Annotated in this window: 58 protein-coding genes and 1 tRNA gene (2 of these 59 only partly in view); 29 read left to right on the forward strand and 30 right to left on the reverse strand. The window is 68.1% G+C overall.

Going from position 1 to position 56,245, the window contains the following annotated elements:
- Positions 1-393, forward strand: partial view of a tRNA (N6-threonylcarbamoyladenosine(37)-N6)-methyltransferase TrmO gene (tsaA, locus tag FHU38_RS01690; RefSeq protein ID WP_167165835.1) — the 3' portion only. 15 nt of this gene lie to the left of the window's left edge; only the last 393 of its 408 coding nucleotides appear in the window; its start codon lies beyond the left edge, outside the window; it ends in the stop codon at positions 391-393.
- A gap of 94 nt (positions 394-487) precedes the next feature.
- On the opposite strand, the gene FHU38_RS01695 is transcribed toward tsaA, so the two are convergent.
- The 3 genes from FHU38_RS01695 to leuA are packed head-to-tail and all read right to left on the reverse strand — an operon-like array spanning position 488 to position 3,858.
- Positions 488-1,459 carry a helix-turn-helix transcriptional regulator gene (locus tag FHU38_RS01695; RefSeq protein WP_167165837.1) on the reverse strand — a complete coding sequence of 324 codons (972 nt, stop codon included), beginning with the start codon at positions 1,457-1,459 and terminating at the stop codon, positions 488-490.
- Positions 1,460-1,467: 8 nt separating this feature from the next.
- On the reverse strand, positions 1,468-2,022 hold the full coding sequence (locus FHU38_RS01700; protein WP_167175330.1) for a DedA family protein: 555 nt from the start codon (positions 2,020-2,022) through the stop codon (positions 1,468-1,470).
- Between the two features lie 54 nt (positions 2,023-2,076).
- Entirely contained in the window at positions 2,077-3,858 is a 1,782-nt protein-coding gene (gene leuA, locus FHU38_RS01705; RefSeq protein ID WP_167165839.1) for a 2-isopropylmalate synthase, read from the reverse strand.
- Between the two features lie 329 nt (positions 3,859-4,187).
- Between leuA and FHU38_RS01710 the strand changes: the two genes are divergently transcribed.
- On the forward strand, positions 4,188-4,571 hold the full coding sequence (locus FHU38_RS01710; protein WP_167175333.1) for a hypothetical protein: 384 nt from the start codon (positions 4,188-4,190) through the stop codon (positions 4,569-4,571).
- A 28-nt stretch (positions 4,572-4,599) separates the two neighbouring features.
- On the opposite strand, the gene FHU38_RS01715 is transcribed toward FHU38_RS01710, so the two are convergent.
- Complete coding sequence (locus FHU38_RS01715) at positions 4,600-5,196, reverse strand: nitroreductase family protein (protein WP_167165841.1); 597 nt, start codon at positions 5,194-5,196, stop codon at positions 4,600-4,602.
- 170 nt (positions 5,197-5,366) lie between these two features.
- Here FHU38_RS01715 and FHU38_RS01720 point away from each other — a divergent pair, with 170 nt between their 5' ends.
- Genes FHU38_RS01720 through FHU38_RS01730 form a run of 3 tightly spaced genes read left to right on the forward strand, consistent with a single transcriptional unit; the run spans position 5,367 to position 8,142 of the window.
- Positions 5,367-6,629, forward strand: a complete 1,263-nt coding sequence (locus FHU38_RS01720) for an aspartate kinase (protein ID WP_167165843.1) — start codon at positions 5,367-5,369, stop codon at positions 6,627-6,629.
- Positions 6,629-7,702, forward strand: a complete 1,074-nt coding sequence (locus tag FHU38_RS01725; RefSeq protein ID WP_167165845.1) for an aspartate-semialdehyde dehydrogenase — start codon at positions 6,629-6,631, stop codon at positions 7,700-7,702. Before FHU38_RS01720 ends, FHU38_RS01725 begins: the two co-directional genes overlap by 1 nt.
- A gap of 59 nt (positions 7,703-7,761) precedes the next feature.
- Positions 7,762-8,142 carry a hypothetical protein gene (locus FHU38_RS01730; RefSeq protein WP_167165847.1) on the forward strand — a complete coding sequence of 127 codons (381 nt, stop codon included), beginning with the start codon at positions 7,762-7,764 and terminating at the stop codon, positions 8,140-8,142.
- Positions 8,143-8,151: 9 nt separating this feature from the next.
- On the opposite strand, the gene FHU38_RS01735 is transcribed toward FHU38_RS01730, so the two are convergent.
- Positions 8,152-9,357, reverse strand: a complete 1,206-nt coding sequence (locus tag FHU38_RS01735; protein WP_167165849.1) for an MFS transporter — start codon at positions 9,355-9,357, stop codon at positions 8,152-8,154.
- A 76-nt stretch (positions 9,358-9,433) separates the two neighbouring features.
- Here FHU38_RS01735 and FHU38_RS01740 point away from each other — a divergent pair, with 76 nt between their 5' ends.
- Complete coding sequence (locus tag FHU38_RS01740; RefSeq protein WP_167165851.1) at positions 9,434-9,652, forward strand: hypothetical protein; 219 nt, start codon at positions 9,434-9,436, stop codon at positions 9,650-9,652.
- A gap of 67 nt (positions 9,653-9,719) precedes the next feature.
- Here FHU38_RS01740 and FHU38_RS01745 read toward each other — a convergent pair whose 3' ends face one another.
- Positions 9,720-10,775 carry an alpha/beta hydrolase gene (locus FHU38_RS01745; protein WP_167165853.1) on the reverse strand — a complete coding sequence of 352 codons (1,056 nt, stop codon included), beginning with the start codon at positions 10,773-10,775 and terminating at the stop codon, positions 9,720-9,722.
- 122 nt (positions 10,776-10,897) lie between these two features.
- Here FHU38_RS01745 and FHU38_RS01750 point away from each other — a divergent pair, with 122 nt between their 5' ends.
- Positions 10,898-11,473, forward strand: a complete 576-nt coding sequence (locus FHU38_RS01750) for an NADPH-dependent FMN reductase (protein WP_167165855.1) — start codon at positions 10,898-10,900, stop codon at positions 11,471-11,473.
- Between the two features lie 99 nt (positions 11,474-11,572).
- Positions 11,573-12,049, forward strand: a complete 477-nt coding sequence (dps, locus tag FHU38_RS01755; RefSeq protein ID WP_167165857.1) for a DNA starvation/stationary phase protection protein Dps — start codon at positions 11,573-11,575, stop codon at positions 12,047-12,049.
- A gap of 54 nt (positions 12,050-12,103) precedes the next feature.
- On the opposite strand, the gene FHU38_RS01760 is transcribed toward dps, so the two are convergent.
- Positions 12,104-13,933 carry a S9 family peptidase gene (locus FHU38_RS01760; protein ID WP_167165859.1) on the reverse strand — a complete coding sequence of 610 codons (1,830 nt, stop codon included), beginning with the start codon at positions 13,931-13,933 and terminating at the stop codon, positions 12,104-12,106.
- 35 nt (positions 13,934-13,968) lie between these two features.
- On the opposite strand from FHU38_RS01760, the gene FHU38_RS01765 reads away from it, so the two are divergent.
- Both FHU38_RS01765 and FHU38_RS01770 read left to right on the forward strand, forming a co-directional pair.
- The gene (locus FHU38_RS01765) at positions 13,969-14,694 is read left to right on the forward strand and encodes a class I SAM-dependent methyltransferase (protein ID WP_167165861.1); all 726 of its coding nucleotides are present in this window, start codon (positions 13,969-13,971) and stop codon (positions 14,692-14,694) included.
- 50 nt (positions 14,695-14,744) lie between these two features.
- Entirely contained in the window at positions 14,745-15,452 is a 708-nt protein-coding gene (locus tag FHU38_RS01770; RefSeq protein ID WP_167165863.1) for a Clp protease N-terminal domain-containing protein, read from the forward strand.
- Positions 15,453-15,749: 297 nt separating this feature from the next.
- Here FHU38_RS01770 and FHU38_RS01775 read toward each other — a convergent pair whose 3' ends face one another.
- The 4 genes from FHU38_RS01775 to FHU38_RS01790 form a co-directional block, all read right to left on the reverse strand.
- Entirely contained in the window at positions 15,750-16,136 is a 387-nt protein-coding gene (locus tag FHU38_RS01775; RefSeq protein WP_243852180.1) for an SgcJ/EcaC family oxidoreductase, read from the reverse strand.
- A gap of 214 nt (positions 16,137-16,350) precedes the next feature.
- Positions 16,351-16,424: transfer RNA gene (locus FHU38_RS01780), tRNA-Pro, on the reverse strand.
- Positions 16,425-16,458: 34 nt separating this feature from the next.
- On the reverse strand, positions 16,459-17,400 hold the full coding sequence (locus FHU38_RS01785) for a metallophosphoesterase (protein ID WP_167165867.1): 942 nt from the start codon (positions 17,398-17,400) through the stop codon (positions 16,459-16,461).
- A gap of 156 nt (positions 17,401-17,556) precedes the next feature.
- The gene (locus FHU38_RS01790; RefSeq protein WP_167165869.1) at positions 17,557-19,713 is read right to left on the reverse strand and encodes a transglycosylase domain-containing protein; all 2,157 of its coding nucleotides are present in this window, start codon (positions 19,711-19,713) and stop codon (positions 17,557-17,559) included.
- Between the two features lie 254 nt (positions 19,714-19,967).
- Here FHU38_RS01790 and FHU38_RS01795 point away from each other — a divergent pair, with 254 nt between their 5' ends.
- Entirely contained in the window at positions 19,968-20,264 is a 297-nt protein-coding gene (locus FHU38_RS01795) for a WhiB family transcriptional regulator (protein ID WP_167165871.1), read from the forward strand.
- A gap of 6 nt (positions 20,265-20,270) precedes the next feature.
- Here the strand turns inward: FHU38_RS01795 and FHU38_RS01800 are convergent, their stop codons facing one another.
- From FHU38_RS01800 to FHU38_RS01810, 3 genes are all read right to left on the reverse strand, one after another.
- Entirely contained in the window at positions 20,271-21,428 is a 1,158-nt protein-coding gene (locus FHU38_RS01800; protein WP_167165873.1) for an ArsA family ATPase, read from the reverse strand.
- A 4-nt stretch (positions 21,429-21,432) separates the two neighbouring features.
- Entirely contained in the window at positions 21,433-22,434 is a 1,002-nt protein-coding gene (locus FHU38_RS01805) for an ArsA-related P-loop ATPase (RefSeq protein ID WP_167165875.1), read from the reverse strand.
- 67 nt (positions 22,435-22,501) lie between these two features.
- Positions 22,502-22,750 (reverse strand): hypothetical protein, encoded by a 249-nt coding sequence (locus FHU38_RS01810; protein ID WP_167165877.1) that lies wholly within the window; start codon positions 22,748-22,750, stop codon positions 22,502-22,504.
- Between the two features lie 32 nt (positions 22,751-22,782).
- Between FHU38_RS01810 and FHU38_RS01815 the strand changes: the two genes are divergently transcribed.
- Genes FHU38_RS01815 through FHU38_RS01840 form a run of 6 tightly spaced genes read left to right on the forward strand, consistent with a single transcriptional unit; the run spans position 22,783 to position 26,830 of the window.
- Entirely contained in the window at positions 22,783-22,944 is a 162-nt protein-coding gene (locus FHU38_RS01815; protein ID WP_003068074.1) for a DUF4177 domain-containing protein, read from the forward strand.
- Between the two features lie 2 nt (positions 22,945-22,946).
- A complete protein-coding gene (locus FHU38_RS01820) occupies positions 22,947-23,405 on the forward strand; it encodes a RidA family protein (protein ID WP_167165879.1) in 459 nt (152 codons plus the stop codon).
- On the forward strand, positions 23,405-24,037 hold the full coding sequence (locus FHU38_RS01825) for a hypothetical protein (RefSeq protein ID WP_167165881.1): 633 nt from the start codon (positions 23,405-23,407) through the stop codon (positions 24,035-24,037). The genes FHU38_RS01820 and FHU38_RS01825 overlap by 1 nt, the downstream gene beginning before the upstream one ends.
- A gap of 39 nt (positions 24,038-24,076) precedes the next feature.
- Positions 24,077-25,198 carry a hypothetical protein gene (locus FHU38_RS01830; protein ID WP_167165883.1) on the forward strand — a complete coding sequence of 374 codons (1,122 nt, stop codon included), beginning with the start codon at positions 24,077-24,079 and terminating at the stop codon, positions 25,196-25,198.
- A 52-nt stretch (positions 25,199-25,250) separates the two neighbouring features.
- On the forward strand, positions 25,251-26,057 hold the full coding sequence (locus FHU38_RS01835) for an NUDIX hydrolase (RefSeq protein WP_167175336.1): 807 nt from the start codon (positions 25,251-25,253) through the stop codon (positions 26,055-26,057).
- Positions 26,054-26,830: an MBL fold metallo-hydrolase gene (locus FHU38_RS01840; protein WP_167165885.1), complete on the forward strand. Its 777-nt coding sequence runs from the start codon at positions 26,054-26,056 to the stop codon at positions 26,828-26,830. The genes FHU38_RS01835 and FHU38_RS01840 overlap by 4 nt, the downstream gene beginning before the upstream one ends.
- A gap of 5 nt (positions 26,831-26,835) precedes the next feature.
- Here FHU38_RS01840 and FHU38_RS01845 read toward each other — a convergent pair whose 3' ends face one another.
- From FHU38_RS01845 to FHU38_RS01855, 3 genes are all read right to left on the reverse strand, one after another.
- Positions 26,836-28,080, reverse strand: coding sequence for an MFS transporter (locus tag FHU38_RS01845; protein WP_167165887.1), 1,245 nt, complete (start codon positions 28,078-28,080; stop codon positions 26,836-26,838).
- Positions 28,081-28,488: 408 nt separating this feature from the next.
- A complete protein-coding gene (locus FHU38_RS01850) occupies positions 28,489-29,163 on the reverse strand; it encodes a Crp/Fnr family transcriptional regulator (protein WP_005441764.1) in 675 nt (224 codons plus the stop codon).
- Positions 29,164-29,382: 219 nt separating this feature from the next.
- Positions 29,383-29,634, reverse strand: a complete 252-nt coding sequence (locus FHU38_RS01855; RefSeq protein WP_009156587.1) for a hypothetical protein — start codon at positions 29,632-29,634, stop codon at positions 29,383-29,385.
- A 113-nt stretch (positions 29,635-29,747) separates the two neighbouring features.
- Here FHU38_RS01855 and nth point away from each other — a divergent pair, with 113 nt between their 5' ends.
- Genes nth through FHU38_RS01875 form a run of 4 tightly spaced genes read left to right on the forward strand, consistent with a single transcriptional unit; the run spans position 29,748 to position 33,018 of the window.
- Positions 29,748-30,518 carry an endonuclease III gene (nth, locus tag FHU38_RS01860; protein WP_313886637.1) on the forward strand — a complete coding sequence of 257 codons (771 nt, stop codon included), beginning with the start codon at positions 29,748-29,750 and terminating at the stop codon, positions 30,516-30,518.
- Positions 30,515-31,120, forward strand: a complete 606-nt coding sequence (locus tag FHU38_RS01865; protein ID WP_167165889.1) for a TlpA family protein disulfide reductase — start codon at positions 30,515-30,517, stop codon at positions 31,118-31,120. Before nth ends, FHU38_RS01865 begins: the two co-directional genes overlap by 4 nt.
- Positions 31,117-31,824, forward strand: a complete 708-nt coding sequence (locus FHU38_RS01870) for an NUDIX hydrolase (protein WP_167165891.1) — start codon at positions 31,117-31,119, stop codon at positions 31,822-31,824. Before FHU38_RS01865 ends, FHU38_RS01870 begins: the two co-directional genes overlap by 4 nt.
- Before the next feature lie 9 nt (positions 31,825-31,833).
- Entirely contained in the window at positions 31,834-33,018 is a 1,185-nt protein-coding gene (locus FHU38_RS01875; RefSeq protein ID WP_167165893.1) for a MarP family serine protease, read from the forward strand.
- Between the two features lie 10 nt (positions 33,019-33,028).
- Here the strand turns inward: FHU38_RS01875 and FHU38_RS01880 are convergent, their stop codons facing one another.
- The 4 genes from FHU38_RS01880 to FHU38_RS01895 form a co-directional block, all read right to left on the reverse strand.
- Positions 33,029-33,976 (reverse strand): alpha/beta fold hydrolase, encoded by a 948-nt coding sequence (locus FHU38_RS01880; RefSeq protein WP_167165895.1) that lies wholly within the window; start codon positions 33,974-33,976, stop codon positions 33,029-33,031.
- Between the two features lie 6 nt (positions 33,977-33,982).
- Positions 33,983-34,516, reverse strand: coding sequence for a phage holin family protein (locus tag FHU38_RS01885; RefSeq protein WP_167165897.1), 534 nt, complete (start codon positions 34,514-34,516; stop codon positions 33,983-33,985).
- Between the two features lie 12 nt (positions 34,517-34,528).
- Positions 34,529-35,743, reverse strand: coding sequence for a Na+/H+ antiporter NhaA (gene nhaA, locus FHU38_RS01890; protein WP_167165899.1), 1,215 nt, complete (start codon positions 35,741-35,743; stop codon positions 34,529-34,531).
- Between the two features lie 128 nt (positions 35,744-35,871).
- Positions 35,872-36,600 (reverse strand): VIT1/CCC1 transporter family protein, encoded by a 729-nt coding sequence (locus FHU38_RS01895; protein ID WP_167165901.1) that lies wholly within the window; start codon positions 36,598-36,600, stop codon positions 35,872-35,874.
- A 133-nt stretch (positions 36,601-36,733) separates the two neighbouring features.
- Between FHU38_RS01895 and FHU38_RS01900 the strand changes: the two genes are divergently transcribed.
- Positions 36,734-37,210, forward strand: a complete 477-nt coding sequence (locus FHU38_RS01900; RefSeq protein ID WP_167165903.1) for an OsmC family protein — start codon at positions 36,734-36,736, stop codon at positions 37,208-37,210.
- A 57-nt stretch (positions 37,211-37,267) separates the two neighbouring features.
- Here FHU38_RS01900 and FHU38_RS01905 read toward each other — a convergent pair whose 3' ends face one another.
- Positions 37,268-37,717 (reverse strand): DUF6319 family protein, encoded by a 450-nt coding sequence (locus FHU38_RS01905; protein WP_167165905.1) that lies wholly within the window; start codon positions 37,715-37,717, stop codon positions 37,268-37,270.
- A gap of 666 nt (positions 37,718-38,383) precedes the next feature.
- Here FHU38_RS01905 and FHU38_RS01910 point away from each other — a divergent pair.
- Together FHU38_RS01910 and FHU38_RS01915 are read left to right on the forward strand one after the other, a co-directional pair.
- Complete coding sequence (locus FHU38_RS01910; protein ID WP_167175342.1) at positions 38,384-39,142, forward strand: L,D-transpeptidase family protein; 759 nt, start codon at positions 38,384-38,386, stop codon at positions 39,140-39,142.
- Positions 39,143-39,216: 74 nt separating this feature from the next.
- Entirely contained in the window at positions 39,217-39,990 is a 774-nt protein-coding gene (locus FHU38_RS01915) for a choice-of-anchor P family protein (protein WP_167165907.1), read from the forward strand.
- 78 nt (positions 39,991-40,068) lie between these two features.
- Here FHU38_RS01915 and acs read toward each other — a convergent pair whose 3' ends face one another.
- On the reverse strand, positions 40,069-42,048 hold the full coding sequence (acs, locus tag FHU38_RS01920) for an acetate--CoA ligase (RefSeq protein ID WP_167165909.1): 1,980 nt from the start codon (positions 42,046-42,048) through the stop codon (positions 40,069-40,071).
- Between the two features lie 275 nt (positions 42,049-42,323).
- On the opposite strand from acs, the gene FHU38_RS01925 reads away from it, so the two are divergent.
- A complete protein-coding gene (locus FHU38_RS01925) occupies positions 42,324-43,064 on the forward strand; it encodes an oxidoreductase (protein ID WP_167165911.1) in 741 nt (246 codons plus the stop codon).
- A 19-nt stretch (positions 43,065-43,083) separates the two neighbouring features.
- On the opposite strand, the gene murQ is transcribed toward FHU38_RS01925, so the two are convergent.
- The 6 genes from murQ to FHU38_RS01955 form a co-directional block, all read right to left on the reverse strand.
- On the reverse strand, positions 43,084-44,010 hold the full coding sequence (murQ, locus tag FHU38_RS01930; protein WP_167165913.1) for an N-acetylmuramic acid 6-phosphate etherase: 927 nt from the start codon (positions 44,008-44,010) through the stop codon (positions 43,084-43,086).
- Between the two features lie 51 nt (positions 44,011-44,061).
- A complete protein-coding gene (locus tag FHU38_RS01935; RefSeq protein ID WP_390623220.1) occupies positions 44,062-45,117 on the reverse strand; it encodes a MurR/RpiR family transcriptional regulator in 1,056 nt (351 codons plus the stop codon).
- Between the two features lie 147 nt (positions 45,118-45,264).
- Positions 45,265-47,007, reverse strand: coding sequence for a serine hydrolase domain-containing protein (locus FHU38_RS01940; protein WP_167165915.1), 1,743 nt, complete (start codon positions 47,005-47,007; stop codon positions 45,265-45,267).
- Positions 47,008-47,018: 11 nt separating this feature from the next.
- On the reverse strand, positions 47,019-48,281 hold the full coding sequence (locus FHU38_RS01945; RefSeq protein ID WP_167165917.1) for an exo-beta-N-acetylmuramidase NamZ family protein: 1,263 nt from the start codon (positions 48,279-48,281) through the stop codon (positions 47,019-47,021).
- Positions 48,278-50,119, reverse strand: a complete 1,842-nt coding sequence (locus tag FHU38_RS01950; RefSeq protein ID WP_167165919.1) for a glycoside hydrolase family 3 protein — start codon at positions 50,117-50,119, stop codon at positions 48,278-48,280. Before FHU38_RS01950 ends, FHU38_RS01945 begins: the two co-directional genes overlap by 4 nt.
- Positions 50,120-50,649: 530 nt before the next feature.
- Entirely contained in the window at positions 50,650-51,474 is an 825-nt protein-coding gene (locus FHU38_RS01955) for an HAD-IB family hydrolase (protein WP_167165921.1), read from the reverse strand.
- A 314-nt stretch (positions 51,475-51,788) separates the two neighbouring features.
- Between FHU38_RS01955 and ssd the strand changes: the two genes are divergently transcribed.
- Positions 51,789-52,937 carry a septum site-determining protein Ssd gene (ssd, locus tag FHU38_RS01960; RefSeq protein ID WP_167165923.1) on the forward strand — a complete coding sequence of 383 codons (1,149 nt, stop codon included), beginning with the start codon at positions 51,789-51,791 and terminating at the stop codon, positions 52,935-52,937.
- Here the strand turns inward: ssd and FHU38_RS01965 are convergent.
- A complete protein-coding gene (locus FHU38_RS01965) occupies positions 52,889-53,641 on the reverse strand; it encodes a 3-oxoacyl-ACP reductase family protein (RefSeq protein WP_208415522.1) in 753 nt (250 codons plus the stop codon). The genes ssd and FHU38_RS01965 overlap by 49 nt on opposite strands.
- Before the next feature lie 224 nt (positions 53,642-53,865).
- Between FHU38_RS01965 and FHU38_RS01970 the strand changes: the two genes are divergently transcribed.
- The 3 genes in view from FHU38_RS01970 to FHU38_RS01980 are tightly spaced (each overlapping or abutting the next) and all read left to right on the forward strand, a layout consistent with a single transcriptional unit that may run on beyond the window.
- Complete coding sequence (locus tag FHU38_RS01970; RefSeq protein WP_167175348.1) at positions 53,866-55,053, forward strand: TadA family conjugal transfer-associated ATPase; 1,188 nt, start codon at positions 53,866-53,868, stop codon at positions 55,051-55,053.
- Positions 55,047-55,871: a type II secretion system F family protein gene (locus FHU38_RS01975; protein WP_167165926.1), complete on the forward strand. Its 825-nt coding sequence runs from the start codon at positions 55,047-55,049 to the stop codon at positions 55,869-55,871. The genes FHU38_RS01970 and FHU38_RS01975 overlap by 7 nt, the downstream gene beginning before the upstream one ends.
- Positions 55,868-56,245 carry the 5' portion of a type II secretion system F family protein gene (locus FHU38_RS01980; protein ID WP_243852181.1) on the forward strand. Its footprint extends 366 nt past the window's final position, so the window shows 378 of its 744 coding nt (coding positions 1-378); its start codon is at positions 55,868-55,870; its stop codon lies off the right edge, out of view. Before FHU38_RS01975 ends, FHU38_RS01980 begins: the two co-directional genes overlap by 4 nt.

Raw genomic sequence — 56,245 nt, forward strand, 5'->3', positions numbered from 1 at the left:
CAGGCCGTGCCGGTGGCACACGTGGAGTCGAGCCTGCTCCAGCCCGCGCACGCGCCCAAGCAAGGATTCGAGGGCGCACCGAGCGCGTGGCTGGTGTTCGAGGACGGTGTGGCCGAGGGCGCTCGCGACCTCGAGATCGGGGCCGAGTTGTTCGTGCTGACCTGGCTGCACCAGGCGCGGCGTGACGTTCTCGTGGTCCACCCACGGGGTGATCCGCGCAACCCGGAGACCGGGGTGTTCAGCACGCGCTCACCGGACCGTCCGAACCCGATCGGTCTGCACCGGGTGTCAGTCGCCGCCATCGACGGGCTCCGGGTTCTGGTTCGCGGCATGGAGGCGGTGGACGGTACTCCCGTGCTGGACGTGAAGCCGGTGCTCGCGGGCGGCTGGTGAACCGTGCTGCGGAACCGGGCGGGAACGGGGAACTCGCGGGCGGGAGCGGGGGACTCGCGGGCGGGAGCGGGGGACTCGCGGGAACGCTCCCGCGTTAGCTGTTGCGGGCCGCCATCCGGTTGGCGTACTCGGCGAACGCCGCCCGCACGGCAGGAGGTCGATGGATCTCGACTTCGGGACCGAGTACCAGCAGTTGACCCGCTGCGACCCTGGCGTCCTCCTCCAGCGGCAGTTCGACGTCGGTCCAGCCGTCCGCGCCGGGTGGTCCGGCCTGTTCGAGCGCTGTCACGGCGATATCCGCGTCGAGCACGGCGGGCAGTATCCGCACCCCGGCCGGACTCAACCGCACGCTCACCCTGGCGCGCTGCAGCGACCGCTCGAACGCGGCCGAGGAGCGCTTCCACCAACTCGCGAGGTCGAAGTCCGTTGGCCGCTGGAATCGTTCCTCGAGCGGCTGTGTCGCGGTGATCCGCGCGACGCGGTAGGTCCGTACCGCCTCACCGTCCGCACGCGCCACCAAATACCACACACCGGCCTTGAGCACGAGCCCGAGCGGGTCGAGCACGCGTTCGACCGTCCGCTCTCCCGTGCGGTAGGTGACCAGGGCCCTGGTCTGCTCCCACACGGCGCGAGCGACAGCGGCCAGGTGCTCAGCGTCGTCCTCCCGCCGGAACCAGCCGGGTGCGTCGAGGTGAAACCGCTGCGCGAGGTGCTGGGCCTGCTCGCGCAGCGGAGCGGGAAGAGTCGCGGATACCTTCGCGTGTGCCGCCGACACGGCCGTGCCGAGGCCGAGTGCGGCCAACGCCCGCGGTACCCCCATGGCGAAGATGGCGACGGCCTCGCGGGAGGTGAGTCCGTCGAGTCTGCTGCGCCAACCTTCGACGAGGCGCACCCCGCCGTGCCTGCCCGGCTCGGTCCACAGCGGAACGCCCGCCGCCTGCAACGCGGCGATGTCCCGGTGCATGGTGCGCTCGGAGACGCCCAGTTCCTCGGCGAGTTGCGCGATTGTCGCGCTACGCCTGCGCTGCAACGTGAACAGCAGGGCGACCAGTCGTTCGGAGCGCATACCGAAGACTATGCCGACCCCGGGCTCCGTGGCTGGACAACGGTGCTCACCGTGACGGTGAGCAGTAGCGCGACGAGGCTGGAGGCCGCGAAGCTCAGCAGCGGTTCGGTGAAGAGCCGACCGCCGAGGTAGCCCAGTGTCGCGGTGTAGGTCGACCAGAGCGTGACCCCTATCGCGGAGGCGGGCAGGAACACCGAGCGCGGCCAGCGCAACGAACCGGCCAGCAGGGAACCCACCGTGCCTCCCGCGGGCAGCCAGCGGGCCACGACGAGTACCGCCATCGGCCTGCGCCCGGCATGCTGCTCGATCCAGCGCACGCCCACGCGCACCCTCGCGCGCCCGCTCAGCCTGGCCAGCACCGTCGTGCCAGCGCGCCTACCCACCTCGTACAGCGCGTAGTCGCACAGTAGGCATCCTGCGACCGCGACGACTACCGCCGGTGCCAGCGAGATGTCCCGCTCGGCGGCGGCGACGCCCATACCGATGAGTGCTACCTCGGTCGGTACGAACGGCACCGCCGCGACACCGAACAGCAGCAGCAGCGAGACCGTCGAGGCGTCCACACCCACACTCAACGTCGGGGAAGCTGAGAACCCCTCAGAGTGTGAGGCGACGCACTAGCGGTTCGCGCGGTTCACCGCCGAAACGACGGCTCGCAGCGACGCGGTGACGATCGACGGGTCGACCCCCACACCCCAGTACACCTTGTCGCCGATGGCGCACTCGATGTAGGAGGCCGCCTTCGCGTCGTCGCCCGGCGTGAGGGTGTGTTCGCTGTAGTCCAGCAGGCGCAGGTCGAAGCCAAGGGCGGCCAGCGCGTCGAAGAACGCGGCGATCGGGCCGTTGCCACGGCCGACGATCTCGTGTTCCTCGCCCTCCAGCCGCACCACGGCCGTGAGCTCGTAGTCGCCGTTGGCCTTGACGTGCTGGCGCAGGAGCTCCAGCGGGTTGCGCGGTTCCAGGTACTCGGCCGCGAACGCGTTCCACATCGTGTCGGGGTCGACCTCGCCGCCCTGGGTGTCGGTGTGCCGCTGAATGGTCTGCGAGAACTCGATCTGCAACCTGCGGGGAAGGTCGAGCTGGTGCTCGGTCTTCATGATGTAGGCGATACCGCCCTTGCCCGACTGCGAGTTCACCCTGATCACGGCCTCGTAGGTGCGGCCGACGTCCCTGGGGTCGATCGGCAGGTACGGCACCTCCCACGGGAACTCGTCAACCGGCACGCCTGCCTTGCCCGCGGCCGCGCGCAGCGCGTCGAAGCCCTTGTTGATGGCGTCCTGGTGGCTGCCGGAGAAGGCGGTGAACACCAGATCACCAGCCCAGGGGCTGCGCTCGTGCACCGGGAGCTGGTTGCAGTACTCGACCGTGCGCTTGATCTCGTCGAGGTCGGAAAAGTCGATCTGCGGGTCGATTCCCTGGCTGAACAGGTTCATACCGAGCGCCACCAGATCGACGTTGCCGGTGCGCTCACCGTTGCCGAACAGGCAGCCCTCGATGCGATCGGCTCCTGCCTGGTAGCCCAGTTCGGCCGCGGCGATGCCGGTGCCGCGGTCGTTGTGTGGGTGCAGCGACAGGATCACGCCGTCGCGGCGCTCCAGGTTGCGGTTCATCCACTCGATCGAGTCGGCGTAGACGTTCGGCGTCGCCATCTCGACCGTGGCGGGCAGGTTGAGGATCACCGGCCGCTGCTCGGTCGGCTGCCAGATCTCGGTCACCGCGTTGCACACCTCGGCGGCGTAGGACAGTTCCGTTCCGGTGTAGGACTCCGGCGAGTACTGGAACCGGAAGTCGGTGTCGGAGTACTTGTCCGCGTACTCGAGTACCAGGTCGGCAGCCTGCGTGGCGATCTTCTTGATGCCTTCGCGTTCCTCGCGGAACACCACGCGCCGCTGCAGGATCGAGGTGGAGTTGTAGATGTGCACGATGGCCTGGGGCGCCCCCTCCAGCGAGGCGAAGGTGCGCTCGATGAGCTCGGGGCGGCACTGGGTCAGCACCTGGATGCGCACATCCTCGGGGATCGCGTTGTCCTCGATGATCTCGCGAACGAAGTCGAAGTCGGTCTGGCTCGCCGCGGGGAAGCCGACCTCGATCTCCTTGTAGCCCATCCGTACGAGCAGTTCGAAGAACTTGCGCTTGCGCGCGGGCGACATCGGGTCGATCAGGGCCTGGTTGCCGTCACGCAGATCGACGGCGCACCACAGCGGTGCGCGTTCGATGCGCTTGGTCGGCCAGGTGCGGTCGGGCAGGTCGATGTCCTCGACGAGCCGGTACCACGGTTGGTAGCGGTGGTACGGCATCGAGCTGCCCCGCTGCGGGTTCCAGCGCGGCTGGTCGGCGGGTGCGGGACGAGTTGGCTTACGGATACCGCCGGTGGGTGTTCCGGGCTCGGACGTGCTCATGCTCTCGGTTGCTCCTGCTCACTGATCGGTCGCGATTGCTGGCTCGGTCATCGACCGGCGTGGCGCTTTGTGAACACCGCAAGACCCCGCGACGGGGAGCCGGTCTGATCAGGCCCCGTCGCGGCAGCGAAGCAGGAGAGCGCGTGCCACGGTCGCCAGCTTAGCCACGCCTCGCCGCCGTTGGAAAGCCGGTATGAGGGAAAGCATGACCCGTGCGCGGCCACTCACTTGCTACTCGTGCGTAGCGTCGAGGGCTCGCGACGTGCGAAACTGCCGACATGGGCCAGCATTCGGAGCGAGACGAGCGCGGCGAGGACGTCACGCGGGCGATGCCTCCCACACCTCACACCTACCAGCCCCCGACGGCGGACGAGCCCGTGACGGCCGAGGGCAGGTCGAAGACCGACTGGCGTGCGGTCGCCGATCGCGTGGTCGCGACCCTGGCGGGCATCGTGCGGTGGGTGGGCCTCGCCTTCGCGGTGGTGCTCGTACTGCACGTGGTCTTCGTGATCGGCGAGGCTAACCAGGCCAACAGCATCGTTTCGTTCGTCGCGAACGCCACCGACACGCTCGCGATGGGGTTCAAGGATCTGTTCACCCCCGAGGACCCCAAGCTCTCGGTGCTGGTCAACTACGGCATCGCGGCGCTGTTCTGGCTGGTGGTGACCGCGATCGTGGCGCGAATCATCCGCAGGGTGGGCGGTACCGACTGAAGCGGGGCGAGGCGGCCCCCTCAGGCGCTCAGTCGAAGGCCGGGGTTCCCCACTCGGCGGTGAACGCGAACTCCGAAAGCGGCAGCCGGTTGCGCGGGCCGGTCTCCCTGCTGATGTCGCGCTCGTCGGCGAGCACTTCCGGGTCGGCCGCCACTCCGACCGCGATGGCCACCAGTGGCCGGACATCGTCGGGAAGCGAGAACGCGCGGGTGGCCGCGCCCTTGTCGAAGCCCGCCATCTGGTGTGTGACGAGACCTTCGGCCACCGCCTGCAACACCAGGTTTTGCGACGCCAGTCCAACGCCGTACTCGGCGTAGGGCACGTCACCCTTCTCGTTGTGGGTGACGGCGCAGGCGATCAGCAACGCGCCCGCCCGGTGAGCCCAGGAACGGTTGCGCTCGGTGAGCGTGCCCAGGATGCGGTCGAAGGCTTCGTCACCGCGCCTGCCAACCACGTATCTGGCCGGCTGGGTGTTTCCGAACGAAGGCGCCCATCGCGCGGCTTCGAGCAGCGCGCGCAGTTGGTCGTCGGTCACCCGCGCGGATTCGTCCAGTGCCCGTGGGCTCCACCTGCGCGCGATGATGTCGTGGACGGGAACGCTGGTGTCGGCTTCCTTGTCGCTCATCGGGCCCGAGTATGCCAGCAGCAGCCAGCCGAAGGAGTGGTCGGCGCCACAAAGCGAGGTGTCGCCGAAACAGCCCCCCGGTACCCTGTTTCGCGAAGGTACGCGAGCGGGAAACCCGACCGAGGCCGGGCCCGGACGGTGTGCCCGCACAGGCGAGGAGGTTCGGGCTAGTGGCGCTCGTGGTCCAGAAGTACGGCGGTTCGTCGCTGGAGAGCGCTGACCGGATCAAACGCGTGGCCGAGCGCATCGTGGCCACGAAGAAGGCGGGCAACCACGTGGTTGTCGTCTGCTCGGCGATGGGCGACACCACCGACGAGTTGCTGGATCTGGCGGAGCAGGTGAACCCAGTGCCGCCGGAGCGCGAGATGGACATGCTGCTCACGGCGGGTGAGCGCATCTCCAACGCGCTCGTGGCCATGGCGATCTCGGCGCAGGGTGCCGAGGCGTGGTCGTTCACCGGCTCGCAGGCGGGGGTGGTGACCACCGCGGTGCACGGCAACGCCCGGATCATCGACGTGACGCCCAGCCGTGTCACCGATGCGCTCGAGCAGGGTTACGTCGCGCTCGTCGCCGGCTTCCAGGGCGTGTCGCAAGACACCAAGGACATCACGACGCTCGGCAGGGGCGGTTCGGACACTACCGCGGTGGCGCTGGCCGCGGCGCTCAACGCGGACGTGTGCGAAATCTACTCCGATGTGGACGGTGTGTACACGGCTGACCCGCGCATCGTCGGCAACGCGCGCAAGCTCGACACCGTGCCGTACGAGGAGATGCTGGAGCTGGCGGCCAGCGGGTCGAAGATCCTGCACCTGCGCTCCGTGGAGTACGCCCGCCGCTACGGCGTGCCCATCAGCGTTCGCTCTTCCTACAGTGACAAGCCGGGCACAACCGTGACCGGTTCGATTGAGGAGATCCCCGTGGAACAAGCGTTGATCACCGGTGTGGCCCACGACCGTTCGGAGGCCAAGATCACCATCACCGGGGTGCCCGACCACGCGGGGGCGGCGGCTCGCATCTTCCGCACCGTGGCTGACGCGGAGATCGACATCGACATGGTGTTGCAGAACATCTCCAACACCGCGGGACGGACGGACATCACCTTCACGCTGTCGAAGGCCAACGGACCCAAGGCGGTCAGCGAGCTTGAGAAGATCAAGACCGAACTGGACTTCTCCGCGGTGCTCTACGACGACCACGTGGGCAAGGTTTCGCTTGTGGGCGCCGGGATGCGTTCCCACCCGGGCGTCACGGCGTCGTTCTGCGAGGCGCTGGCCAAGGCAGGCGTGAACATCGAGATCATCAACACCTCCGAGATCCGGATCTCGGTGTTGATCAGGGATGCACAGTTGGACGACGCGGTGCGCGCGATCCATGAGGCATTCGAACTCGGCGGCGACGAAGAGGCCGTCGTATACGCGGGGAGTGGACGCTGATGAGTACGAAGTCACCGACCCTGGCCCTCGTGGGCGCCACTGGCGCGGTCGGCACGGTCATGATCGACATCATCAACGGTCGCGAAAGCGTGCCCTGGGGCGAGATCCGGTTGATCGCCTCCGCGCGTTCCGCGGGCAAGAAGCTCATGGTGCGGGGCGAGGAGCACACGGTCGTCGAACTCACCCCGGAGGCGTTCGACGGTGTGGACGTGGCGATGTTCGACGTGCCGGACGAGGTCTCGGCGCGGTGGGCCCCCGTGGCCGCCGAGAGAGGCGCGGTGGCTGTCGACAACTCCGGTGCGTTCCGCATGGACGACGAGGTGCCGCTAGTCGTACCGGAGGTCAACGCCGACAAGGTGAGCAGGCGGCCGAAGGGCATCATCGCCAACCCCAACTGCACGACGCTGTCAATGATGGCGGCGTTGGGCGCGCTGCACCGGGAGTTCGGTCTCACCGAGCTCGTCGTCGCCTCCTACCAGGCCGCCTCCGGTGCCGGTCAGGACGGGATCGACCGGCTGTACGCCGAGCTGGAGGCGGTGTCCGGCAAGGGGCTGGGCAACAAGGCTGGTGACGTGCGGCACGCGTTGGAGGCCGCTGGGCTGCCACTGGCCGATTCTCCGTTCGCGGGCACACCGCTGGCGATGAACGTGGTGCCGTCCGCCGGTTCCTACAAGGGCGACGGCTGGTTCTCCGAGGAGCTCAAGGTTCGCAACGAGTCTCGCAAGATCCTCGGCATCTCCGACCTGAAGGTCTCGGCGACCTGCGTGCGGGTTCCCGTTGTCACCACGCACTCGCTCGCCGTGCACGCGACGTTCTCCAGCGAGGTCACCGTGGAGGCCGCGCACAAGGTGTTCGAGGCACAGCCCTCCATCGTCTTGGTCGACGACCCCGAGAACGGGCGGTTCCCCTCTCCAGCGGAGGTCGTTGGGGCCGACCCCACCTATGTCGGAAGGGTGCGGCAGGCGCTGGACTTCCCGAACACGCTCGACTTCTTCGTCTGCGGTGACAACCTGCGCAAGGGTGCGGCGTTGAACACCTACGAGGTCGCGGAGCGGGTCGCGGCCGAACTGTGAGGCGAGTCGAGGCCAACGGGGTGGGAGGAGCACCCGGCCGGCGGGTACCTTCTGGCCCCATGTGGAAACGAAGCGCGGTTGCCGCGCTAGGACTGGTGGCGATCGTCTCGGTGACCGGATGCTCGGAGGTGAACGAGGCCGTCAACCAGGTCGACAACGCCTCCAGCAAGGCGCAGGTCTGCTCGGAGGCAGTTGGACTGGTCAACCTCAATCCCAACATCGATCCGGAGCAGGTACGGGCCGGTGCGGAGGAGAAGGCCAACCGACTGCGGGAACTCGGTAATCAGGTGGCGGACCAGTCGGTGCAGGACTCGCTGTCGCAGTTGGCGGACGGCTACCTGGAACTCGAGCAGCAGAAGGTCGTCACGCCCGAGTCCTTCAACGACTGGCTGCGCAGCAACCTCCAGACCTTGGACCAGTTGCGGCAAGCCTGCCTGTGACGCCTGCCGTCAGCCTTGGCCGACGCTCGCGGCTTCGGTCGCGCGCGCCGGCCGTTCGCGGCGACTCAGCAACACGCCCGCTACGGCGAACACCACACCGCCCAACCCGGCCGCGACGAACCCCCAGCCTGGCCCCGTGTTGTCGATGACGAAGCCGACGACGGGGCTGCCAAGCGCGAGCCCCGTCTTGGTGGCCATGTCCTGCAGGCCCATCGCCTCGCCGCGCACTCCGGCACGCACGAGCCTGCTCACTTCCTCCGTTGTGGCGGCAAGCGTCGGCGCGCACGCGAAGTTCATCGGCACCAGCGCGAGCGCGAGCAGCCACCACGGTTGTGTCACGAGGCCCACGGGTAGCACGAGTACGGCGAGGAGCACCATGAGCGTGAGCTGTGGTAGTGATCGCGGCACCGCGCCGTGAACCAGGCCACCCGCGAGCGAGGCGACACACATGACCGTGATGAGCGCCCCCGTCCAACCGACCTCGCCGGATGCTCGCAGCGTGGCGAGCGCGGCCAGTTCGGTACCGACGAGGACGAACAGCGCGCCCACGGCCACCAGCAGTGTCGCCACGAGTGATCCGGACAACCAGGACCGCACCGGTGGCCTCGGCTGTCGCGGTAGGACGGTTTCGGCCTTCGACCTGATCGGTGGGTCCAGCACGTACAGCAGGAGCGAGAGCAGGCCGAACGCCACACCGAGGCTGGTGAGCGCGACGGTCGACGAAAGCTGCGTAGTCAGCGCGATCCACGCTGCCGGGCCGACCATGAACGACGTCTCCAGCAGCACCATGTCCAATGAGTAGGCGGTGCGGCGCTGCCCTTCGGGCACAAGGGCGGTGAGCACCTGCCTGCTGATGGAACTCGCGGGCACCACGAGCGCGCCCGCGACGAGCGCGGCGGCGAGCAGTGCTTCGTACGGCAGGTAGGGGGTGCTCAGCCAGTAGCCGCAAGAGACGGTGCCGCACACGGCCACGACCGGTCGCAGTCCGTACCGGTCGATCAGTCGGCCGACCATCGGGGCGCCGAGCGCGGCGCCCGCCGTTGTGGCCGTGCCGACCAGGCCCGCCGCGCCGTAGCCACGGCCCAGTTCGCTGACGACGTGCAGTGTCAGCGTGATTCCGGTAGCGGTCATCGGCAGCCGGATGAGGAACAGCACGAGCATCGAGCTGGGGACGCCCTTGATACGTAGCAGACGGGCGTAGCGCTGTAACGGCACGACCTTGACCCAATCGCAACCTGGTACGGCCGTGCAACTTCCTTTCAGCGCTCGAGGTCCTTGGTGCGACTGGTTCGTGCTGAACCGAGGCCCGCGGAGCTACTTCGCCGAGATCGAGCAGGCCTCCTGCGAATCGTCGGATCGCGTGTTCGCCGATGCCGATGCCGACGCCGACGCGCAGCGCGAGTGCCTGGCTGGCAGCATCACTGGCCACACCAAGAAGGGCGTCCGCGAGCCGATGCTGGAGCGGGTCTTCGAGCACCGGCCCAACCTGGACAAGGCGTTCGGCAAGTAGGCCCTCCAACTCGGCCGGCCCCCGGCGGCTCGCCGGGGGCCGGTTTCGGCCGTGCCGTGACAGGGTGCTAATTAGTTCCGCTGAGTCCCATGCGAAGCGCACCCGCCGCTTCGGCGGTCGCCTCGGTGAACCGGGTTCCCACGCCGAGGAAGTTGACGTAGCCGTGAATCAGGTCGGACTGCCTGCTGAGAGCCACGGGTGCTCCGGCTTCCTCCAGCCTGGCCGCGTATTCCTCGCCCTCGTCGCGTAGCGGATCGAAACCCGCGGTCGCGATGTAGGCGGGCGGGAGCCCGCTCAGATCGTCGGCGAGCAGCGGCGAGAGCTTGGGGTCGTTTCGATCGACACCCGGCGGGGCGTAGTGGTCGAGGAACCACGTCATGTGCTCGTCGGTGAGGAAGAAGCGGTCGGCGAACAACTCGCGCGAGCGGCGCCGCTTCGAGGCGTCAAGGCCGGGATAGAACAGCAACTGGAACGCCGGTGCCGGCCCACCCCTGCGGGTCGTGACCTGCGCGGTGACGGCGGCGAGATTGCCACCCGCGCTGTCGCCGCCGACGGCGATGCGGTCGGCGTCGACACCCAGATCGGCGGCCTTGGCGTGTGCGAAGTCGAACGCCGCGAGGGCATCCTCCTGCGCGGCGGGGAACGGATGCTCCGGCGCCAGCCGGTACTCCACCGAAAGCACCCGCACGTCAGCGTGCTTGGCAAGGAAGCGGGCGGTGTTGTCGTGGCTGGCCCGGTTGCCGATGACCCAGCCTCCGCCGTGGAAGAACACCAGCAGCCCGGAGCCGGTGCGCAGCCCTTCGGGCGTATAGAGGGTCGCGGGCAGACCGCCGTGCTCGGTCGGGATGGTGACGTCGCTGGTGGCTACCGGCTGGATCGGCTTGCCGCCCACAAGGTGCCGGGAGGCGTCGAGCGCCGCACGTGACTTCCGCACCGAGTTGTCGGTGACCAGGGTGGCGCCGGAGAGCTGTTGCAGGCGCAGCAGCAGTTGGGCGTCCAACGCCAGTTCCTGGCCGTCGAGGTGCACCGGTCTGCCCGCTATCAGTCGGCGCAAGGGGCGGGGTAGTGCGTAGAGCAACTGGGCCGCGCCTGCCTGGATCCGGATCTGCGGCGGTATCGCCATGTGCCCTCCTCATCGCCGGTGACCCCTAGAGGCTACTCATCAGTAGGAGGCGATGCCAGGTCCGAGGGCCGTTGCCACAACTCGTGGCCCTCCACCTAACTCAAGCGTCTAGCCTCGGGTATGTGACTTCCACACGTGCGATCAAGGTGCTCGGTGTCGGCGGCTCGCTGCGAGCCGACTCGCAGTCGGAGCGAGCGTTGCGGATCGCCCTCGAAGGCGCGGCGGAGGCCGGGGCACGGACGGCCGCGGTCACCGGAGACGGGCTCGCCCTCCCGTTCTACGAGTCGGCCGTCGAGGATCGTGCGCCGCGGGCGATCGAGTTCGTGCAGGCCGTCAGGGAGGCCGACGGCTTGATCGTCGTCTCGCCCGGCTATCACGGCGCGCTGTCCGGGCTGGTCAAGAACGCGCTGGACTATGTCGAGGACCTGCGCCACGACGAGCGGCCATACCTGCACGGACGCGGTGTCGGCCTGATCGCGGTCGCGCACGGTTGGCAGGCCGCGGTTACCACGCTGAACCAGCTGCGCACGATAGCGCACGCGCTGCGCGGCTGGCCGACCCCACTCGGCGGGGCGGTCAATACCGCCGAGGTGAAGTTCGACGAGGCTGGTGGCGCTTCCGAGGACAAGATCGTGGCGAACCTGCGACTGATCGGCCGCCAGGTCGCCGAGTTCGGGTTCGGCCGCGCGAGCGGCTAGCGTTTCGCCTACTCCGCGACCGGGTAGCCCAAAAGCGTTGCGTGGGCGTTTTCGCCCGCGAAAGATGCTCCGCTCCCGAGCGCAGAGAGGACTACATCGATGGCCAAGTCGCCTATCACCAGCCCGCTCAAGGACAGCGACAAGGAGCTGACGGCGAACGTCCTGCAGTCGACTCTCGTCGACCTCATCGACCTGACGCTCGTGGCCAAGCAGGCACACTGGAACGTCGTCGGCAGGAACTTCCGCAGCGTGCACCTGCAACTCGACGAGCTCGTCACCGCAGCGCGCACTTTCACCGATGACGTTGCCGAGCGAACCAACGCGATCGGCGTCTCACCCAACGGCAAGGCCAAGACTGTGGTGGAGCGCTCCGACCTGCCCGAATATCCGGAAGGTTGGCAGAGCACCGAGAAGACCATCGAGGCGGTCGTCGAAATGCTCGCGCGGGTCATCAAGCGAGTTCGCGCAAGCATCGACGAGACGGACAAGAGCGACCTCGTCACACAGGACATGCTGATCGAGATCGCCACGGAGCTGGAGAAGCAGCACTGGATGTGGCAGGCGCAGCTGGCCTGACAGCCGATCTTCACCGCCCCCGGGTCCGGCTGCGACCCGGGGGCGGTTGCTCGTTCAGCACATGCCGAGCGCCCGCATCGCGAAATGCACCTCGATAGCGACCTGCTTGATGGTCTCGGCGATGACGAGCGAGCCGTGCCCTGCGTCGTAGCGGTAGAACTCGTACGGGATCCGCCGGGCCGCGAGCCGGTCCAGGTAGTTCTCGATCTGCCGGATCGGGCAGCGCGGATCGTTGTCGCCCGCCAGCACCAGCACCGGCGCCCGCACCGCGTCGACGTAGGTGATCGGTGAGCACTCCTCGTACAGCGACGCGAGTTCCTGCGGCGACCCGCCGAAGAGCGCGCGGTCGAAGGCGCGCAGTTGCTCCATCTCGTCCTCGTAAGCCGCGACGTAGTCGGCAACCGGAACACCCGCGACTCCCGCGGCCCACCGGTCCGGCTGGGTGCCAAGGGCGAGCAGGGTGAGATAGCCACCCCACGACGCGCCGCTGACCACACAGCGGGCCGGGTCGGCCAGCCCGCTGCTCACCGCCCAGCCGTGCACGGCGGCGACATCCTCCAGCTCCGTCAGCCCCGGCCTGCCCTCGATCGCGTCCCGCCACTGGCTGCCGTAGCCGGTCGAGCCGCGGTAGTTGACCTCCACCACCGCGAACCCCGCGTCGAGCCAGACAGCTCGGTAGGCGGAGAAGCGGTCCTCGTCGGCAGCGTGCGGCCCGCCGTGCAGCAGGAACACCGTGGGCAGTCGACTCTCGTCGCCTCGCGGCCTCGACACCAGCGCGTGCACCCGGCCGCCGGGCCCTTCGACGAAGGCGTCGCCGACAGGCAGTGAGCCGGGAGGCCGCTCACCCGGTGGTTCGAGCAGCACCTTGTCGGTGCCTTCCGGCAGCCGGACCCGGACCACCGGCGGCTGTGCGGCGTTGGACCAGGCGTACTCCACGGAGCCGTCCGGCCGCACGCCCGCGCCACCGATCCTGCCAGGCGGAGTGTCCAGCGAAGCCAGTTCAGCGGTGGCGAGGTCGTAGCGGTAAAGCGAGCTGCGGCCCTGGTGGAAGTGCACGATCAACAGCGCATCGGCGTCGGGATACCAGTCGCCCGCGATCTCGCCGGGGAGGTCGATGTCGAGTTCGGTCTCGGTGTCGGACTCAACGTCCCAGATCAGCAACTCCTCCTTGCCCCTGCGCTCGTGTTGGACGAGCAGCCTGGGGTCGCCGCGGCGGGGCGAGAATGCCAGCGCGGCAAGCCCCTTGCCTTTCCCGTCCCACTTCTCGGCGACGCCTGAGAAGTCGGTGGTGGAGACCACGCGTAGCGCCGGGTGCCGCGAGTCGCCGTGCTCGGAGTGCGAGATAGCCAGCAGCCGCTCGTCGCGGGAAAGCGCTGCGACGTCGGCGTCGTGTTCGCTGCTGTAGAAGCGCTGGGTGCGGCCGTCGCGGTGAGCGTAGAGCGCGCTGCCCTCGTCCCCGGACACCCCGACGGCGAGCACGGAATGGCCGATCTCCAGCCCGGCGGGATAGCCGTCGGGCACGTCGGCGACGGCCTTGGCCGGCTCCGTGCCGCCCGCGAACGGCTCCCGCACCCACGAGCCGAACTCGTCACCGTCAGTGTCGTCGAACCACCAGATCCACTGCCCGTCCAATGACGTCGTGGCGTGCATCGTGCCGTTGGGCCGGTCGGTCACCTGGCGGTGGGTGTCGGTGGCGCGGTCCCACGCGTACACCTCCCACACGCCGCTGGCGTTCGAAACGTAGATGCTGGCCTGCGGTGCGTCGAGTGCCCAGTCCGGGACCGACACCCGCGCGGCGGCGAAGCGCGCACGCCATCGAGCCTCCGCCGCTGGTTCCGCGAGGAGCTGGTCGGGCACCTTGGCTGCCGGATGTTGTGTGCTCACATCCGCGATCCTGCCAGGTCCGTACTGTATGGGGCGTGCTGGAGGGTTACGCGGGTTTCGTCCTGCCCTTGTTGGAGCCGGGAACGCGGGTGCTGGATGTGGGCAGCTTCTCCGGGGGGCGGGTGGCGAGCACGCTGAGTCTTGGTACCGCCGCCCACCCGATCCGGGTACTCGGCCTCGCCGCCCACGCGGCCGACGTGACCGAGGCGCGAAGGCAGGCCGAACGGGCTTCGGTGTCCACAGTAGAGTTCGTCGTCTCGCGTCCGGAAAGCCTGCCACTGTGCTCCGGTGTCGCCGACGTGGTGTTCTCGCACGGGCTGTTGGAGACGGCCGTGGCTCCGATGGCCGTGCTGGCCGAGTTCTTCAGGGTGCTCCGTCCCGGCGGCACGCTTGCGTTGTCCACGGTGGACTGGAGCAAGGCCAGGTTGCGGCCCAGGACGGCCAACGTGGACGCGGCTTTGCGTGGCTGGAACCTGCTGCAGCGGCGTCTCGGTGTCGACCCTTTCGCCGGCAGGCGAGTGGCGGACTGGGTTCAGCGCGCGGGCTTTCGAGATGTGCGTTCGCGCGCTCGCCACCACGCCGACATCGGTTACCTGGCGCTGGCGCGGGAGGTGGAGGCCGGTCTCGCGGCGGCGATACACCGCCCGGACGGGGGGCCGGACCAGCAGTTGGCCAGCGCCGCGCGGTCGGCCTGGATGTGGGTCCGGGACGGCTCGGGTGACTTCAGCCAGTGTTGGGTGGAGACGCTGGCGACCCGCTGATCGTCAACCATTGGTTGACGTATGAGTGGGCGTCAACCTATGGTTGACATATGGCGCAGATGAACACTCCAGTCCGCCTCGACGAACTGATCGAGGCGATCAAGAAGGCGCACTCCGACGTCCTCGAGCAACTGTCCGACGCGGTCATCGCGGCCGACCACCTCGGCGAGGTGGCCGACCATCTCATCGGTCACTTCGTGGACCAGGCGCGACGCTCGGGGGCATCCTGGACCGAGATCGGCAGGAGCATGGGCGTCAGCAAGCAGGCGGCGCAGAAGCGGTTCGTTTCCAAGTCAGAACCGCTCGACCCGAACGAAGGGTTCGCCAGATTCACCCCACGCGCGCGCAACGCCGTGGTCGCCGCGCAGAACGAAGCCCACTCCGCTGGCAATGCCGAGATCACCAGGGAACACCTCGTGCTGGGGCTGCTGAGCGAGTCGGAAGGGCTCGCGGCCAAGGCGATCGCGGGCAAGGTATCGCCGGAAAGTGTGCGAAGGGCGGCCATCGATGCGCTGCCGGAACCCGCGAGCGAGGTGCCCTCGCTGAGGCCCTTCGCCGCCGAGGCGAAGAAGGCGCTGGAGCTGACCTTCCGCGAGGCGCTGCGGCTGGGGCACAACTACATCGGCACCGAGCACATCCTGCTGGCCCTGCTGGAGTTGGAGAACGGCGACGGTCTGCTCACCGGGCTCGGTCTCGACAAGGAAAGCGTGGAGGCCGAGATTCTCGCCATGCTCGCCCCGTTCACCGGCGGCTCCTGAGGTCACCGGTGACCTGCCTGGAATCGGAGTCGAAACCCCTGCTCGCCTACGCGGGTAGGGGCTTTCCGGTTTCGCCGTACCCGCGTAGGCAAACGCCCGGGCCTACAACAGCACGTGGATGTCTCGCGACATGCCGGACTGATGTCACACGACATCACGGACACTGGGCCGCCGATGCCGAAGACACGTCTGGTCATCACCGCCGTCGGCAGCGGCAAGCAGACCTTCGGTGAGGTCGCCACCCGCAACGGCGTCTGGTGGCGATTCCGGGCGGGATGGGCACGCCATCCGGACATTTCACGTCACTGGCGTGTTCTGCCCGATCCTGATTCTCCATTCATCGCCGACGAGTTCAGCGACGACCATGAAGATCGCCTCCATTGGATCTTTGCGAGGCTGATCAGTGGTGGCGGTGTCCGCGCCGAGGGTCCGCTGGCGAGCATGGATTACCGCCAGTCCTGCGGTGAGGTGTGTGATGCGCTCGACCGTGTAGCTGACGCTGATGTCTTCCAGCGGCCCACCGGAGCCGAACACGAACCGCTGGACGCGGTACAGCGATTCCCTGTCGTCGATGAGGTTCCCCCCGAAGTTGACGAAGACGGGGTCTTCAACGAAAAGCGCGTTCATGGACTTGGCGTCGTTGGTGTTGAAGGCATGTTCATAGCGCTTGATCAGGTTGCCCATCGCCTGGTCGGTCCCGGTAGGCAAGATGTCCCCTTTCGGTGGGAGCGGAACCCATCCTGCGACTTCCACCTAACTCGAGGTCAAGGCCTACTCGAACGTTCCAACCGGAGACGTTGGGAGCGGGTGGCGACCTTGAACCCAAATGAAATGAAAAACGCCCGAACCCACACTCCGTGGGTTCGGGCGTCCAGGACGTCCTTAAGACATCACACTGTCGGGGTGGCGGGATTTGAACCCACGACCTCCTCGACCCGAACGAGGCACGCTACCAAGCTGCGCCACACCCCGATGTACTGCTGACCTTTCCGGGTCGGCCCATAGTCTAGCGGACGCCGCTCGGCGCGTTGCGTCGGGCCGCCCTGCGTGCGCCCTTCGGTTCAGTGCCGCGCGGCACCAGCGTCAGCAGGCTCGCCTCAGGTGGGCAGGCGAACCGAACGGGCGCGTACGGCGACGTGCCAAGACCGGCCGACACGTGCAGCCACATGTCCGATCCCCAGCGGGACACGCCGCGCGCGCGGGAGCGGTCGAGGTCACAGTTGGTGACGAGCGCACCGACTCCCGGCACCCGCAGTTGCCCGCCATGGGTGTGACCTGCCAGTACGAGGTCGTAGCCGTCGGCCGCGAACGGGTCCAGCACCCTTGGCTCCGGCGAATGCGTCACGCCAAGACGCAGTACCGCGTCGCGGCCCGCCCGTCCCTCGATGTCGGTGTAGCGGTCCCGTTGCAGGTGGGGGTCGTCAACTCCCGCCGCGAAGATCCGCTGCCCTGCCACCGGCAGTGTGCGACGTACGTGAGTCAGGTCCAGCCAGCCGTGCTCGATGAACGCGGCACGCAGGTCACGCCACGGCAGGTGCCGTCCGTGGATGCGTTTTTTGCGGCCGTTGGGCATGAGATAGCGTGCCGGGCTCTTCGGCTTGGGCTCGTAGTAGTCGTTGCTGCCGAACACGAACACACCCGGCCGATCCAGCAGCGGTCCAAGCGCACGCAGCACGGCCGGAACGGCCCGCCGGTGGGCGAGGTTGTCACCGGTGTTCACGACGAGGTCCGGCTCCAGCCGGTCGAGGTCGGCGACCCAGCGCTGCTTCGACTCCTGGCCCGGCAACATGTGCAGGTCGGAGATGTGCAGCACCCGGATCGGTTTGGCACCTTCGGCGAGAACCGGCACTTCCGCGGTGCGCAGGGTCCACCGCCGCCGCTCGATACCGGCGGCATAGCCGAGGGTCGCGACGCCCAGCGCGGCGGTCCCTGTCACGAGCCGTTTCATCCGTCGTCCCTAGTACTCGCTCCGCTACCCAGCGTACGCGCGTGTGCCGGTCCGTGGTGTCCCCGGCATGGGCAGCTTGAACAGGCTAGCGAGCTGCCCATGCCGGTCTCACGCCGGTGCACGGCCCGCGCACCGGCGACCCGTGTGCACGGCCGGCTAGCGCACTCGCTCGTATCTCGGGTGTGCTGGTGGCAGCGGCAGCGGGGGCTGACCCTCAAGGATCTTGGTCATCGCGCCGAACCACGTTCGCGCGGGTGTCTTGCCACCGAACATGTTGCCGTAGGTGCCCTCGGTCGCGTAGACGTTGCCGGGTCCGCCGTCGACGAGGCCGCCATTGGGGTGGTCCGGCCGGAACACCATCGCGGCGCCCGCGAGCTGCGGGGTCGCCCCGATGAACGCCGCCGAGCCGTTGTTCTGTGTCGTTCCGGTCTTACCGATCATCGGGCGGGTCCAGTTCGCGGCGGCGGCCGCGGCGGCCGCGGTGCCACCGGGCTGGTCGTCCTTGCTCATCCCCACGGCCATCGAATTGGCCAGCCCCTCGGGAACCACCTGTTCGCAGGGTTTCTCCTCGATCGGCACCTTGGCACCATCGCGGTCGGTGATCCGTGCGATCGGGGTTGGCGGGCACCACACACCACCACTCATTATCGTGGCGGCGACGTTCGCCAGTTCGAGGCCGTTGGTGGGGCTCACACCAAGCGTGAACGACCCCTTGCCTGGAGACCTCTCACTCGGCCCGAAGTACTCCCGCTGGCTCTGGCTGATCTGCTGGTTGTCGGCACTGCGATCCACAGGGCCGCCGGTCGCGGCGTTCGACGTCATGGTCGACCGCATGCCCAGCTTGTAGGCCATGTCGACCACGGCCTTCATGCCCGCCTGCTCCTCAAGGATCACGAAGGCGGTGTTGGGAGAGGTGGCCAGAGCCTGCTGCAACGTCATGCTGCCCGGGTAGCTGCCAGCGTTGGACACGCAGTACGCACGGGTGCCCTGGCCGACGTAGGGACAGCTCTCGCCGCCTCCCATGAACACCCTGGAGGTGTACGAGCCGGGCACCTGCACCGGGTCGTAGATGCCGTACTTGCGCTGCTCAAGGATCGCGGCGGCGGTGAACATCTTGTAGCTGGAACCCGCGCCGGTGACATTGGCCGTCGACGACGGCAACGCGTACACGGTCTGACCTTGGCTCGCGTCCGTGCCGTAGTCCTTGTTCGCGGCCAGCGCCACCACTTCGTGCCGCTTCTTGCCCGGCCGTACCAGCGACAGCGTGTTGGCCACGTTGTCCTGCGTCTTGCTGACCTGTTCCTCGGCCGAGCGCTTGGCCTCGTGGTTGGCCCGCTGGTCCATCGTCGTGCGGATGGTGTAGCCGCCGGTGTAGAGCTCTTCCTTGTCCATACCGTGGCTGAGCAGGTAGTCCTCGACGTACTGGCAGAAGAAGCCGTTCTCCGGCCCCGCGCCGATGCAGTTGGCCGCGGGTTTGGAGGGCCCGTCCGGGACAACACCCAGCGGTTCGGCCTTCAGCCGTTCCGCGTCCTCGCGGGAGAGTTTCAGGTTCTCCACCATCTTGTCCAGCACCCAGTTGCGGCGCTCGGTCGCCCTCTCCGGGTTGTTCCACGGGTCGTAGACCGCCGGGTTGTTGACCATGCCCGCGAGTAGGGCGCTCTGCGTGACGGTGAGCTTGTCCGCTGTGGTGTTGAAGTAGGCCTGCGCCGCCGCGCCGACACCGAAGATCCGGCGGGAGAACTCCACCACATTGAGGTAGCCCGCGAGGATCTGCTCCTTGCTCAGCTTCGTCTCGAGCTGGATGGCGATGCGCGCTTCCTTCAACTTGCGAGCGACCGACACCTCCTGAGCTCGCTGCTGCCCCAACTCGTCGTTGCGATAGATGACGTTGATCAGATAGTTCTTGACGTACTGCTGGGTCAGCGTGGAGGCGCCCTGCGTGTCGCCGCCGGAGGTGTTGCTGACGGCCGCCCGGATGGTGCCCTTCCAGTCGACGCCGTGGTGCTCGTAGAAGCGCCGGTCCTCCACCGAGATCAGCGCCCACTTCATCGCGTCGGAGATCTCGTCCGGCGCGGTCGGGATGCGGTACTGCTCGTACAGCGTGGCGATCGGGTTGCCCGCGCTGTCGGTCACCGTGGTCACCAGGGGTGGCGGCACGTCGGCGAGGTCGGAGGACATCGACTCCACGGTGTCGCTCGCCTGGTTCGAGATCACTCCCGCTGCCCCGACGATCGGAAACAGCAAGCCCGCCACCAGCACACCCGCGAGCAGGCAGAGTCCGAGCATCTTGAACAAGCCGTCCCTGGTACGCACGCGTTCAGGGTACGCATGGTCGCGTAGGGTTGCCGTGACCCGTTGACCCTGGCGTGCTGTCGTCTGGTAACAAAGGGTCGCAAGGGGGTTGGCGGAGGGAACCGAGTAGCTCTACAGTCCGTCAACATCTCACGAAACGGTGCCAGGGGAGGCACCGTCTCACGGACGTGAGCACGCAAGAGACCAGCTCGCGGGGGTGAGGTCGAGCGCTTCGCTGCCTGCTTGCGGTCGCAAACTGGGTAGGAGCTGGGGGCATGAAGCGAAACGAGTCGGACTGGCGTATCCATGCGTACTGCCGCGACACCGACCCGGACGGCCTATTCGTACGAGGTGCCGAGCAGAACAGGGCCAAGCTGGTCTGCATGGGCTGTCCGGTCCGCACCGAGTGTCTCGCGGAGGCGCTGGACAACCGGATCGACTTCGGAGTCTGGGGTGGCATGACCGAGCGGGAGCGCCGAGCGCTGCTTCGCAGGCGGCCTGACGTGTCGAGTTGGCGCGGCCTTTTGGAATCGGCCAAGCGGGAGTACGAACCCGCGCAGCGGGTGTCGTAGCCGGTCTCACGGGCCCGTGAGACGGTCGCCGACATCACGAAGGCCCGCGATGTCGTGCACGTCACTTGGCAAGGCGGGCACCTGGACGACAGCGACACTGGGGTGGGCGCGGGTGAAGCGGGCTAGCAGCCGCTTCTCCCGCTCCGCCACCGCCACCCGGTCGGCGTGCAGTCGCAGTACGGCCGAGGCGAGGGGGGCCTTGTTGCCGTTACGTTCGATCGCCTCAGCGGCCGCGAGGGCATCGATCGCCGACAGGTCGGCCAGCACCGGATGCGTGCGGTTGGCGACCAGTCCCGCCAGCGGCATCGCCTCGTCCGAGAGCCGTTCGACGAAGTAGCTGGCCTCTCGCAGCGCATCCGGTTCCGGTGCGGCGATCACCACGAAGGCGGTGCCCTTGGAACGCAGCAGTTCCGCGGTCTTGCTCGCGCGCTCCCGGAAACCGCCGAAGGTGGAGTCGAACGCCTGCATGAAAGCGGAGGCGTCGGCGAGCAGCTGTCCACCCAGGATGGTCGAGACGGCCTTGGCGAACATCGAGAATCCCGCGCTGACCACCTTGCGCAGGCCCCAGCCACCGGCTTTGGCCGGGGTTGTCAGCAACCGGATCATCCGCCCGTCCAGCGCGGCGGACAGTCGCGACGGTGCGTCGAGGAAGTCGAGAGCCGAACGGCTCGGCGGGGTGTCCACCACGATGAGGTCCCAGTCCCCCGTCGCGGCGAGCTGGCCGAGCTTCTCCATCGCCATGTACTCCTGCGTCCCAGAGAAGGACGTGGAAATCGTCTGGTAGAAGCGGTTGGCCAGCAGCTGCTCCGCGCGTTCCGGGCCTGCGTGCCTTCGTACCATGTCGTCGAAGGTGCGGCGCATGTCCAGCATCATCGCCCAGAGTTCGCCCTTGGGTTCGAACCCGGCGACCGAGACCTTCCTCGGCTGGTTGCCGAGTTCGCGAAGCCCAAGCGCCTGTGCGAGCCTGCGCGCCGGGTCGATGGTGAGCACCACGGTCTGCCTGCCCCGCTCGGCCGCCCGCAGGGCGAGTGCCGCCGCCGTGGTCGTCTTTCCGACCCCACCCGACCCGCAGCACAGCACCACGCGGGTTTCCTGGTCGTCGAGCAGTTCGTCGACGTCGAAGGTCGGTGTGGTCGGGTTTGTCGGCTGTGTCGGTTGCGTCACGGTGTCAGCGCACCCCCTGCTCGACAAGCGTCTCGGCGAGTTCGTACAGCGCGGCGACGTCGACTCCGGCCGTGAGGTCGGGCACCTCCAGCGTCGGTAGGTCGGCCTCGGAGAGCTGTTCGCGGGCGCGCTGCTCGGCGTCGAGGCGGATCGCGTGCTCGACGGTCTCCTCCACCAGTGCGTCGAGGGTGACCTGGGGTAGTTCGAGGCCCGCGGAGGCGAGCCCGGTACGCACCCTCGCGGCGTCCACCCTGCCGTCGGCGGCCGCCGTGACGGAACGCGCGGGCAGCCGGGGCGGCCTGACCCGGTTGACCAGCACCGCTCCTGGGCGCAGGTCGGCGCCGTCGAGTTCGGCGACCGCGTCCAGCGTCTCCCGCACGGGCATCTCCTCAAGCAGCGTGACCAGGTGCACAGCTGTCTCCCCCGAGTGCAGCAGGCGCACCACACCCTCGGCCTGTGCGCGGATCGGGCCTGTCTTTGCGAGGTCGGTGAGAGCCTTGGTGACGTCGAGGAACTTCACGACCCTGCCGGTGGGTGGGGCGTCCACGACGACCGCGTCGTAGGTGTGCCTGCCGTCGGAGTCCGTGCGACCGACACATTCCTTGATCTTGCCGGTGAGTAGTACGTCCCGCAGCCCAGGAGCAAGTGTCGTCGCGAACTCGATGGCGCCCATCCTGCGCAGTGTCCTGCCCGCGAAGCCGAGGTTGTAGAACATCTCGAAGTACTCAAGCAGCGCGGCCTCCACGTCGACGTGCAGTGCTCGCACCTCGCCTCCCCCGGGAGCGGCCGCGATGCGCTGCTCGGCGTAGGGCAGTGGCTCTGTGTCGAAGACCTGGGCGAAGCCCTGCCGTCCCTCGACCTCGATGAGCAACACTCGCCTGCCGTGGCTGGCCAGTGCCAGCCCGAGCGATGCGGCCAGGGTGGTCTTGCCCGTCCCGCCCTTTCCGGTGACGAAGTGGAGCCGGGTCCGTGCGAGTTCGTCGGTCCAGCCAGCCAGGTTGGTCACCTTCGCAGCCTAAGCCGAGACAGCCACGGCGGTGTCGGGCGGCACCCGGGTGCGGTCGTCGCGGCACTCAGCCGACGAGCAGTGCGACGGCGACGCCAACCGCGACGGTCGCGGCCACGCCCCAGGTCACGGCGGCGGGCAGCACCGTGAGCGTGAGCACGCAGCCAACGGCGAGTGCGGTGGCGCAGACCAATCCCGCCACGGCGGCGGTGGCGGCCGAGCCGGACCGTTCCCTCGCCTTGGCGATGACGAGCAACACGCCCAGAATCCCCGGCACGCCCAGCAGGATCGTGGCGAGGATGCGCCATGCCTCCACGCCGGAACACAGTAGTGGCTAGGGTGTCCGGCATGAGTGCCACGAAGTGGGAGTACGCCACGGTTCCGCTGCTGATCCACGCGACCAAGCAGATCCTCGACCAGTGGGGAGAGGACGGCTGGGAGTTGGTCACCGTGCTGCCCAACCCCAGCGGTGAGCAGCACGTCGCCTACCTCAAGCGCCCGAAGGGCTGAGCATGGGCTGGAGCGGGAGGCTGGCCGAACTCGGTATCGAACTGCCCGAGGTCGCGGCGCCCGTCGCCGCCTACGTCCCCGCGGTGCGCACCGGCTCCCACGTCTACACGTCGGGACAGCTGCCGTTCGTGGCGGGTTCGCTCGCCGCGACGGGGAAGGTGGGCGGTGAGGTCAGCCCCGAGGAGGCCAAGCAGCACGCTCGCACGGCGGCGCTGAACGCGCTGGCGGCGGTGCATGCCCTCGTCGGTATCGACTCGGTCCTGCGGGTTGTCAAGGTCACGGGTTTCGTGGCGTCGAGCGAGGGATTCACCGGGCAGCCCGCCGTTCTCAACGGTGCCTCGGAGTTGCTGGGGGAGGTCTTCGGCGACGCGGGCTCGCACGCCCGGTCGGCGGTCGGGGTCGCGGAACTGCCGCTGGGGGCACCTGTCGAGGTCGAGTTGATCGTCGAGGTGGAGGCATAGTGGATCCAGACATCGAGTATTCGTGCCACGAGCTGCTGCTGCGGCTCGCGGGCCGGATGCCGGACCGGATGCTGTGGCGGTTCCGGGACTGGCTGGGTGAGGGCGCGATGGGAACTCTGTCGCGTACCCTCCCCAAGGCTTTGCTAAAGCACAGGATCGACCTTGATCAGTCGGAGTATCGCCTGCTGGTCGCCGGTCTGATTCCACATGGTGCTGACTGGCATCAGGTGAGTTCCACGCTTGGGGTGGACGCCTCCGCCGAGAACCGGTACACATTCACTCCGGGTGCACCCGATTGGGTGAACACCGTTGATTCGGTGTCCGTGGTGGTTCACGCGACGTTGCGTGGGCGCCCGGACGTAGGTGAGGTCCGGGAGAGTTGGCGGCACGACCGAGGGCCCGTGGAGGAGGAGGCGAAGCGGGTCCTGCTGGTCACCGCCGTATCCGGGCTGCCACGTCTTACTGGGGAGCTACAGCGGGTCCTCCGGGTGCTGGGCGAGGAGGCGCCGAGTGTGGAGGTACTTCCGGCGCAGGGCGAACTGCCCGCCTATCACCAGGCGGCGCTCGCGGATTCCCGGTTCGTCTGCGTGGGCGCCGTGGACGCCGGTCACCACAGACTCGTACCCGCGTAGTGCTCGCTCGTCCGGCAGCGGGCTGGAGGGAGATCGGCGATGGTGGACGTCCACGACGGCCTACCGAAGGACGGTTTCGCGGTCCCGTTGCGGCTGCACAACGTCCTACTGGCGCTGGCAGGTCGGCTCGACGACAGCGCACTGTCGGAGGCCCGTGAGCTCGTCGCCCGCTCACACCTTGACGACGCGGCGGAACTGGCCACCGGAGCGCTGATCGCGGGCCGGATCATGGTGCGGCCCGCCGAGCAGCGCGAACTTGCGTTGGTGCTGGAGATGAGCAGATCCGACGCCAGCCTGGCCGACCAGCTCACCGTCGGCGACGCGGTGCCCGGCTACACCCACCGCTTCAGCAGGGACAACGAGCCCGAGCGCGGGATCGCCGAGGCGCTGGACCGGACGTTGCAGGTACTTCCCGACCTGCGTTCGGTGCACGCGGTGTGGCGCAACACCCCAGCGGGCAGCGTTCCGGGGCCGCTACCGCAGCGCGTGGTGCTCATCGAGATCGGGCCCGAGGCCCACCCACCCGCCGTGGCGTTCCGCGTCGACGACGCGCTACGCAGGGCTGGAATCCGTGCTGTGGTGGAGGTCACCGGTCCCGGCGCGGAACGTACCGAGTACCACGAGGCCGGGCTCGCGGCCGCCACGCCGGTCTGGCTGGCGGGAGGAGGCGGCCAGACATCCGGTTCGCTGCCTTCGCGGAGGTCGAGGGCGGGCGGTGGCCGCAGGTCCGACAGCAGGCGCGAAGGCGCTCACGCCGTTGCCGAGCCGGTGGAACCGGCGCCCCCCGCACCGGTCGCCGAGCCGCAGGCGTCGATCGGTGAGCTGCCCGAGATCGTGGCGGTGCCGGACCCGAGCGTGGACGAGCAGGAGAACCGCGCCGCCGCCACCACCGAGCTCACCAGGGAAGAGGTGGCTCAGTTGCGGGCCGCCATCGCCGAGGACCCTGAGCGAGGCAGGCTGATCGCGGGTGTCGACCGCGGTGGCGACGAGGTGGTGGAGCTGCCTGAACTCGATCTCGACGACCCGCAGCTGTCCGAGCGCGACCGGCAGTTGCTGCGCGAACTGCACGCCGAACTCGCCGAGCGGGAGCGCGCCGAGGCCACGAAGGCCAGGATGAACGGTGCCGAGCAACACTGGGCGGACGGTTTTACCGCCGGCTGACGGTATCTTGCGGTATGTGAGCCTGTTGCGAGACGACGAGGGTCGCGTACCGATGACCTTCCGGGTGCCGAAGGAGTCGGTGTTGTCGCTGCCGAAGGAGCCACCGCAGCGGCCCTCCGTGCCAAAGGACGCGGCGACGGTGATGCTGCTGCGTGACCCCGCGGATTCGCCCGGTGCCGGCGTGGAGGTTTTCCTCCAGCGGCGCGTTGCCGGGATGGCTTTCGCGGGCGGCATGACCGTGTTCCCCGGCGGAGGTGTCGACGCCCGCGACGCCGACGCCTCGGTGAGCTGGGTGGGACCGCCGCCATCGCGGTGGGCGGAGTGGTTCTCCTGCTCGGAGTCCGTGGCGAGAGCGCTGGTGTGCGCGGCGGTGCGGGAGACGTTCGAGGAGTCGGGTGTGCTGCTGGCGGGCGACGAGTCCGGCGCCGTCACCGATACCGCCCGGTACGCCGACGCCCGGCAGGCGCTGGTTTCGAGGGACCTGTCGCTGGCGGCCTTCCTGGCCGACGCCGGGCTCACGCTGCGGGCGGACCTGCTGCGCCCGTGGGCTAACTGGGTGACCCCGGAACAGGAGCCCCGGCGCTACGACACACGCTTCTTCGTGGCGGCGCTTCCGGCTGGCCAGCGTGCCGACGGCGCGACCACTGAGGCGGAGGACTCGGGCTGGCACCGGCCGAGCGACGCGATCGCCGCTGCCGAGGCCGGTCGCAGCGGGCTGATGCCGCCGACCTGGTTCACGCTCGACGAACTAGCAGGCTTCGACTCGGTGTCGGACGTACTGGCGGTGGAGCGCGACGTCCGACGGATCACCCCCCGGCTCGTGCTCGACGGCGACGTGGTGCGGGTGGAGCTGCCATGACCCATCCCGCGTACGGCACGCTGCGGCGGGTTTCGAAGGCCGCGTCGGTGCTGCTGGAGAACAATCCCTCGACCATGACGCTGGAGGGCACCAACACGTGGGTGCTCGGCGCCCCCGGCGCGTCCAGCCGGATCATCGTCGACCCCGGCTATGAGGATGTCGATCACCTCGGCAGGCTGCTCGGTGGTGCGCCGGTCGAGTTGATCCTGCTGACGCATCACCATCCCGACCATTCCGAAGGCGCGCCCTGGCTTGCCGGCCGGGTCGACGCGCCGGTGCTGGCCTTCGATGCCGAGCTGTGCCAGGGCGGCGACCCGATCGGAGCCGACCAGGTGATCAAGGCCGCGGGGTTGGAGTTGCAGGTGCTGCACACTCCCGGCCACACGGCCGACTCGGTCACACTGCGGTTCGACCACGACGGCCTCACCCACGCGCTCACCGGCGACACCGTGCTCGGCAAGGGCACGACCGTGCTTACCGACCTCGGCGACTACCTGGACTCGTTGGCGAGGCTGCGAGGGCTGCCTCGGGGCTCCATCGGGTTGCCCGGTCATGGGCCGGAGCTGGCCGATCTTGCCGTGACGGCACGCCAGTACTACGACCACCGGCAGCAGCGGCTCGACCAGGTGCGCGCGGCCCTGCGGCAGCTCGGCGAGGACGCGACGCCGAGGCAGGTGGTGGAGGTGGTCTACGCCGACGTCGACAGGGCGCTGTGGGGACCCGCCGAGTTCAGCGTACGGGCGCAGTTGGAGTACCTGCGCTCGGTCGGGTAGCCGGCTCAGCAGGCGACCGGCTCGGTTCCCGGTCGAAGTGGCTCGGTGGTGCGGATGGTGGACCGCAGCAGCCAGACCGCGCCCGCCACCACGGTGGCGCAGGCCGCCGCAGTGAGGAAGGCGAGCGGTGGTCCGCTGCGCTCTACCAGGTAGCCGCTCACCGACTGGCCGAACGCGAGTCCGAGCGTGATGGCTGTGACCACCCAACCGAACGCCTCTGCCGCCGTGCCGCGCGGCGCCACGAGTTCGATGGCCACCGAGTGCGCTGTGGACTGCGGGGTAATGAGCGCACCCGCGACGAGCAGGGCCAGCCCGAGCCCCCACAGCGACGACGGCACAGCCAGCAGCGCGACGCCCGCACCGAACACCGCGAGCAGCACGGGCAGTCTCAGGTGCAGGCTCCGCGGCCATGGCCGCATGCTGTAGGCCAGTCCGAAGCCGACCGAGCTGACCGACCACAGCGACAGCAGCAGGCCGCCCGTCACGACGCTGCCCGCCGCCGAGGCCGCGGCCGGTACGGCGACCTCGACGAACCCGATCACCATGCCGAAGCCGCCCGCGGCGAGTGCCAGCGTGCGCAGCCCGGGGCTGGCGAGTGCCCCGAGTAGTCGCGAGGGACGCTCGTCGGCGGGGCCCCACGCCCGCACGGCGGGGCTCAACGCGAACAGCACCGAGCCCACCACCATGCACGCGGCCCCGAACACCAGGCCGGTTCCCGCCCACGGTGCCGCGGTCAGCGCTCCGGCCAGCCCTGGGCCGAGGATGAAGAACACCTCCATGCTGATCGCCTCGTAGGACAGCGCGGCGTCGCGGGCGGGGCCGGGTGGCAGCAGCCGCGCCCAGAGCGCCCGGGAGGCCGAGCCGGTCATCGGCTCGCTGACGCCGATGCCTGCGGCCATGACCGCGAGTACGGGCGTCGCCGCGCGCGACTCGATCGCGACTACGAGAGCGGCAAGCAGCAGCGTGAACAGCGCGGCGACGGCGAGCAGCGGTCGGGTGGGCCCGCACCTGTCGATCAGCCTGCCCTGGACGACCGAGCCCACCGAGACCCCTGCCAACGTGCTGGCCGATACGAGGCCTGCCGTGGTGAACGAGCCGGTTTGCCGCTGCACGTAGAGCAGCGCCGAGATTCCGATCATCGCTATCGGCAGCCGAGCGAACAGCGAGGCGACTACGGGTTCGCGTGAGCCGGGCGCACTGAGCGCGGCGCGGTAGTCGGTCAGGCGGGCACCGCCGAAAGACTGGGACACGCGTACCAGTATGGCGAGTCTGGTACTGAAGTACCAATTATGAAATCAGAAAACTTGAACAAATCGACCCGGAAGAGGTGTGAACGCCAGCCGGTCTGGGTAACCAAGTCTCAGTTGGATAACGGTACGCGTTATCGGGCATCAAACCCGGCCCCCACGCGTCCTTGAGGGTGAACGGCCTTGAGTTGATGGGTAGGGGTCGTGCGATGGTTGTCATAACACAACGGGTCGAGCCGAGCACAGGCTCGAACCAATAGAGACTCCCTCCGGATTCGGGTCGGGGCCTACACCGGAGGGCGGGGAGCGCGGGCTGTCGGGGGATGGTCCGCGCAAAGGCAAGGGGCCGGTGCGCCACGTCGGGGGTGGCGCCCGGCCCCTTGTCTTGTCAGATCGCGGTTGTGTCGCTGGTCAGCGAGCCCTTCGGGCCAGTCGCTCCGGGTCCAGGATCAGCACGCTCTTGCCTTCCAGTCGCAGCCAGCCGCGGTGAGCGAAGTCGGCGAGCGCCTTGTTCACGGTCTCCCGTGACGCGCCGACATACTGAGCGATCTCCTCCTGGGTCAGGTCGTGCGTGACCCGCAGCAGGCCCGCCTCCTGACTGCCGAACCGCTGGGCGAGTTGCAGCAGCGCCCTGGCCACCCGGCCGGGCACGTCGGTGAAGATCAGCTCGGCCACCATGTTGTTCGTGCGGCGCAACCTACGGGCGACCACACGCAGTAGCTGCTCGGCGATCTCCGGGCGCGTGGAGATCCACTGCCGCAGTGCGGGCCGGTCCATCGTTACGGCGCTGACCTCGGTCACCGTCGTGGCGGTCGACGTGCGAGGGCCGGGGTCGAAGATCGACAACTCGCCGAACATGTCGGAAGGGCCCATGATCTGGAACAGGTTCTCGCGTCCGTCGGCGGACTTGCGCCCGATCTTCACCTTGCCCGACTTTATGATGTACAGCTTGTCGCCCGGCTCGCCCTCGTTGAAGATCACGTGGCCGCGGGGGAATTCCACTGTCTCCAAGGTCTGCGCGAGCGCCTCGGCCGCCGCCGGTTCCACACCCTGGAAAATGCCCGCGCGGGCCAGGGTCTCGTCCACCTCGTGCCTCCTTTGAGAAGCGACCCCGATCCTCGAGTGCAGAGGAGCGTGTCGCCGATCACTAAAATGCAGTGTAGGGCGTGCCCCCGAGTTCGCTTCCCGGCTCACCGCCGAAACGGTCGACCACGGCCCGCTCGGTCAGGTGGTCCCTGCGCTGAGCTTCCACGCATGTACGGCCTGTTAGAGCGGCCCCGGAAGGATCTCGTCCGACCGAACAGCCTAACCCCGAACCCGCCGTGACTTGAGTTTGGTGGCCCTACCCGAGACGCGGCGAAGTCGAAAGAGCTCCAGCGCACGGCCGATACCGTGGCCGTAGAGCGCGCGCACCTCGTCCGGCCTCGCCTGTTCCAGAAACTCCTCGACGTCTTCCCCGCGTACCGACACGTGCCGCAGGCGATTCTCGACGCGCTCCATGCCCAGTGCGAAGAGCATGACCACGACCGGCACCGCGATCACGAACCAGACGGTCATATCACTCCCGATCCCTTGCCCATGGCGGTTCGTCTCACCGTGCCGAGGTCGGTGGTGGCCCACTGAACGAAGCACGTGACACCATGGTTCGGCGGCGCACGTAGGCTAGCGGGGTGTCATCCGCCGCCGGTCAAGCACCCCGCAAGAGGCGCGCCTTCGCCGAAGAGAGCCAGTTGTCGTTGGTCAGACGCGCGCGGCGTATGAAGCGTTGCCTTGACGAGGCTTATCCAAACGCCCATTGCGAGCTGGATTTCGGTACACCACTGGATCTGCTCGTCGCCGTCATCCTGTCGGCGCAGTGCACGGACGAGCGGGTCAACGCCGTCACGCCGACGCTGTTCGCCCGTTACCCCGCTGCCGCCGACTACGCGGGCGCCGACAGGGCGGAACTGGAGGAACTGATCAGGCCGACCGGCTTCTACCGGAACAAGGCCAGCTCGCTGATGGGACTCGGTGCCGCCCTCGTCGAGCGGCACGACGGCGAGGTTCCCGGCACGCTCGAGGAGCTGGTGAAGCTTCCCGGCGTGGGCCGCAAGACCGCCAACGTGGTGCTCGGTGAGGCCTTTGGCGTGCCGGGAATCACTGTGGACACTCACTTCGGCAGGCTCGTGCGCCGCTGGAACTGGACGCGGGAGGAAGATCCCGTCAAGGTCGAGCACGAGGTGGGTCAGTTGATCCCGCGCAAGGAGTGGACGATGCTGTCGCACCGGGTGATCTTCCACGGCAGGCGCGTCTGCCACGCTCGCAAACCCGCGTGCGGCGCGTGTCCGCTCGCCCGTGACTGCCCTTCCTTCGGGGCGGGACCGACCGAGTTCGAGGCCGCGGCCAAACTGGTCAAGGGCCCCGAACGTGAGCATCTGCTGACCATGGTGAAGAGCTCTTGACGACCGCGACCAAGTGGGCACTCGCCGCGGGCGCGCTCGTGCTCGCAATGCTCGTGGCGTTACTGCCGCGCGTCGGTGGCTCGCAGGACGCCGACAACCAAGCTGCCAGGCAGGAACTGGCACCAGCCCGCGCTGCCGCGGCGCTTCGGGCGTGCCCCGGTCCTGGGCAGGGAAAGCTGGAACGGCTGGCCGGGGTCGAGGCCACCTGCCTCGGTGACGGGTCCAGGATCGATCTCGGCAGCGCCCTCGCGGGTGAGCCGACCCTGGTCAACGTGTGGGCTACCTGGTGTGAGCCGTGCCGCGAGGAACTGCCGCTGTTGCAGACGTACGCGGCAGGCCCCGACGCGGTGCGGGTGCTCACCGTGCAGGTGGAGAGTTCGGCCAGGGACGGGTTGGAGCTGCTGGCCGAACTAGACGTGCACCTACCCGCCGTGCACGACGGTGACGGGCCTACCGGGCCCGTCCGTGAGGCACTGAAGGTGCCGAGGGCCCTGCCTGCCTCCTACCTGGTGGATGCGGACGGGACGGTGCGGTTCATCGCGCAGCCACGGTTGTTCACCTCGGTCGAGCAGATCCGGCAGGCAGTGGAGCGTGCCAGGTGACGGGTCCGCTTGTGCATCCCGACGAGACACCCCACTGGCTGCGTGGCCTTGTCGAGGTCAGTGCGGAGCTTGACGCGGCCACCTTCACGCGGTTCGCGCCGCCGAGGGACCGGCCCACTCGGGACGCCTCGGTCCTGGTGCTGTTCGGCGACGACCACCACGGCCCGGACGTGTTGCTGCTGCGCAGGGCCGACACGCTGGACTCGCACGCGGGTCAGGTCGCTTTCCCCGGAGGTGGCGTCGAGGCCGCCGACGGTGGGCCGGTCGACACCGCACTGCGGGAGGCGGAGGAGGAGACCGGAGTGGACCCCGCCGGGGTACGCCCTGTCGCGGTGCTGCCCCAGTTGTACGTGCCGGTGTCCGGGTTCGCCGTCACGCCTGTCCTCGCGCACTGGCAGCGACCCTCACCCGTGCGAGCGGTCGACCCGAGAGAGACCGCCACCGTCGCGAGGGTTCCCGTCGCCGAACTCGCCGAGCCCTCCAACCGGTTCCAGGTCTACAAGCGAGGCAGCGGCTGGAAGGGACCAGCCTTCGAGGTCGACGGGCTGTTCGTTTGGGGCTTCACCGCCGGTCTGCTTTCCGTCCTGCTCAATCTCGGAGGTTGGGAGCGGGACTGGGACACCACGGACGTGCGAGATCTTGACGTAGCGTTGGCCGAACACGAGGCTCGCGTGCGGCGGGCGGTGTTCGGTCGCGGCGAGTAGGGAGAGACGTTGAACTGGGTCGACGTGCTGGTCATTCTGCTGGCCCTGCTCGCGGCGATCTCCGGGGCTCGGCAGGGCGTCGTGATCGCGCTGCCCGCGTTCCTCGGGGTGATCGCGGGCGCGATCCTGGGCATACAGGTGGCGCCGCTGGTGATCGACCTGTTCGAACACCCGGCCGCCAGGGTGGCCTTCGCGGTAGGCACGGTGGTGTTCCTCGTCGCGTTGGGCGAGACGTTCGGGGTGTGGCTGGGCAACAAGCTCAAGCGCAGGATCTCCTCACCCGGAATCTCGGGGCTCGACAGCACCCTCGGCGCCGTCGTGCAGGGCGTCGTGGTGTTCGTCGTGGCGTGGCTGATCGCCCTGCCGCTGACCAGTGTCGCCGCACTGCCAGGGCTGGCGAGGGCGATCAACAACTCGGTCGTGCTCGGCGGCGTGAACTCGATGATGCCCGACGCCGTGCAGGGTCTGCCCTCCGACCTGCGCAGGTTGCTCGACGAGTCCGGTTTTCCCTCCATCGTCGGGCCGTTCCAGAACGCGCCCGTCCGCGAGATCCAGCCCCCCGATCCCGCACTGCAGAACAGCCAGGTGGTGCGTGAGCTACGGGACAGTGTGCTCAAGATCCGGGGTGTCGCGCCTTCCTGCTCGCGCTCCCTCGAGGGCAGCGGGTTCGCGGTCTCGCCCGACCGCGTGGTGACCAACGCGCACGTCGTCGCGGGCACCGACGAGGTATCTGTCGAGACCGACGAAGGCAGTCGCAGTGCCACGGTGGTCTACTACGACCCCGGTACCGATGTCGCCGTACTGGCGGTTCCCGGCCTGGACGCGGAACCGTTGCGGCTGGCGGCGGAGGACGCGGGAGCAGGTGACGACGCCATCGCACTCGGCTACCCGCTGGACGGACCGTACACGGCGTCTCCAACGCGCATCCGAGAGCGGATCACCCTGCGCGGACCGGACATCTACGACGCCAACACGGTGCAGCGGGACGTCTTCACGGTGCGCGGCCAGGTGCGCAGCGGAAACTCCGGCGGCCCGCTCGTCGACCCGCAAGGAGAGGTGGTCGGGGTGGTGTTCGGCGCCTCGGTGGAGGACCCCGACACCGGCTTCGTGCTCACCGCGGACGAGGTTCGCGCGGAGGTCGAGCAGGCGCCTGGCTTCACCACCGAGGAACCGACGGGGCCGTGTACCGCGTGAAGCAGCGGGTTCACTTCCCGCGTAGGAACTCCACCAGCACCTTCGTCGTGGTCGCTGGATCCTCCAACTGCGGGTAGTGCCCGATGTCGGGCCGGAGCTCGAACCGCGAGTACGGGCCCAGCCACGGCGCCGAATCCCGTGCCGTCTCGACCAGCACGACCGGGTCGGCCGCGCCGTGCAGTTGCAGGACCGGCATCCGCAGCCGGGTGTCGACCGCGTCGGCGAATCGCCTGCCGTCGCCTCGAAACTGTGACCGGAATGCCCAGCGGTAGTACTCAAGCGCGCTGTGCGCTACACCGGGCACGAGCATCGCTCTGCGGAAGGTCGCCGCAGTATGCGGGAAGTCCGGGCCGGAGTGCCATGCCTTGCCCGACCAGTCGTGCAGCAGCCGCTCCACGGCAGCCGCGCTGTCGGCCACCAGCCAACGTTCCGGCGCGATCGGCAGCTGGAACCGCAGCAGGTGTGCCATCGCACGTGCCTGTCCCTGCTTGCGCAGGGCACCGCGGGCGACAGCCGAGCGAAGCGCAAGCGGGTGAGCGGAGCCGAACACGCTGACCGAGCTCACCACGCGCGGATGCAGCGTCGCCGCCGACCACGCGAGCATGCCGCCCCAGGCATGGCCAACCAGGTGTGCCTTTCGCTCCCCCAACGCGCGGACCAGTCCCGCCACGTCACCTGCCAGCGTCCACGCGTCGTAGCCACGCGGAGGTTTGTCGGAGTCACCGTAGCCGCGCAGGTCGGCGGCGACCGCGCGGAAACCGGCATCGGCCAGCGTGCGCAGTTGGTGGTGCCAGGTCCACCAGAACTCGGCGAAACCGTGTAGCAGCAACACCATCGGACCGGAGCCGGCCTCGGCCACGTGCAGCCGGATACCGTTGGCCGAGACGTCGCGGTGCGTCCATGGGCCGTCGAGCCGCACTGTCGACGGGTCGGGAGCCGGTACGAGTGGTGGTGCCAATTCAGGTCAGCGTCGCGCGGACGGATCGAGACCCGGTACGGCAGTCGCGCCGTTCCCGCCCTGCTCGGAAGGCTTGCGGACCCGCAGCGTCGCGGCTGTCTCCCTGAGACTGTCGATGGAGCGTTGCGGCGCCCTGATCCGCTTGACCTTGCGGTAGCCGAGCAGTCCGAAGAGGGCCGTGGTCACCAACATCAGCCCGAAGACGATGAGGAACGCCGCCCATCGCGGCAGCCACTCGGTCAGCAGTTCGCCGAGGAAGAAAAAGAAGAAGAACGAACTGTACAGGCCGACTACGCCCGCGACGACGAAGAAGATGCTGCCCTTGAGCGCCTTCTTGGCCTCGGCGGCCGTCTCCGCCTTGATCAGCTCGACCTCGGCTCTGACCAGAGTCGACATGTGCTGTGTGGCGTCCATGACCAGCGCGCCGATGGACTGCGCGTCCGCGCCTTCTCCGTCGTCTGCTGACAACGGGATGTAGGGCACGCCTGTGGCCCGGTCGCTGTCGTTGACGTGGTGTTTGGGGCTGCTCACGCGCCTCATCGTGCCATGTGATCAATCCGATGGCTCGCCGGGCGCGCCCCTGGCATGCACTTTGCTCCTGCGCAGCAGCAGCACGGCCGCCGACAGCGAGGCGACGGCCGACGCCAGCAACACGGCGGCCTTGGCGAGATCGACCAGTTCGCCGTCGAGGGCCAGCTCGGCGATCAGCAGGCTCACGGTGAAACCGACCGCGCCGAGCATGGAGAGTGCGCCGAGGTCGAGCCACCCCAGGGTCGAGGGCAGCCGGGCGAGCCGGGTGCGCACGGCGAGCGCGCTCGCGCCGAGAATGCCGACCACCTTGCCCAGCAGCAACCCGACCAGCACGGCGAGCGAAATAGGGTTGGAGAACACCGCGCCGAGCGAGTCTGCGCTGATGGCGATGCCCGCGGCGAACAGCGCGAACACCGGTACGGCCACGCCCGCCGACCAGGGCTGCAGCCGGTGTTCCAGCCGCAGCGCGGGAGCCTCGTGCTCGCCTGGATCAGGGCGGACGCGCGTCAGCAGGCCGAGCGCGACGCCCGCGATCGTGGCGTGAATGCCGGAGGAGTGCACCGCTACCCAGACGACCGCTGCCAGCGGCACGTAGATCCACCATGCCCGGACCCGTTTGTGTTGCAGGTAGGCGTACAGCGCCAGCCCCACCACCGCGATCCCGGCGGCGAGCAGGTTGAAGCTCGCCGTGAACAGCACCGCGATGACGATGATGGCTCCGAGGTCGTCGACGACGGCGAGCGACAGCAGGAAGACTCGGGCGGCTCCCGGCAGGTTGGACCCCGTGAGCGCGAGTACCCCGAGCGCGAACGCGATGTCCGTGGCCACCGGGATGGCCCACGCCTGCTCGATTCCCGGCTCGCCCCAGCCGACGGTGAGTGCGATGCCCGCGGGCACGAGCATCCCGCCGAGCGCGGCAACGATCGGTAGCGCTGCCGCCTTGATGTCGGACAGCTCGCCGACCACCAACTCGCGCTTGAGTTCCAGCCCGACGACGAAGAAGAACAGTGCCAGCAGCCCGTCCTTGGCCCAGTCCCCGACGGAAAGGTGCAGGTGCAGCGCCTCGGGCCCGATCTCGAAGTCCCGCACCGCGCGATAGACGTCGCCGAGCGCGGAGTTGGCCCACAGCAGCGCGATGGCCGTCGCGACGAGCAGGATGATCCCGCCGGTGGTCTCGGTGCGCAGGAAGCGGGCGAACTCCGAGACGGCTTGGTTCGGGCGGCGGGGGGTACTCACGGGCGGCTCCAGGGGTCGGCTCGACGGACGCCGACCAGACTTCCCGGCACACCTGGCAGGACCCTATCAACGGGACTCGGGTGGGTCCGTGTTGTTCGTGATCGCCGCCACTGCTCGTGAGGGCTCCGTCAGCCCACGGCTATGCCGGAAACCAGGCCGACGAAGTAGGTCACGACCATGGTCAGTGTTCCGACGCCCACGTTGCGTGCGATCGCCTTGCCGATGGGTGCATTGCCGAGCCGGGCGCTGATCCATCCGGTGAGCGCGAGCGCCACCACGACCGCTGCGCCGCAGGCCAACACCCGAGCCGAGACCGGCGGCAAGGTGATGCCAAGCAGCGGCAGCATCGCCCCGACGGTGAACGCCGCGAACGAAACCCACGCCGCCTGCCACGGCGAGGTCAACTCGTTCGGATCGATCTGCAGCTCCGCCTCGGCGTGTGCCCGCAGCGGGTCCTTCTCGGTGAGTTCACGCGCCACCTGTGCCGCGAGTTTGGGAGAGAGTCCCTTGCTCTCGTAAATCTCGGCGAGCTCGCGCTCCTCCTCCTCCGGCATCGTGTGCAGCTCGTACTTCTCCAGCCGGAGCATGGCGCGCTCGGTGTCGCGCTGAGCCGACACGGACACGAACTCGCCGCCCGCCATCGACAGGGCTCCCGCCGCCAGGCCCGCGATACCGGCGAGCAGGATCGCGGTGAGATCGGTGGTGGCGCCCGCGACCCCGACGACGAGTCCGGCGACGGAGACGATGCCGTCGTTGGCGCCGAGCACACCGGCGCGCAACCAGTTCAGCTTGCCGCCGAGCCGGTCGTGATGTGGCTCGCCCAGGTGCCTGCCGCCCGGGCCGGGTAGCTCGCTCACCGCACCTTCCTGCCGTGTTGGATGCCGTGTCCCGCTGTTTCGGGAAGGATGCTGATGTCGGTGATCAATGCGACGGTCCGTGTCAACGTCCGCACGACTGCCATTCCCGGATCGTACGTCAGGAGGAGGCGAGATGGCTCAGCGACAGCACAGCTACGCGCTGACCGTGCGGTGGACGGGTAACCGCGGTAGCGGCACGTCGGGGTACGCGGCGTTCGGCAGGGAACACGAGGTGCTGGCGACCGGCAAACCCACGCTCGTGGGCACGGCCGACCCCGCCTTCCGAGGTGACCCAGCACGCTGGAGTCCCGAGGACTTGCTCGTCGCCGCGCTGTCGCAGTGCCACATGCTGTGGTACCTGGCGCTGTGCGCTCACGCGAAGGTGATTGTGACCGACTACGTGGACGACGCGACGGGAACCATGGCCGAACACTCTGGCGGTGCTGGTGAGTTCACCGAGGTGGTGCTTCGCCCGAGGGTGACGGTGGCGCGGTCCGACATGGTGAGCAAGGCCGGTGACCTGCACACGCCTGCCCATGAGAAGTGCTTCATCGCGCGTTCGGTGAACTTCACCGTCAAGCACGAGCCGACGATTCTCGTCGCGAGCTGAGTCCGGTAGCCGGATCGGCCGTGAGTGCCCCGAGCAGGGGCACTCACGGCCACCGCTTCAGCTCTCCAGTTCGGCCAGAGCCTGCTTCGCCTGCTCCAGTTGGGCTTCGAGCTCGGCCACCTTCGCCTGCTGCTGCTCCCGCGCGGCGTTGATCACCTCGTCGATCGGGGTGGAAAGGTCCTCGTGCAACTCCTTGGCGGCACGCGACACCGCGGAGGCGGGAATGTCGAGACCACGAGCCACCCATTTGCTGCCGTGCTTGAGTTCGGCCTGCCACTCACCGTCGGCGGTCCCCGTCACCGTCAGCGTCAGCTCGACAGTGCGCGTCTTGCGGGCGCTGCCCTTGGCTCGGCCACGCTGGGCCTTGCCCTTTTCCTGCCGGTCCTCGGCCGTGTTCGGGTCTTGTGCCGAGGCGGCGGCGTCCCCGCCGCCCGCAGCGGGAGAGGTCTGGTCCTGTTCCTGTGCGGTCTCCTGGGGGGCTTGCTGTGTGGCGGTGTCAACGGTCATCGCTGTCGCCTCCTTGCCGGCGGGTGGTCTCCTCCAGCGGTCAAGGATAGAACATGCGTTCGATATGCCGGCAGTGGGTGACGCGGAGTTCTTTGGGTCGGGTGGTGACGCGTGACGCGGTCGCTGGTTGCTTCGGTGTCCGTATTGATATCTCGGCGGAATACACCGAGACATATTCGCGCCGGCGAAGTGTTACACGGGTATACCCAAAAGGGTGAAAAAAAGCGTTGGCCGTAGCGTCGGGGCGTAACCATTCCCGCAGCTTGCGCACATTTTCACCTGGTCAGGCGACTTCAATGTTCATTGCCCGAGGTGGACCAGACCTGCTAGGAACATCGACGCGCTCTTCCTGGTGTTCGGCCATGTCGGTTCCGGCGGGCGGCCGGTTCGCCCTGTCCGTCGCCGGGGTGGAAAGCGGTGGACTACACCGGTGTGGAAGTGCGCCCGCGCCATGCCTATCACTTGCTACGTGCGGTTTCGCTGGAAAAGGGAGGCTGCTGTGAAGGCGGGAAACCTCTTTTGTTTTAATAGGCACCCTCGCTAAGTTGATCTATGCCCCAGGGACTGTGATTAATGGAAAGAACAGAGATCCCGAGAGACTCCGCGGCCCGGACCATCCGCCGCGGTGGGTCCGTCGCTCCCGGTCGGTCCGTCGCTCCCGGTCGGTTGCTCGCCGTCGTCGGGGCGGCTGTGCTGGCGCTGCTCGTCGCGGGCTGCGGCGGTGACAGTGACGCGGGCCAGGCGAATGCGGCAGGCAAGCCCGACCAGGCCGCGCTGCCAGAGGCCACGACCTACGGCGATATTCCGGAGGCGCCGAAGGACCCCGAACCAGGCGCGGCGACGGATGGCGAGGTACTGCACCCCAAGCGCGAGCTCGTGGTGCACGACGGCGTCGACGGAAACCCGATCGCCAGGCTTCCTGTGAAGCAGGTCTCCTCGCCGACATGGGTTCCCGTCATCAAGCGTGAGGGCGATTGGGCACAGATCCTGCTTCCCTCGCGCCCCAACGGTGCCTCGGGTTGGATCAACACGGCGGGCGACGCCGTGGAGTCGGCCAACAACGACTACGTGGTCAATGTGGACCGGCAGAACTTCAGCCTGGAAATCCTCAAGGGAGACCAGCAACTCGGCGAGTGGACCATCGGCATCGGCGAACCCAAGTACCCGACGCCTGCGGGGCGGGCGTTCATCATCGCCTCGATCGAGGAGACCGTGAACGACTACAGTCCGATCGTTCTCCCGCTCAGTGCCCATTCGGAGTCGCACACGACCTTCGGTGGGGGGCCCGGCACCGTCGGGATTCACACCTGGCCGGACAACAGCTTCGTTGGCAAGGCCAACAGTGACGGGTGCATCAGGGTGACCAAGGAAGCCCTAGATGAGCTCGTCAAGTTGCCGCTCGGGACGATGGTCAACATCGTCTGATGCGAACGGCGACGGGCAGCAACCATCCGAGAACCACCCGAAATTCCCTGTTCCCTCGATTGAAAGGTACTTTCTTGTCCACGAAGAGAACTGCCGCTTTCGGCGCCGGTGTCCTCTCCGCGCTGCTCGTCGGTGGCATCGCCTTCGCCCCGGTCGCGTCGGCGCAGGAGGTAGAGGACGAGGCCACCGCATTGCAGGCTGAGGGGCTCGTCGACATCACCCCGGTGCCGCACGTCGTCGGCTCCGGTAAGGATTCGCTGATCGCCGCGGACCTGCCGCCCGACACCGGCAGCCTGCTGCACGCGGGCGTGTTCAACGCGTTCGCCGAAGACGGCCACGCCAACGCCAGCACCGCCGACGTCCGGCTGACGCTGCCCGGCGCACCGGAGATCGAGGCGTCGCTGATCGTCGCCGACTGTGAGAACCTCCAGGGCTCTACCTCGATCGCGAACCTGCGGGTCGGCGACCAGGAGATCAAGCTCGACCAGATCCAGCCCAACCAGGAGCTCATTCCCGACCCCCTTGTCGGCGTCGCCCGGATCACCCTGAACAAGCAGGACCAGAACGATGACGGTTCGCTGAGCGTCACGGCGCTGGCTGTCGACCTGCTCAACGGCACGCAGACGCTGGACCTGTCGAAGGCCACCTGCACCGAGGGCGACTCCACGGAGCCGACCGACCCCGCCGAGCCGACCGACCCGACCGACCCGGCGGACCCGACCGTCGAGCCCACCGACCCCGGTGAGGACGACGGCGGTGACAACGACAACGCCGGTGACCGTGCCGACGAGAACGGCAACGCGCCCACCCCGGTTCCGCAGCCGGGCCACCTGGATGTGACCGGCTGATCAGCTGATCGGCACGGCCACAAGAAGGGCGGCCTCCACCACGAGCAGGGTGGAGGCCGCCCTTTCGTCGCGCCCTGGTTATTCCTCGCCCTTGCCCGACTTCAGGCCACTTGAGATCAGGTCCATCACCGAGCTGTCCGCCAGTGTGGTGACGTCGCCGATCTCCCTGTTCTCGGCGACGTCGCGCAACAGCCGACGCATGATCTTGCCGGAGCGGGTTTTCGGCAACTCCGGCACAACCATGATCTGGCGTGGCTTGGCGATCGGTCCAATTTCCTTCGCGACATGGTCGCGCAGCGCCTGGATCGCTTCGGCGCCGCCCGCTTCGTCCTCGGCGACCCCGCCGCGCAGGATGACGAACGCGACGATGCCCTGGCCCGTGGTGGGGTCGGTCGCGCCCACCACGGCCGCCTCCGCGACGGTCGGGTGCGAGACCAGCGCGGACTCCACCTCGGTGGTGGAGATCCGGTGCCCCGAGACGTTCATGACGTCGTCCACACGGCCAAGCAACCAGATGTCGCCGTCGGCGTCGTACTTGGCGCCGTCACCGGCGAAGTAGAAGCCCTGCTCGGCGAAGCGGGACCAGTAGGTTTCCTTGTACCGCTCGTCGTCACCCCAGATTCCGCGCAGCATGCCCGGCCATGGCTTGTCGAGGACGAGGTAACCGCCGCCGCCCTTGCCGACTTCGGTGCCGGTGTCGTCGACGACCTTGGCCGAGATCCCCGGCAGCGGTCGCTGCGCTGAACCCGGTTTGGCGTGTGTGACACCGGGCAGCGGAGAGATCATGATCCCACCGGTCTCGGTCTGCCACCACGTGTCCACCACCGGGCAACGGTTTCCGCCGATGTGTTCGCGATACCACATCCATGCCTCGGGGTTGATCGGCTCCCCCACGGACCCGAGCACGCGAAGCGAGGACAGGTCGTACTTCGCCGGAATGTCGTTGCCCCACTTCATGAACGTACGGATCAGGGTCGGGGCGGTGTAGTAGATGGAGACCTTGTACTTCTGGATGATCTCCCAGTGCCTGCCCTCGTGCGGGGTGTTCGGGGTGCCCTCGTAAACCACCTGCGTCACCCGGTTCGCCAGCGGGCCGTAGACGATGTAGGAGTGTCCGGTGACCCAGCCGATGTCGGCCGTGCACCAGTACACGTCCTCGCCAGGCTTGTGGTCGAAAACGGCGTGGTGGGTGTAGGCGACATGGGTCAGGTAGCCGCCCGAAGTGTGCAGGATGCCCTTCGGCTTACCCGTCGTGCCTGAGGTGTACAAGATGTACAGCGGGTGTTCGGAGTCGAAGGCCTGCGGGGTGTGCTCCGCCGGTTGCGGGTCGACCAGCTCGTGCCACCACAGGTCGCGTCCTTGCGTCCACGGTACGTCGTCGCCGGTACGCCGCACGACGACGACCTTCTCGACGCTCTCCGCACCCGCGAGCGCTTCGTCCACGTTGGCCTTCATCGGGGCGGCCTTGCCCCTGCGGTACTGGCCGTCCGAGGTGATCACGACCTTTGCCTGCGCGTCGTCCACGCGGGAGCGCAGCGCCGTCGGGGAGAAGCCACCGAACACGACGCTGTGCATGGCGCCGATCCGGGCGCACGCGAGCATCGCGACGATCGCCTCGGGAATCATCTGCAACTGGATGGCCACCCGGTCGTTCGCCGTGACGCCGAGCGAGGTCAGCGCGTTCGCCGCCTTGCAGACTTCGTCCTTGAGCTGCGCGTAGGTGATGTCGCGGGTGTCGCCGGGTTCGCCGACCCAGTGAATGGCCACCTGATCGCCATGACCTGCCTCCACGTGGCGGTCGACGCAGTTGTAGGCGACGTTGAGTTTGCCGCCCGTGAACCACTTCGCGAAAGGGGCTTGTGACCAGTCGAGCACCTGCGACCACCGGGTGTCCCAGTGCAGGCGTTCGGCCTGCCTTGCCCAGAAGGCCTCCCTGTCCTGGTCGGCCTCGGCGTACCACTCCGGTGTCGCGTTGGCTCGCGCGGCGAACTCCTCGCTCGGAGGAAAGGTGCGGCTCTCGGTCAACAGGTTGTCGAGTGCCGGTGACTGCTCTGTCATGCTGCAAGCCTCCTGATGTGCGAAATCGTGGCTACGCCCGCGGCGACGGTAGCGACGTTAGTACGGCAAGTAAAAGGTTGCAGCCGGGTTGCGGTGGCCGACAAGGCGCTGACGACAAGCGGCCGACAAGCGGTCGACGGGCGCTGCCTATGCTCGCCGGTATGGCAGGGCAACGCCGGTGAGGAAGGGGCATCGTGGATGAGGTGTGAGGCAGCAAACCAGCGGCGGACGGCCACGTCGCCCGCTGTCAGGTACACGGAACGGCCGCCGGGCACATGACCGACCCGCTCGCGCCGCTACTCGAACTGCCCGGAGTCGCCGACGCCGCCAAGAACGCACAGGACTCGGTGTTCGCCGTACACCGGCACCCGGCGAACCTGCGCGGCGGTTCCGCCGCGGCCGCGGAGGCGTCCGTGCGCGCGGCCAGAGCATCGGCGGCTATCGAGGGAGCCGAGCCGGAGCTTCCCGACGAGGGTTCGGTCACGGACCCGGTCCTGGCAGGGGCCTTGCGGGTTGCCGAGGAACTGGAGTCGTTGTTGCCGACGTGGCGGCGGGCACCGTCGCAGGCGTTGGCCAGGCTGCACGTCCTGGCGGCGGCGGACCTTGTCGCCGATCAGGACTCGCTGGGCAGGCCGCGCGCCACCGACACCGACGAGGCCGGGCGGCGACTGCAGTTGCTCGCCCAGTTGGTCACCGGTGCCACGTCGGTGCCGGGCGCGGTGTTGTCGGCCGTGGTGCACGGTGAGTTGCTGGCACTGCGCCCGTTCGGCACGGCCGACGGCGTAGTCGCTCGTGCCGCCTCACGGCTCACCATGATCGCCAGCGGGTTCGACCCCAAGGCGCTGACCGTGCCGGAGGTCGCCTACCTGCGGCGGTCTCGGATCTACCGCGCCACCGCTGAGGGCTTCGCGAATGGCGAGGATGAAGGTGTGCGGGCGTGGCTGTTGTTCTGTTGCGAGGCTTTCGAGGCCGGTGCGAGGGAGGCACGCGGCATCGCCGACGCGGCGGCCTCGTGATGGGCTGTCGCGCCCGTGCTCAGGACGCGTGCGCCGCAAGCGACTCCAGCGCGTTTCGCACATGGCCCCCGGTGGCCGCCAGTGCCTTCACCGCGTCGGCGACGTCAACGCCGGACAGTAGATGCACCAGCGCGACCTTGAGGTCTCCGTCGGCCTCGCTCAACGCCTGGTCGCAGACCTGACTGCTCAGTCCGGTTGCCTCATGCAGGATGCGTAGCGTACGGCCACGCAGTTTCGCGTTGGTGGCACGCATGCTGACCATCAGGTTCGAATAGGTGCGCCCGAGCTTGACCATCGTAGCCGTCGAGAAGGAGGTGAGCACCATCTTCTGTGCCGTACCCGCCTTCATTCTCGTCGAGCCCGCGATCACCTCCGCGCCGGTGTCGACAGGGATCAACACGTCAACGGTGGAAGGAGCGGGCGCCCGCGGATTGCCGGACACCAGTCCGGTGCGGGCGCCCCGTTGCTTGGCGCCGTGCAGCGCACCGAGCACGTAGGGCGTGCGACCCGAGGCGGTGATGCCCAGCACGAAGTCGCCCGAGGAAACCGTGGAACTCAGCTCGGCGGCGCCCGCGCTCGCGTCGTCCTCCGCGTTCTCGACAGCATGCCGTAGTGCTCGCTCACCGCCTGCGTGATGGGCGATGAACCAGTCGGGCGGCACGTTGAACGTCGGGACCAGTTCAGCCGCGTCGAGCACTGCCAACCTGCCGGACGTGCCTGCCCCCACGTAGTGCACACGGTGACCGGATCGCAGCGCTTCCGTGGCGTAGTCGACGGCTCTTGCCAGTTCGGGCAACACCGCCTGCACGGCGCCGGGGACCTCGCGGTCCTCGGCGTTGATCGCGGCCAGAACGCCGATCGTGGGCAACTGGTCGATGTCGGTCGTGCGCTGGTTGCGCTGCTCCGTCGGCGAGTCGACGTGCACCACGTGGCGCGATACGGTCATCTTTCGCCTCACTGTCGTCGGTTTCCGAACGTGCCCGCCGCCGGGGGGCTGCTACTTGCCGGCGTCTCTGGTGCGCCTCCTGCCGTCGGGACGAACGCCGAGCCTGTGAGTACCCACTGCTTCGCGGGTCGCGTCGAGTGCACTGACCGCTTCGTCCAGATGCCGCTGTGCCACGCCGATGAAGAGGCAGTCGATCACGGTGAGTTGGGCGATCCGGCTCGCGGTCGCGCCTGAGCGGAAGGTCGTTTCGCGTGCGGCAGTGGTGAGCACGTAGTCGGCGACTTCCGTGATCGGTGAACGGGGGAAGTTGGTCAGCGCCACCGTCGTCGCCCCGTGCTCCCTGGCGACCCGCAACGCTTCGATGGTGTCGATGGTGGCGCCGGTGTGCGAGATGCCCACCGCGATGTCGCCTTCCTTCAGTACGGCCGCCGAGGTGAGCATGATGTGGGTGTCAGACCACGAGAAGCTCACCCTGCCGATGCGGTGCAGCTTCTGTTGCAGGTCGGCGGCTACGAAGGCGCTGGCGCCGACGCCGTAGACGTCGACACGACCCGCGTTCGCGACAAGGTCGATGATTCTCGTCAGCGTGGCGATGTCGAGCTGCTCGGCTGTCTCCTCGACGGCCCTGGCGTCGGCGAAGCTCACTTTGCTCACCACGGATGAGAGGTCGTCTGCCGCGGTGATCTCGCCTCCAAGGTCACGAGACGTGCGCGCCTGCGATCGAGCGGTGTCGGCGGCGAGCGCGATCCGCAACTGCGGGTAGCCGCCCACGCCGACCGCCTTGCAGAACCGCGTGACCGTCGTCTCGCTCGTGTTCGCGGCCAGCGCCACCTCGGTAATGCTTCGCCGGGCGACCGAGGAGGGGTCTTCCAACACGACGTTGGCTACCCGCTGTTCGGCCCTGGCGAGTCCGGGCAGCAGCGACCGGATGCGCACGAGTGGGCTCGCGTCGGCTTCCCGTGAGGCCGAATCGTCGGCGTCGCGCGATCCAGTACTCTGCGCGGCCATCGGGGAGGCTGTGGCAGCCTCCTCGTTGGTGGCAGCATCCACGGCGGTGACGTCGCCGGGATCAGCAACGCCCGTGGGAAACTTACTAACCATAGACATCTCCGACAAGGTTACCCGCACCTTCCCGCGTAATCACAACCGCAAGTGTCCTTCCCACATCGCGGCCGTGGCTTTCGTAGTTGCTGAGAAAGTCGCCAACCGTGTCCCGGTTGTTAACCTGAATCGCCTAACAACTTGGCAACTAATTCAGCCGCTGCTCAGGGCAAACCCGTCGGTAATGATCGTTTCCGGGTAGCGCTCCGCATCGAGAAGTACGCGCTCGGTGTCCACGATCCGGATTCCGTCGATGTACACACCCCGGCCCGTGTCGCTGCTGTCGGTGGTGAATCGCCAACGAAGAGTGACTTTCTGGCCCCCAGGAACCATTACGCGAGCCGACCACCACGAACGGTGACCAGTACCGGACAGCGAGTTGACCGTTTTGTCGGGTGATCCGCGCCCGCGCACTTGGAGTTCGAGAGTGTGCCAGGTCCGGCCTTCATCGGTGCTCGCCTCCACAACGAGTGGGTCCGTTGGCTCGGAATCCACGAACGTCTCGAATCGCGCGTGGGCGTAACGGTCGCTCACCGTCAGCGCCGGTGTCGTGAGCGTTGCCGTCTCCCCGTCGCCGATGGCGCTGAACCAGGCGCGTGGCCCTCGCGCGGGCCTCACGGCGAGTGCTCGGGCAAGCCCCGTCGCCCACGCCTGCCGGGCGGGGTTGATCGAACCCCAGGAACGCTTGGGATGGACCCGGTTGGTGAGCAGTATCGCGATGGAGCGAGACAGTGGATCGATGACGAGAGAAGTGCCGGTGTAGCCGGTGTGCCCGGCCGTACGGGGTGAAGTCAGCCCACCCATGTACCAGATCTGGTCGAGTTCGAAACCCAGGCCGTGCGCGTTCTCGGGGAACCGGTCGTTGTGGTTCGTCAGCATCAAGCGCACTGATTGCTCGTCCAGTATCCGCTTGCCCGCGTAAGCTCCGCCGTTGAGCAGGGCCTGCCCGAGTACAGCCAGATCGGACGCGGTCGAGAAGATTCCGGCGTGCCCGGCGACCCCGCCCAGCGACCAGGCGTTCTCGTCGTGTACCTCGCCACGGAGCATGCCTCGCGCCGGTTCCGTCTGGAATTCGGTGGCGGCGATTCGACGGACCTTGTTCGCGGGTGGGTTGAACCCGGTGTCGGTCATACCGAGTGGCCCGGTGATTCGCTCAGCGATCACCGCGTCCAGCGACGAGCCGGTCAACCGTTCGACGAGCACCCCGAGGGTGATCAGGTTCAGGTCGGAGTAGGTGTAGCCGGAACCGGGAGGCGACTGCGGGCGTACCCGCATGACCGCGCGAATCCGTGATGGTTTGTCTGGCCAGTCACGCCACAGCGGCAGGAAGGGTTCGAGTCCGGAGGTGTGGGTGAGCAGTTGCCGCACGGTGATGGTTGCTTTGCCGTTCACGCCGAACTCCGGCAGGTACCGCGCCACCGGCGCATCCAGTTCCACCTGGTCGCGTTCCACCAGTTGCAGCACCGCGATGGAGGTGAACAGTTTGGTCACCGACGCGAGATCGAAGATGGTGTCGGGCCGCACCGGCACCTGCTGCTCGCTCGGCAACTCGGTGCCACTGCCGTCGGCGTACCGAACCGCGCTTCCCGTCGAATGGGTTGTGACGATCTTTCCGTCGTGAACCAGCATTCCCACCGCTCCCGCGAACAGCGGATGCCCTTCCACGGCGTTCCGCCGCGTCCAGCCGGTGAGGCGCTGGGCGGCGGCGGTGATCGGTGCAGGGTCGAGTCCGGCCTCTTCAGGCGCGGTCTCACGCAGCATGGTCGAGGCAGGTGCGAACCCTTCCCTGGGGATGTCGAACCGCCCGCTCGCAGGGTTCGTCGAGGCCATCGCCGTCGCTCCCAACAGGGCCATGAGCGCGATCACTACCGTGATTCTCCCCCTCCGCGCCGCCATGTAGCCCCCTCTTACCGGTACAGCAGGTACGGCCGGCGAGTCCGTTGGAACTTGGCGAGCTCGTCGCGCCAGGATTCGACGATCTCGTCGGTACCCGCGCCTGCGTCCACCATGGTTCTGAACCGTTCGGAGCCGGTCAGCTTGTCGATGAAGTGGTCCTCGCGCCAGCCGAACACCTCCGGGTACAGCCGCCGCGCTGTCACCAACATGGCGACGGCTGTGCGGATCGCGTCGAAGCTGCCCGGCCGCGTCACCGTAACCTGCACGCCGCCACAGGTCTGTCCGGTGAACTTGTGATATGTGGGCACGAAGTAGCCCTCCCGGAACACGGCGCCCGGCAGGTTCTGCGATTCCAACGCTTCCCGCCAGCGCCAGTCGATACCAGGGGCGCCGACGATTTCGAAAGGACGGGTCGTGCCCCTACCTTCGGAAAGGAGCGTGCCCTCGAACAGACAGGTTCCCGGGTACACGAGAGCGGTGTCGGGAGTGGGCATGTTCGGGCTGGGCGGTGTCCACGTCAGACCGGTTTCGGCGAACAGCAGGTCCCGGTGCCAGCCCCGCATCTTGATCACGTCCAACTCGGCCAGCCGATCTCCGTCAGCGGGCAGGAACTCGCCGTCGAAGTGGTGGGCCAACTCGCCGACCGTCATGCCGTGCTGCTGGACAATCGGCTTCCTGCCGACCCCTGAGCTGTAGGCCGGGTCGAGCATCGGCCCGTATGCCGCGCCTCCCACCGGGTTGGGCCGGTCCAGCACCACGAACGACGCCCCGGTACGGGCCGCCGCCACCATGGCGGTGTACATCGACCAGATGTAGGTGTAGAAGCGTGCCCCTACATCGGCGATGTCGAACACCAAGGTGTCCACGCCTGCTTTCTTGAGCAGCCTCGCCAGCTTCTCGGAGTCGGCGCCGTACACGTCGTACACCGGTACCCCGGTGCGTGGGTCGGTGTAGTCCCCCTCGGAGCCACCCGCTTGCGCGCTGCCGCGGAATCCGTGCTCGGGGCCGAACGCCGCGGCGGGTGCAAGGCCCGCCTCGACCAGTGAGTCGACGATGTGGTCGTGATTGGACAGCACGCCGGTCGGATTGGACAGCACGCCGATCCTGCGCCCGGACAGCTTTCGCCAGCTGTTTGCCGCGAGGATGTCGGCACCCGGGACGACGCTTCCGTGCCGCTTCGGCTCGGGCCGCCCGCCCACGTGTGGGGAAGCAGCCGTCACGGCCGGGCAGGCGAGCGCACCGGCGGCGAGGAAGAGTCTCCTGTTGATGCTCACCAGGTAAGTCCATGGCCGTAGGGGTAAAGGACGGTATCCGGGTCCTGCCCGTGCGGCACGTCCACGGGAAGCTTGCCGCTCGGTGCCCGTTCACCCCGCAGCACCTTCGCCAACGACCGCATTGACACCGCGCGCCAGTCGTAGGTGGTTACCCACGTCGGCGCATCGGCGTAGCCCGCGTCGTAGGGCTCCCGCACCGCCACCGCCACCACGGGCTTCCCTGTGGTGAGCAGACGGTTGACGAGGTCACGCTGACCGGGGTTTCCGCGCAGGTCGTTGGTCAGCACCACCACGACGGCCGCATCGCGAGCCGCACTAACCGCGCGGGTCACCGTCGCCGCGTCCGGATCGGCGCCGGTCGCCAGCGCCTTCGCCGTCGTACCGAGGCTCTGGGCGAGCGCGTGCACGGGCTCGGCCGGATAGCCTGGATACTCGGGTCGGTTCCACCCTGTGACGAGCAGCTGTCCGGAGTCGCGCCCGACCGGTAGCAGGCCCGCCTCGTCGCGGAGCACGGTCGGCGCGCTGTCCGTGACACGCTGGACGCTGTCGAGATTGTGTGGTGTCCCCACCTTGTCGGCCACCGCCCGCTCTTCGACGAACGGCTTCGCGACGATGCCCCGGCTGTGTTTCAGTTCGAGTATGCGTCGCACGCTGGTGTCGATTCGGCTCTCGGTCAGTCGCCCGCCCCGCACCGCGGCGAGCACGCTGTCGATCGCGAGCGGAAGGTCGGGTGGCATCAGCATCTGGTCCACGCCTGCCTCGAGCGCGAGCACCGGGATCTCCGCGTCCGGGTGTAGCTGGCGCACACCCCGCATCCGTAGCGAATCGGTGACGACAACCCCGTCGTAGGCGAGTTCTTCACGAAGCAGCCCTGTCATGATCGGCTTTGACAGCGTGGCAGGCTCGCCCGAAGGGTCGAGGCTCGGAACGGAGATGTGAGCGGTCATGATGGCGTCGACGCCCGCATCGACGGCTGCCCGAAACGGCGGTAGGTCCGCTGCTCGCCACTGCGCCTCGGTGCGGTCGATCCGGGGCAATCCCGTGTGGCTGTCGGTCCCGGCGTCCCCGTGGCCCGGAAAGTGCTTGGCCGCGGCCGACACGGTCTCGGCAGGCGTTCCGTCGTGCTGGTAACCCTCAACCTGGGCGGCCACGAAACGCGCGGCCAGGTCGGGGTTCGAGGAGAACGAACGGGAACCGATGATCGGATTCAACGGGTTGGAGTTGACATCGGCCGTCGGGGCGAAGTTCTGGGTGATGCCCATGGCGCGCAATTCCTTGCCACTGACCGCGGCCATGGTTCGGGCACCGGACACGTCGCGGGTCGCGCCGAGTGCCATGGCACTCGGATACTCGGTGGCGGGTTCGGCGACGCGCGTCACCCTGCCACCTTCCTGGTCGACTGACAGGAGCAACGGGACGTGCTCTCCCGAGGAGAGTGCGGCGCGCTGCAGGCCGTTAGACAGCCTCGCGACCTGCGCCGGGTCCTCCACGTTGTCGGTGCCGGAGTGGTTGAAATAGATGACGCCACCGACTTGATAGCGGCGCACGACCTCGGCGGGCGTTTCGACGCCGTATCGTCGTTGGTTCTCAGGGTGTGCCTCGTGGGCGGATTTGCCCCACACGTCCACGGCGAACAGTTGGCCGACCTTCTCCTCGATGCTCATGCCGCGCAGCGTCCGTTCCACCCAGTCGTCACCCGCCGTTGTTCCGCCGCGGTCCGCAGCCGCGGCCTCATGAGCGGAGATCGCCCGAGGCATGGTGTGGGAAACCGTCATAGCGAGTAGTACGGCGAGTACGACGGCACGACTTCTCCACGGCCGAGCGGTAACGGTGGTCAACAGCAGCCTCCCAGCTGATGCTCCCGTGGATTTCTCACAGGAGCGTGCAGATATTTGGAAAGCTACTGACGTGGCCGGGTGAGGTCAACGATGTTCGCCGTCGGCGGAGGGTTGTGGCGAATGGAGGTTGCCGAGGTTGCCGGAACGAACACCGCGGCGCCCGCCGATCGAGGATCGACGGGCGCCGCCAGCTAGCGCGAACTGTTCGGGCGACCAAGCGTGCAATTCGTGTCGTCGGTTGTTGGGTCTCGGCGCCCGGCGTCCCGATGCGCAGACCCTTGACGACAAGCCTCCCGCGGCGAGCTCCGCGTGGGTACCCGACGTCCGCGCACGGAGGCCTTTCGGGGTGAAGCAGGCTTCTCTTCCGCCTGCTCCCTGGCCGACAAGACGTCCGCACCTTCTTTGTAGCTCAGTGACGGCCATCACTTCAAGGGTGCGACCGGGTGCACCGTTACAGAGTCGGTTTGAACTGCCTTCTCGGTCGCAACCAGGTATTTTGGTCCTAGGTGTGAACCCGGTACGTCGATCGCTCAATCCCTGCGCTTGCGGCGGGACAGTCCGTACAACGTCGCGCCCGCCGCCACGGCACCCATCCCCAGACCCACGGCGACGGCTGTGGCCGACGGTGACGGTAGTCGCGCACGCAACGACACCGGGTTGCTGAACGAGTGCACCGGCCAACCACGTTCGGTGGCGAGCTTTCGCAGGGTTCGGTCCGGGTTGACGACGTGCGGGTTGCCGACGACCTCCAGCAGCGGGAGATCGGTGCTGGAGTCACTGTATGCGTGGCAGGACGCCAGATCGTACCCGTGCTCCGAGGCCAGCTTCCGGGCCGCGATCGCCTTGTACTCGCCGTAGCAGTAGAAATCGAGGTCGCCGGAGTAGCGCCCGTCGACGATGCGCATCCGGCTACCCATGCTGTGAGTGGTGCCGAGCATCTCTGCGATCGGAGTGACAACTTCCTCGCCGGTGGCGGACAGCACGATCACGTCGTGGCCGGACAACTTGTGCTGTTCGATGAGATCGGCCGCCTCCGCGTATACCAGCGGCGCCACCACGTCGTGCAGTGTCTCGTTGACGACCGACCTGACCTGTTCGACATCCCAGCCTGCACACAGTGAGGAGATCTCGGCTCGCAGCCGTTCCGTTCTGTCGGCGTCGGCGCCGGACAGCGCGAAGACCAGCTGTGCGTACGCGCTCTTGAGTGCCGCGCGCCGGTTTATCAGCCCTTGCCGCAGGAACGGCTTGCTGAAGGCGAGAGCACTGGAGGAAGCGATGATCGTCTTGTCGAGATCGAAGAACGCCGCTACGCCGGAGGGGGCGCGGGCTTGGGTTACGTCGCTGTGGTCGGCCACGTCCCCACGATAGGTGATCTAGTTCAGCGATGGCCGCCGCTCGGTGTCGCGAAACGCTATGGATGTTCCGCGCCAGCCAACGCCCGGATGGCGTTACAGTTGAGGGGTCCGGTGTAACTCCGGCCGTTCAGTTCGACCCCCGGAACTGAACACAGGCGGCCCCCGTTCCTCCCCCTGGCGGGGGCCGCCTCCGACTTTCCCGGCACTGGCTGTCCACAAGGGGTGACTTGTCCACAGGCGCCGGTTAGGTCTGTTGTGGCGTCGAGCATCGCCCGCTGATCGTTGTGCTGACCACCGAGCCGCTGGGAGATGTGATGGCCGACAACCACCCGCTCGTCGTGGCACACGACGAGGCCGTACGCGAAGAGATCCTGAGGCTGGCTGCAGCCGCCAGGTGCCAAGTCGACTACGTCGCCGATCTCGGCGAGGCCGGTCACCGGTGGGCGAGCGCACCTCTCGTTCTGGTTGACGAGGCGGCGGCGACTCGCCGCCGCGAGGAGCTGCTTCGCAGGGCTGGAGTGTTGCTGGTGTGCGACGAAGCCCCCAGCGGATCGGCCTGGCGACTGGCCTTCGAACTTGGTGCCGACGATGTCGTCGTGCTCGCGCAGGCCGAGGCAGGGTTGGTCGCCGCGCTCGCGGATGCCGCCGAGCAACCCAGTGCCAGGCGTGGGCAGGTACTCGCCGTCGTTGGCGGAAGGGGCGGTGCCGGTGCCTCGGTGCTGGCCGCGAGCGTGGCCGTCTCCGTGTCGAGAGAGCGTGGCAAGGCACTGCTACTCGACTGCGATCCACTCGGTGGCGGCATCGACCTCCTCCTCGGCGCGGAGAGAGACGTCGGACTGCGTTGGCCCGGGCTGCGAGTTTCGGCAGGGCGCGTGTCCATTGCCGAACTGGAGGCGGCACTGCCACGAGTGCGTAGGGGCGAGGGAACGCTGGCTGTGCTCTCCTGCGACCGTGACGGCCCTGGTCCCGCGCCTGGTGCTGTCGCGGCGGTGGTCGAGGCGGGACGACGAGCAGGCAGGGTCGTGGTGTGCGACCTGCCCCGGCATCTGGGGCAGGCCGCCGCACAGGAGGTCATCCGGCGCGCTGATCTCGCTGTGCTCGTTGTGCCCGCCGAAGTCCGTGCCTGCGTCGCCGCGAAACGCGTGTTGTCTCAACTGAGCGGGAGTGCGGTGCCCACCCAGGTGCTGGCCCGCGGCCCCGCGCCCGAAGGCCTCACCGGTTCCGATGTGGCAGCGGCGGTCGGCGCGCCGCTGTTGTGCTGGATGAGTCCGGAGCGCGGGTTGTCCCATTTCCTGGAACGTGGGGTGTTCAACCCTCGGCCGCGTGGCGCGCTCGGCACCGCTGCCCGCAGCGTGCTGCGAGCGCTCGGCGGGGTGGCCTGCGCTGCGGACGGTGCGGTGGCGCCGGACAGCCGTCAGCCGTTGAAACCGCCGTCCACATCGATCGTGGCTCCGGTGACGTAGCTGCCGCCCTCACCGGCGAGGTAGGAAACCGCGGCCGCGATCTCTTCGGGTTTCGCGAAGCGGCCCAGCGCGGTGACGGCGGCGATAGCCTCGGCATTCGGCCCGTGGGCCGGGTTGCTGTCGGTGTCCGTAGGGCCAGGATTCACCAGGTTGACAGTGATCGCGCGAGGGCCGAGTTCGCGTGCCAGTGCCCTGGTCATGCCGATGAGCGCGGATTTGCTCGTCGAGTACGCCCACAGGCCCGGAAACGGTGCCCGCTGCGACACATTGCTGCCGATATTGATGATCCTGCCACCGCGCGGCAGATGCCGAACAGCAGCCTTCGTCGCGGCGAACGGGGCTCTGACATTCACCGCCATGGTGCGCTCGAAGTCGGCCAGCTCCAACTCGGCAACGGAAGCCACAGTGAACACCGCTGCGTTGTTGACGAGGATGTCGAGCCTCCCGAGCGTTTCCGCTGTGGTGTCCACTGCGGATTCGACGGCGGCGAGATCGACGCTGTCCGCGTGAAGCACTAGCGCGCGTCGGCCCATGGCTTCGATCTTCCGCGCGACGATATGCGCCTGTTCTTGACTGCTGCGGTAGGTCAGCGCGACATCGGCTCCGTCATCGGCCAGCCGCAGCGCGACGGCAGCGCCTATCCCCTTGCCACCACCGGTGACCAGCGCGACCTTCTGCTTCGGAAGTTCTTTCATGGCAACCATCCTGATCCTGATCAGACCATGACACCGGCAGGAAACGGACATCTAGTTGCCGCCCGCTGTGGAGCCTTACGGATGCTCCTGGCGAGTTGTCCACATCGGTCCGGTTGTCCACAGGCCATCGACTTGGCTGTGTTCCAGAGTCGTTTCACCAGCCATCGTGGACAGCGGGACCGGCGAACTGGAACAAGTCCCAATCGCAAGGCCGGTCGAAGGGGGTGAGGAAGCTGAGTACCGAATTGGTCGAACGGGTGCGAAGACGGCTGGCCGACTCTGGGGCAGGCACGGACCCGACGACGGTCGCCGAAGCGGTTCGCGCCGAGGCGGGCGGGGTTGCCGGCCAACTCGATGTACTGGACGCGCTCAAGCTACTGCGGCAGGAGTTTGTTGGAGCAGGCCCACTGGAGCCACTGCTGATGCGACCGGGCGTGTCCGACGTTCTCGTCACGGCGCCGGACGAAGTGTGGCTGGAGGACGCGGATGGGTTGCACCGTACCGACGTTCGCTTCCCCGACGAGGAGGCTGTCCGCAGGCTAGCGCAGCGACTGGCATTGGCCGCCGGGCGCAGACTCGATGATGCCCAACCATTCGTCGATGGCTGGCTTCCCGGTGCGGGCTGGCATGGGCGAGTTCGGCTCCACGCGGTCCTTCCGCCGATCGCCCCGCAAGGCACCTGCATCTCGTTGAGGGTGCTGCGTCCGGCGGCACATGATCTTCGCTCATTGGCCGACATGGGTACCGTCGGCGAGGACGGTCTCGCGTTGTTGCGCGGCATCGTGGCCGCGAGGCTGGCCTTCCTCATCACCGGCGCCACGGGATCGGGCAAGAGCACCCTGCTTGCTGCCCTACTCGGTGAGGTCGCTCCGCAGGAGCGAATCGTTTGTGTAGAGGATGTCGGGGAACTTCAACCGGCTCACCCGCAGTTCGTCCGCCTGCTGGCGCGCCCGCCGAATATCGAGGGAGCGGGAGAGGTAACGCAGCGGGAACTCGTGCGGCAGGCCCTGCGCATGCGGCCCGACCGACTCGTCGTAGGAGAGGTCAGGGGACAGGAAGTCTGCGAGCTGCTGAACGCACTCAACACCGGCCACGAGGGAGGTTCGGGCACGCTGCACGCGAACTCGCCCAGTGAGGTGCCCGCCAGGCTGGAGGCGCTCGCCGCCCTCGGCGGGCTTTCCAGGAGCGCTTTGCACAGCCAACTCGCCCCCGCCCTCCACGTCGTGCTGCACATGCGTAGGCGGCCCGCTGGACTCAGGGTGCTGGCGGAAGTGGGCGTCGTTCGTCGAGACAGCATCGGAGTCCGTGTCGACCCCGCGTGGCGCCCACAAGGATGGGCCGAGCATGCGACTGCGCTCACCGACGTGCTCGCCGGGCGCGGTGTCGTTCTGACCGCGACGGGAGGTGCGGCGCGGTGCTGACCTTGTCACTGCTGATGGTCGCGCTTGGTCTGCTGTGCTGGCCGGCATCCCTTGCCACCCGCAGGCTTGCCCGCCTTTCACCGAATCGCAGCTCGCTGCTCGGGAATGGCCTGCTGTTCGTTCGCCACCGACGAACTGTGCTGCTGGGGGTGGCGGTGGCGGTCATGGGATGCGGTGTCGCGGTGTTCGGCATCGCCGTGCCGGCCGCTCTCGCCCTGCTCGCGGGAGCGGCCTGGTGGCACCGCCGGGCGCAGAGGCGGACAAGGGCCGCCGTGGCGGGCACGGCGGCCCTTGTCGAGGCGGTGGGTGCGCTAGGCGACGAACTGCGGGCCGGGGTGCACCCGGCGGTGGCCGCGGAGTCGGTCGCCATGGAGTCTTCGGAGCGGACCGCGGTCGTATTGCGTACCGTTGCCGCGGCAGAGCGCCACGGCGGTGAGCCGAAGCCTGATACCGATTCCGTACACCACAACGGCGTGACCGAGGAAGTACTCGGGCAATTGGTTCGTTGCTGGGTTCTCGCCCGTCGACATGGGCTTCCGCTGGCAGGCGTTCTCGAAGCCGTCCGGCGTGACGCGGAAGCGGTGGTGCGGCTGGCCAGACAGGTAGACGGGAAGATGGCCGGGCCACGAGCCAGCGCCGCTGTACTCGCGGCACTGCCACTCGCGGGTGTTGCGCTCGGTGAGGCCATGGGCGCTCATCCGGTGCGAGTGTTGTCCTCGACGCCAGTGGGACAGGGGTTGCTGGTCGTCGGGGCCTGCTTCGTGTTTGCCGGCGTTGTCTGGAGTGCCGCACTGACTACTCGGGTGGTGGCGCGATGACCCGGGCGGCCCTTGTCGCCGCACTGCTCGGCGTCGCCCTCCTGGTTGTACGCGCGCCCGCGGTGCGAAGGCTGCGGCGGGTGCTCTCGACTCACGACAGTCGATGGCGCATCAACGTACTGGCATCGCTGCGCACGCCGTCCGGGCGCGCTGCGGTGGCGGGTGCGGCTGTCGCCGTTGTGACGGTCGTACTGGGGGCGTCCCTCACGAGTCTGGTGCTCTCCGTCCCGTTGGGCATGGCGACCTTCGGCCTGCTGCGAGTCGTCAGCCGTGCGAGGAGTGCGAGGGGGCCGAGCGGCACCGAACGGTTGCGGATCGCGATGACGGCTGACCTACTCGCTGCGTGCCTCTCCGCGGGGCTTGCGGTTCCGGCG

This window comes from Saccharomonospora amisosensis (assembly GCF_011761185.1).
Classification (GTDB): Bacteria; Actinomycetota; Actinomycetes; order Mycobacteriales; family Pseudonocardiaceae; genus Saccharomonospora_A; species Saccharomonospora_A amisosensis.

Coding starts and splice junctions, on each gene's coding strand:
- FHU38_RS01775 (WP_243852180.1), bottom strand. CDS start 16,136: ATGGGCAACCTGATCAAGCGCTATGAACATGCCTTCAACACCAACGAC.
- FHU38_RS01815 (WP_003068074.1), top strand. CDS start 22,783: ATGAGTGCCACGAAGTGGGAGTACGCCACGGTTCCGCTGCTGATCCAC.
- FHU38_RS01900 (WP_167165903.1), top strand. CDS start 36,734: ATGGCTCAGCGACAGCACAGCTACGCGCTGACCGTGCGGTGGACGGGT.
- FHU38_RS01835 (WP_167175336.1), top strand. CDS start 25,251: ATGACCTTCCGGGTGCCGAAGGAGTCGGTGTTGTCGCTGCCGAAGGAG.
- ssd (WP_167165923.1), top strand. CDS start 51,789: ATGGCCGACAACCACCCGCTCGTCGTGGCACACGACGAGGCCGTACGC.
- FHU38_RS01710 (WP_167175333.1), top strand. CDS start 4,188: ATGCCTCCCACACCTCACACCTACCAGCCCCCGACGGCGGACGAGCCC.
- FHU38_RS01725 (WP_167165845.1), top strand. CDS start 6,629: ATGAGTACGAAGTCACCGACCCTGGCCCTCGTGGGCGCCACTGGCGCG.
- FHU38_RS01730 (WP_167165847.1), top strand. CDS start 7,762: ATGTGGAAACGAAGCGCGGTTGCCGCGCTAGGACTGGTGGCGATCGTC.
- FHU38_RS01935 (WP_390623220.1), bottom strand. CDS start 45,117: ATGTCTATGGTTAGTAAGTTTCCCACGGGCGTTGCTGATCCCGGCGAC.
- FHU38_RS01795 (WP_167165871.1), top strand. CDS start 19,968: ATGAAGCGAAACGAGTCGGACTGGCGTATCCATGCGTACTGCCGCGAC.
- FHU38_RS01965 (WP_208415522.1), bottom strand. CDS start 53,641: ATGGTTGCCATGAAAGAACTTCCGAAGCAGAAGGTCGCGCTGGTCACC.
- murQ (WP_167165913.1), bottom strand. CDS start 44,010: ATGACCGTATCGCGCCACGTGGTGCACGTCGACTCGCCGACGGAGCAG.
- FHU38_RS01905 (WP_167165905.1), bottom strand. CDS start 37,717: ATGACCGTTGACACCGCCACACAGCAAGCCCCCCAGGAGACCGCACAG.
- acs (WP_167165909.1), bottom strand. CDS start 42,048: ATGACAGAGCAGTCACCGGCACTCGACAACCTGTTGACCGAGAGCCGC.
- FHU38_RS01820 (WP_167165879.1), top strand. CDS start 22,947: ATGGGCTGGAGCGGGAGGCTGGCCGAACTCGGTATCGAACTGCCCGAG.
- leuA (WP_167165839.1), bottom strand. CDS start 3,858: ATGAGCACGTCCGAGCCCGGAACACCCACCGGCGGTATCCGTAAGCCA.
- FHU38_RS01695 (WP_167165837.1), bottom strand. CDS start 1,459: ATGCGCTCCGAACGACTGGTCGCCCTGCTGTTCACGTTGCAGCGCAGG.
- FHU38_RS01855 (WP_009156587.1), bottom strand. CDS start 29,634: ATGACCGTCTGGTTCGTGATCGCGGTGCCGGTCGTGGTCATGCTCTTC.
- FHU38_RS01830 (WP_167165883.1), top strand. CDS start 24,077: ATGGTGGACGTCCACGACGGCCTACCGAAGGACGGTTTCGCGGTCCCG.
- FHU38_RS01770 (WP_167165863.1), top strand. CDS start 14,745: ATGGCGCAGATGAACACTCCAGTCCGCCTCGACGAACTGATCGAGGCG.
- FHU38_RS01715 (WP_167165841.1), bottom strand. CDS start 5,196: ATGAGCGACAAGGAAGCCGACACCAGCGTTCCCGTCCACGACATCATC.
- FHU38_RS01940 (WP_167165915.1), bottom strand. CDS start 47,007: ATGGCGGCGCGGAGGGGGAGAATCACGGTAGTGATCGCGCTCATGGCC.
- FHU38_RS01745 (WP_167165853.1), bottom strand. CDS start 10,775: ATGGCGATACCGCCGCAGATCCGGATCCAGGCAGGCGCGGCCCAGTTG.
- FHU38_RS01885 (WP_167165897.1), bottom strand. CDS start 34,516: ATGAGGCGCGTGAGCAGCCCCAAACACCACGTCAACGACAGCGACCGG.
- FHU38_RS01925 (WP_167165911.1), top strand. CDS start 42,324: ATGACCGACCCGCTCGCGCCGCTACTCGAACTGCCCGGAGTCGCCGAC.
- FHU38_RS01840 (WP_167165885.1), top strand. CDS start 26,054: ATGACCCATCCCGCGTACGGCACGCTGCGGCGGGTTTCGAAGGCCGCG.
- dps (WP_167165857.1), top strand. CDS start 11,573: ATGGCCAAGTCGCCTATCACCAGCCCGCTCAAGGACAGCGACAAGGAG.
- FHU38_RS01785 (WP_167165867.1), bottom strand. CDS start 17,400: ATGAAACGGCTCGTGACAGGGACCGCCGCGCTGGGCGTCGCGACCCTC.